At 63.0% G+C, this 44,874-nt stretch carries 39 protein-coding genes and 1 pseudogene; 24 read left to right on the top strand and 16 right to left on the bottom strand.

The genetic code is table 11. The features are described from left to right. Positions 1 to 72 precede the first annotated feature (72 nt). Positions 73 to 1,446, bottom strand: coding sequence for a transcriptional regulator PpsR (ppsR, locus tag QX051_RS29000; protein WP_315778470.1), 1,374 nt, complete (start codon positions 1,444 to 1,446; stop codon positions 73 to 75). Between the two features lie 476 nt (positions 1,447 to 1,922). Further along, positions 1,923 to 2,843, bottom strand: coding sequence for a LysR family transcriptional regulator (locus QX051_RS28995; RefSeq protein ID WP_315755203.1), 921 nt, complete (start codon positions 2,841 to 2,843; stop codon positions 1,923 to 1,925). A gap of 136 nt (positions 2,844 to 2,979) precedes the next feature. On the opposite strand from QX051_RS28995, the gene QX051_RS28990 reads away from it, so the two are divergent. The 9 genes from QX051_RS28990 to QX051_RS28950 all read left to right on the top strand — a co-directional run bounded on the left by QX051_RS28990 (position 2,980) and on the right by QX051_RS28950 (position 12,765). Next, the gene (locus QX051_RS28990) at positions 2,980 to 4,023 is read left to right on the top strand and encodes a class 1 fructose-bisphosphatase (protein WP_315733743.1); all 1,044 of its coding nucleotides are present in this window, start codon (positions 2,980 to 2,982) and stop codon (positions 4,021 to 4,023) included. A 35-nt stretch (positions 4,024 to 4,058) separates the two neighbouring features. Further along, on the top strand, positions 4,059 to 4,934 hold the full coding sequence (locus QX051_RS28985) for a phosphoribulokinase (protein WP_315733741.1): 876 nt from the start codon (positions 4,059 to 4,061) through the stop codon (positions 4,932 to 4,934). Beyond that, positions 4,931 to 6,982, top strand: coding sequence for a transketolase (gene tkt, locus QX051_RS28980; RefSeq protein WP_315778469.1), 2,052 nt, complete (start codon positions 4,931 to 4,933; stop codon positions 6,980 to 6,982). Before QX051_RS28985 ends, tkt begins: the two co-directional genes overlap by 4 nt. A gap of 44 nt (positions 6,983 to 7,026) precedes the next feature. Then, positions 7,027 to 8,109 (top strand): class II fructose-bisphosphate aldolase, encoded by a 1,083-nt coding sequence (fba, locus tag QX051_RS28975; protein ID WP_315733737.1) that lies wholly within the window; start codon positions 7,027 to 7,029, stop codon positions 8,107 to 8,109. Between the two features lie 35 nt (positions 8,110 to 8,144). Next, on the top strand, positions 8,145 to 9,605 hold the full coding sequence (locus QX051_RS28970; protein WP_315778468.1) for a form I ribulose bisphosphate carboxylase large subunit: 1,461 nt from the start codon (positions 8,145 to 8,147) through the stop codon (positions 9,603 to 9,605). 74 nt (positions 9,606 to 9,679) lie between these two features. Next, a complete protein-coding gene (locus tag QX051_RS28965; protein ID WP_315733734.1) occupies positions 9,680 to 10,096 on the top strand; it encodes a ribulose bisphosphate carboxylase small subunit in 417 nt (138 codons plus the stop codon). Between the two features lie 164 nt (positions 10,097 to 10,260). Then, the gene (cbbX, locus tag QX051_RS28960; RefSeq protein WP_315735640.1) at positions 10,261 to 11,205 is read left to right on the top strand and encodes a CbbX protein; all 945 of its coding nucleotides are present in this window, start codon (positions 10,261 to 10,263) and stop codon (positions 11,203 to 11,205) included. Continuing rightward, on the top strand, positions 11,202 to 11,924 hold the full coding sequence (locus QX051_RS28955) for an HAD-IA family hydrolase (RefSeq protein WP_315778467.1): 723 nt from the start codon (positions 11,202 to 11,204) through the stop codon (positions 11,922 to 11,924). Before cbbX ends, QX051_RS28955 begins: the two co-directional genes overlap by 4 nt. 148 nt (positions 11,925 to 12,072) lie before the next feature. Continuing rightward, positions 12,073 to 12,765: a TetR/AcrR family transcriptional regulator gene (locus tag QX051_RS28950; protein WP_315778466.1), complete on the top strand. Its 693-nt coding sequence runs from the start codon at positions 12,073 to 12,075 to the stop codon at positions 12,763 to 12,765. A 9-nt stretch (positions 12,766 to 12,774) separates the two neighbouring features. Here the strand turns inward: QX051_RS28950 and QX051_RS28945 are convergent, their stop codons facing one another. Both QX051_RS28945 and QX051_RS28940 read right to left on the bottom strand, forming a co-directional pair. Beyond that, a complete protein-coding gene (locus tag QX051_RS28945) occupies positions 12,775 to 13,362 on the bottom strand; it encodes a PepSY domain-containing protein (protein WP_315778465.1) in 588 nt (195 codons plus the stop codon). A 108-nt stretch (positions 13,363 to 13,470) separates the two neighbouring features. Beyond that, a complete protein-coding gene (locus tag QX051_RS28940) occupies positions 13,471 to 14,640 on the bottom strand; it encodes a patatin-like phospholipase family protein (protein ID WP_315778464.1) in 1,170 nt (389 codons plus the stop codon). Between the two features lie 337 nt (positions 14,641 to 14,977). Between QX051_RS28940 and QX051_RS28935 the strand changes: the two genes are divergently transcribed. Further along, on the top strand, positions 14,978 to 15,793 hold the full coding sequence (locus tag QX051_RS28935) for a lytic transglycosylase domain-containing protein (protein ID WP_409998149.1): 816 nt from the start codon (positions 14,978 to 14,980) through the stop codon (positions 15,791 to 15,793). Between the two features lie 96 nt (positions 15,794 to 15,889). Here the strand turns inward: QX051_RS28935 and katG are convergent, their stop codons facing one another. Continuing rightward, positions 15,890 to 18,070, bottom strand: coding sequence for a catalase/peroxidase HPI (gene katG, locus QX051_RS28930; protein WP_315778463.1), 2,181 nt, complete (start codon positions 18,068 to 18,070; stop codon positions 15,890 to 15,892). A gap of 228 nt (positions 18,071 to 18,298) precedes the next feature. Here katG and QX051_RS28925 point away from each other — a divergent pair, with 228 nt between their 5' ends. The 5 genes from QX051_RS28925 (at position 18,299) to QX051_RS28905 (ending at position 21,347) form a co-directional block, all read left to right on the top strand. Further along, complete coding sequence (locus QX051_RS28925; protein ID WP_315778462.1) at positions 18,299 to 19,228, top strand: hydrogen peroxide-inducible genes activator; 930 nt, start codon at positions 18,299 to 18,301, stop codon at positions 19,226 to 19,228. A gap of 507 nt (positions 19,229 to 19,735) precedes the next feature. Continuing rightward, positions 19,736 to 20,350 carry a hypothetical protein gene (locus tag QX051_RS28920; RefSeq protein WP_315778461.1) on the top strand — a complete coding sequence of 205 codons (615 nt, stop codon included), beginning with the start codon at positions 19,736 to 19,738 and terminating at the stop codon, positions 20,348 to 20,350. Continuing rightward, positions 20,347 to 20,580 carry a type II toxin-antitoxin system HicB family antitoxin gene (locus QX051_RS28915; protein ID WP_315778460.1) on the top strand — a complete coding sequence of 78 codons (234 nt, stop codon included), beginning with the start codon at positions 20,347 to 20,349 and terminating at the stop codon, positions 20,578 to 20,580. Before QX051_RS28920 ends, QX051_RS28915 begins: the two co-directional genes overlap by 4 nt. A 43-nt stretch (positions 20,581 to 20,623) precedes the next feature. Then, positions 20,624 to 20,818: a hypothetical protein gene (locus tag QX051_RS28910; protein WP_315733718.1), complete on the top strand. Its 195-nt coding sequence runs from the start codon at positions 20,624 to 20,626 to the stop codon at positions 20,816 to 20,818. 208 nt (positions 20,819 to 21,026) lie between these two features. Next, positions 21,027 to 21,347 carry a hypothetical protein gene (locus tag QX051_RS28905; protein ID WP_315733716.1) on the top strand — a complete coding sequence of 107 codons (321 nt, stop codon included), beginning with the start codon at positions 21,027 to 21,029 and terminating at the stop codon, positions 21,345 to 21,347. 858 nt (positions 21,348 to 22,205) lie between these two features. On the opposite strand, the gene QX051_RS28900 is transcribed toward QX051_RS28905, so the two are convergent. Continuing rightward, positions 22,206 to 22,577 (bottom strand): c-type cytochrome, encoded by a 372-nt coding sequence (locus QX051_RS28900; protein WP_315778459.1) that lies wholly within the window; start codon positions 22,575 to 22,577, stop codon positions 22,206 to 22,208. 213 nt (positions 22,578 to 22,790) lie between these two features. Here QX051_RS28900 and QX051_RS28895 point away from each other — a divergent pair, with 213 nt between their 5' ends. Continuing rightward, entirely contained in the window at positions 22,791 to 23,963 is a 1,173-nt protein-coding gene (locus QX051_RS28895; RefSeq protein ID WP_315778458.1) for an FIST N-terminal domain-containing protein, read from the top strand. Then, positions 23,960 to 25,312 carry a hybrid sensor histidine kinase/response regulator gene (locus tag QX051_RS28890; protein ID WP_315778457.1) on the top strand — a complete coding sequence of 451 codons (1,353 nt, stop codon included), beginning with the start codon at positions 23,960 to 23,962 and terminating at the stop codon, positions 25,310 to 25,312. The genes QX051_RS28895 and QX051_RS28890 overlap by 4 nt, the downstream gene beginning before the upstream one ends. Here QX051_RS28890 and QX051_RS28885 read toward each other — a convergent pair. The 6 genes from QX051_RS28885 to QX051_RS28860 form a co-directional block, all read right to left on the bottom strand. Continuing rightward, entirely contained in the window at positions 25,266 to 26,000 is a 735-nt protein-coding gene (locus tag QX051_RS28885) for a response regulator transcription factor (protein ID WP_315778456.1), read from the bottom strand. The two genes, QX051_RS28890 and QX051_RS28885, sit on opposite strands and share 47 nt — an antisense overlap. 210 nt (positions 26,001 to 26,210) lie before the next feature. Next, positions 26,211 to 26,900: a response regulator transcription factor gene (locus tag QX051_RS28880; RefSeq protein ID WP_315755223.1), complete on the bottom strand. Its 690-nt coding sequence runs from the start codon at positions 26,898 to 26,900 to the stop codon at positions 26,211 to 26,213. Between the two features lie 71 nt (positions 26,901 to 26,971). Then, positions 26,972 to 28,186 (bottom strand): c-type cytochrome, encoded by a 1,215-nt coding sequence (locus QX051_RS28875; RefSeq protein WP_315778455.1) that lies wholly within the window; start codon positions 28,184 to 28,186, stop codon positions 26,972 to 26,974. Positions 28,187 to 28,328: 142 nt separating this feature from the next. Further along, positions 28,329 to 30,020, bottom strand: coding sequence for a PQQ-dependent methanol/ethanol family dehydrogenase (locus QX051_RS28870; RefSeq protein ID WP_409998150.1), 1,692 nt, complete (start codon positions 30,018 to 30,020; stop codon positions 28,329 to 28,331). A 370-nt stretch (positions 30,021 to 30,390) separates the two neighbouring features. Continuing rightward, positions 30,391 to 30,945, bottom strand: a complete 555-nt coding sequence (locus tag QX051_RS28865; RefSeq protein ID WP_315778453.1) for a hypothetical protein — start codon at positions 30,943 to 30,945, stop codon at positions 30,391 to 30,393. A 169-nt stretch (positions 30,946 to 31,114) separates the two neighbouring features. After that, complete coding sequence (locus tag QX051_RS28860; RefSeq protein WP_315778452.1) at positions 31,115 to 32,335, bottom strand: glycosyltransferase; 1,221 nt, start codon at positions 32,333 to 32,335, stop codon at positions 31,115 to 31,117. Between the two features lie 101 nt (positions 32,336 to 32,436). Between QX051_RS28860 and QX051_RS28855 the strand changes: the two genes are divergently transcribed. The 3 genes and pseudogenes from QX051_RS28855 to QX051_RS28845 form a co-directional block, all read left to right on the top strand. Next, positions 32,437 to 33,312: a DUF6502 family protein gene (locus QX051_RS28855; RefSeq protein WP_315778451.1), complete on the top strand. Its 876-nt coding sequence runs from the start codon at positions 32,437 to 32,439 to the stop codon at positions 33,310 to 33,312. After that, positions 33,309 to 34,508, top strand: coding sequence for a hypothetical protein (locus QX051_RS28850; RefSeq protein ID WP_315778450.1), 1,200 nt, complete (start codon positions 33,309 to 33,311; stop codon positions 34,506 to 34,508). The genes QX051_RS28855 and QX051_RS28850 overlap by 4 nt, the downstream gene beginning before the upstream one ends. Before the next feature lie 1,139 nt (positions 34,509 to 35,647). After that, positions 35,648 to 35,920: pseudogene (locus QX051_RS28845) on the top strand (ATP-binding protein); the annotation flags it as partial. A gap of 1,554 nt (positions 35,921 to 37,474) precedes the next feature. Here QX051_RS28845 and rfbA read toward each other — a convergent pair. Genes rfbA through rfbC form a run of 4 tightly spaced genes read right to left on the bottom strand, consistent with a single transcriptional unit; the run spans position 37,475 to position 40,907 of the window. Then, on the bottom strand, positions 37,475 to 38,350 hold the full coding sequence (gene rfbA, locus QX051_RS28840) for a glucose-1-phosphate thymidylyltransferase RfbA (protein WP_315778449.1): 876 nt from the start codon (positions 38,348 to 38,350) through the stop codon (positions 37,475 to 37,477). 3 nt (positions 38,351 to 38,353) lie between these two features. Further along, a complete protein-coding gene (gene rfbD, locus QX051_RS28835; protein WP_315778448.1) occupies positions 38,354 to 39,259 on the bottom strand; it encodes a dTDP-4-dehydrorhamnose reductase in 906 nt (301 codons plus the stop codon). A gap of 8 nt (positions 39,260 to 39,267) precedes the next feature. Next, positions 39,268 to 40,317 (bottom strand): dTDP-glucose 4,6-dehydratase, encoded by a 1,050-nt coding sequence (rfbB, locus tag QX051_RS28830; protein ID WP_315778447.1) that lies wholly within the window; start codon positions 40,315 to 40,317, stop codon positions 39,268 to 39,270. Between the two features lie 2 nt (positions 40,318 to 40,319). Beyond that, a complete protein-coding gene (gene rfbC, locus QX051_RS28825; protein ID WP_315778446.1) occupies positions 40,320 to 40,907 on the bottom strand; it encodes a dTDP-4-dehydrorhamnose 3,5-epimerase in 588 nt (195 codons plus the stop codon). 643 nt (positions 40,908 to 41,550) lie between these two features. Here rfbC and QX051_RS28820 point away from each other — a divergent pair. From QX051_RS28820 to QX051_RS28805, 4 genes are all read left to right on the top strand, one after another. Then, complete coding sequence (locus QX051_RS28820) at positions 41,551 to 42,276, top strand: LuxR family transcriptional regulator (RefSeq protein ID WP_315774297.1); 726 nt, start codon at positions 41,551 to 41,553, stop codon at positions 42,274 to 42,276. Between the two features lie 313 nt (positions 42,277 to 42,589). Continuing rightward, entirely contained in the window at positions 42,590 to 43,198 is a 609-nt protein-coding gene (locus QX051_RS28815; protein ID WP_315733680.1) for an acyl-homoserine-lactone synthase, read from the top strand. A 51-nt stretch (positions 43,199 to 43,249) separates the two neighbouring features. Further along, entirely contained in the window at positions 43,250 to 43,459 is a 210-nt protein-coding gene (locus QX051_RS28810) for an MbtH family protein (RefSeq protein ID WP_315774298.1), read from the top strand. Positions 43,460 to 43,508: 49 nt separating this feature from the next. Next, on the top strand, positions 43,509 to 44,874 hold a 1,366-nt coding region (locus QX051_RS28805), incomplete at its 3' end, for a condensation domain-containing protein (protein ID WP_315778445.1).

Genomic DNA, 44,874 nt, shown 5'->3' with positions numbered 1-44,874 from the left:
GGCTCCAGCATGGAATTTGAATCAGAAGTTCACCGACTCGGGAATCCTGATTCCGGCAAAAAACATCACGCTCTAGCTCCCCTTTTCGGTTTCCTCGTCGTCGCTTTCTTCTGGTTGGCTGAGGTCATACCGATCGAGCTTGGCGTAAAGGCTTTGGCGGCTGAGACCAAGAATTTCGGCGGCCGACGTCCGATTCCCATTGGCGAGCTCGAGCGCCGCACGGACGTAATGCTGTTCAACGACCTCGACCGTGCTCTTCACCAGCTTGCGCAGCGGAGTCTTGCCGACGGATTCGTTCAGGGCGGCCAGCGCGACCCTGAGGTTGTCATGCTCCGCAGTCGGCGACAGCCGCCTGGCGACGTTGCGCAGCACCAGCGCAATCCGGGGATGGCCGTCCAGACCATAGGCCGCAGCCGAGATCTCGACCTCCGTTTCGGTGCCGAGCTCGCCTTGGATGGTCGTGGATAGCAGCCGAACGGTGCCGTGGCGCTCGACGTTGGAGATCAGGACCGAAAGGTCGGCGCCGGGGCGCGTCAACCAGCGGCTTAGCTTCTCGCCGATGACCGCCTCCGTCGACCCGATCTCGACCAGTTCCAGAAACGCGCGATTCGCGCGCTTGATAGCACCGCCGCCGTCGATGCTGATGACGGCGTCGGGGAGGTTGTCGATCAGCGCTTCGGGATTGTCCGGCACGAGGCCGGGCTGCGCAGCCTTGCCGATCGGTGCCATCTGCAGCAGGAACATCGGCCCGGCATTGCTGGTCATCAGGGATCCCCTGAGCATCCAGGGGACGGCCTCTTCGCCGAGATGGACCACGATGCCGGGCGCCTTGCCCTGGTCGCGCACGCGTCTCAGCATCTGTTCAACCAGCTCGCGGTCCGTGGCTGGAATCTCCTGCAGAAACTCGCGGCCGACCAGATTGTCCCTGCGGCGGCCGGATGCCCCCAGCGCGGAGGCCGCGGTCCGGTTGGCTTCGACGATGCGCAGATCCCGGACCTTCGTCAGCAGTACGGCCTCGTTGGAATCCTCGATCACGAGCCGGTAGCGCGTTTCGATCTCGCGCAGCTTCCAATAGTCGCGCTCGATGGTCTGCTGGGCCGAGATCAGCCGGGCCTGCAGCTCGGCCACGGCCTGCAGGTTCTTGCCGATCGCGAGCATGCCAGCCCGACCGCCGAGCAGTACAGTCGTGAATTCCATCGGAAGTTCGAGGCCGCTGGGGAAGCGCTGCGTGATCTGGCGGAATGCGGAAATGCCGGTCCGCTTGGTGTCCTGCATGATGCGTTCGATCTTCTCGCTCGCACCGTCGACGATCTCGGACCAGGGACGGCCAAGCCACACGTCGACATTTTCGGATGACATGTTGGGAGACAGCGTCGCCTCACGGATCACGCCGTCCATGTCGAGCAGCAATGTCACGTCGGCGCGCGGACCGTGAAATTCGGCCATGGTCTAGGCACCCGTTGGAGACGCTCAAGGACCACGGCCGACGCCGTCGGCGCGCATCTTGAAGGCGCTTGGTCGCATCCCGCTAACGTCTTGAGAGACTCGACACTCCATGCTGCGCCCTCAGTGTCAAGGCTTATTTACAAGCACATACTCCCAACTGTATCCCTGCGCCTGCCGCATGTTCAAACTGCGGCTTGACCGCTCATTTTCAGCAATCATTTCACCGACACATGGCATGACAAGTATTCATTGCACTAATCACTGTAAGGGATAGCTGCGCGAGGATTCGGAAAATCGGGACAACGCAGGATGCTGAGAGCGGGTGGGGTTGCGACGGTCGTGTTGGCAATTTCGGCCGACGGCACTCTCGGCGATCTGGGCCGAGATGGGGCTGGCGCAGGCCGCGTGAGGTCTGGTGCGCGCGCACATCGAAGTGCGCGCGCACGGTGCCACCACGCCGGTCCCTCGCCGTGCCGTCAACGGGGCAGGAACCGTGCGCCCTCCTTGCCGAGGAAATCCAGCATGGCCTGCGCCGGCGGCAGCAGCAGCTTGTCGGCGCGCCGTACCGCATGCCATTGCCGGATCACGGGCAGTCCGGGCACCTTCAAGGTGACCAGGCGGCCCTCGGAGAGCTCGTGCGACACCGTGTGCTGCGAGATGAAGGCGATGCCGAGGCCGGCGATGACGGCCTGCTTGATGGTCTCGTTGCTGTCCATCTCCATGCTGGTCTTGAGATGCAGACCGTGCTTCTCCAGGAAGGTCTCCATCAGCATGCGGGTTCCCGAGCCGCTCTCGCGCGTGATGAACACCTCGCCCGCGAGCTCTGCGGCCGCGATCCGTTTTCGGCGCGCGAGCCGGTGCCCCGCCGGCGCGACGATGACATGCGGATGCTTGCCCATCGGCCGCATGTCGACGGGAATGTCCGCCGGCGGCCGTCCCATGATGGCGATGTCGAGATCGTATCCTCTGAGCGCTTCGCGGATGGTGTCGCGATTGCCGATCCGCAGGGTGACGTCGATCTTGGGGAACCGTCGCGAGAATTCCGCGATGGCGAAGGGAACGAAATATTTCGCCGTGCTGACCGCGCCGATCGCGACCCTGCCGCCGCTGCGCCCCGCCAAAATGTCGAGCGCCTGCTCGCAATCCTGCAGCGCCGCCTCGACGCGTTCGGCCAGCGCCAGCACGCTGCGTCCGGCTTCGGTGAGGATCATGCCGTCGGTGGTGCGCTGGATCAGCGGCAGGCCGGCGAGCTCCTGAAGGTTGCGAATTTGCAGCGTGACCGCAGGCTGCGTCAGGTGAAGACGGCCGGCCGCGGAGGTGACCGATCCGGACTCCTGCACGGCTGCGAGCGCGCGCAGCTGGCGAATGGTGAGGTCGCGTGAGAAGCGCCGGCTCATGGAACCCTCGATATAAGGAAAACTTTTGTCGATCCAAAGATAAAGAAATTTCCCTAATCACGCAAACCGGGCCTTGATGGGGGTGCGGCACGACCCCTTCGTGCCGCACGCATCAAGCTCTCCAAAGAATGGGCTGATGGCAAGGGAGTGGCCCATGGATCATCATCAGACATTGCAGGCACATCTGGCGGCGCAGGGTGCCGACGCCGATTGTGCCGCGGTCATCGAGGCTCTGGCCGAGGCGGCGCGCGAGCTCGCGCGGCAGATCGCTATCGCGCCGCTGTCCGGCGTCGACGAAGGCGCCGCCACCGTGAACGCCGACGGCGACGTCCAGAAGGCGCTCGACATCGTCGCCGACAATCTGATGCGGGATGCGCTGCGCCGGGCTCCTGTCGCCGGCATCCTGTCCGAAGAGGTCGATCGGCCGGAAACGGTCAACGCTGCTGCCCCACTTTGCGTGGCGATCGACCCGCTCGACGGCTCCTCGAACCTGCAGAACAACATCTCGGTCGGCACCATCTTCTCGATCCGGCCGCGCGGCCGCGACGTGCTCTCCAGCTTCTTCGAGCCCGGCACCGCGCAGCGTGCCGCCGGCTTTTTCGTCTACGGACCGCAGACCTGCCTGGTGCTCGCGATCGACCGCCGCGTCGATCTCTACGTCCTGCATCCGACCTTGCACGAGTTCATGCTCGCCAAGTCCGGAATCCGCATCCCGCAGGATACGCCGGAGTTCGCCATCAACGCCTCGAACCGCCGGCACTGGAGCGGGACGGTGCGCAACTATGTCGACGAATGCCTGGCGGGCGCCGCGGGCCCGCGCGGCCGCGACTTCAACATGCGTTGGATCGCCTCGCTGGTCGCCGAGGCCTATCGCATCCTGATGCGCGGCGGCGTGTTCCTCTATCCGGCCGACTCCCGCCCCGGCTATCGTGAGGGCCGGCTGCGGCTGGTCTACGAGGCGCATCCGATGGCGCTGATCATGGAATGGGCCGGCGGCTCGGCCTCGAGCGGCCGTTCGCGCATTCTCGAACTGTCGGCGCGCTCGCCGCATCAGCGCGCGCCGCTGATCATGGGCGACGTTCGCCTTGTTCGCGACGTCGACCAGCTGCACGAGGGTGTCGAGCCGCTGTTCGAAACCAGCGATGCGCCCCTGTTCGCGCGGCGCGGCCTGTTCCGCTGAGCCTGCCTGCCGAACGCGCCTTCCGGAGAAAAGTCATGTCACGTCGTCATCCCATCATCTCGATCACGGGCTCGTCGGGCGCCGGCACCACGTCCGTCAAGAAGACCTTCGAGAACATCTTCCGCCGCGAGAACGTCAAGGCGGCCTACATCGAGGGCGATGCCTTCCATCGCTACAATCGCGAGGAGATGCGCCGCAAGATGGTCGAGGAGGCCGAACTCGGCAACAAGCACTTCAGCCATTTCAGCCCCGACACCAACCTGTTCGAGGAGCTCGAGAAGACCTTCCGCGATTACTCCGAGACCGGCACGGGCATGACGCGCCACTACGTCCATGACGAGGAGGAGGCGCGGCTCTACGACACAAGGCCCGGCAACTTCACCGACTGGACGCGGCTGCCGGAAGAGTCCGATCTTCTGTTCTACGAAGGCCTGCATGGCGCTGTCGTCACCGAGACGGTCAACATTGCCCAGCATGCGGACCTCAAGATCGGTGTCGTTCCGGTCATCAATCTCGAATGGATCCAGAAGCTGCACCGCGACCGTGCCTCGCGCGGCTATACCACCGAGGCGGTCACCGACACAATCCTGCGGCGCATGCCGGACTATGTGAACTACATCATTCCGCAGTTTTCCGAGACCGACATCAACTTCCAGCGTGTACCGACGGTCGACACGTCGAATCCCTTCATCGCGCGCTGGATTCCCACGCCCGACGAGTCGATGGTCGTCATCCGCCTGAAGAATCCGCGCGGCATCGACTTTCCCTATCTGCTCTCGATGATCCAGGGCAGCTTCATGTCGCGCGCGAATTCGATCGTGATCCATGGTTCCAGGCTCGATCTCGCCATGCAGCTCATTCTCACCCCCATGATCATGCAACTGATGGACCGAAAGAGGCGCACGCTATGACCGCCACCGCCGTGCAGACGCTGGCCCCCAAGACTGATAGCAAGACCGATATCAAGGCCGATCCCAGCCATGCGGAGATGGCGAATGCCATCCGCTTCCTCGCGATCGACGCCGTCGAAAAGGCGAAGTCGGGCCACCCCGGCATGCCGATGGGCATGGCCGATGTCGCCACTGTGCTGTATCAGCGCTTCCTGAAGTTCGATCCCGCCGATCCGGCCTGGCCCGATCGCGACCGGTTCGTGCTGTCGGCCGGACACGGCTCTATGCTGCTCTATGCGCTGCTGCATCTGACCGGCTACGAGGCGGTCACGATCGATGAGCTGAAGAAGTTCCGGCAATGGGGCGCCAAGACGCCCGGGCATCCGGAATATGGCCACACGCCGGGCGTCGAGACCACGACCGGTCCGCTGGGGCAGGGCATCGCGACGGCGGTCGGCATGGCGCTCGCCGAGCGCCTGATGAACGCGCGCTATGGCAACGATCTGGTCGATCACTACACCTATGTGATCGCCGGCGACGGCTGCCTGATGGAGGGCATCAGTCACGAGGCGATCTCGCTCGCGGGGCATCTCAAGCTGAATCGTTTGATCGTGCTGTTCGACGACAACGGCATCTCGATTGACGGCTCGACCGGGCTGGCATGCTCCGACGATCAGCTCGCGCGCTTTGCCGCCTCTGGCTGGACGACCTGCCGCATCGACGGCCATGATCCGGAAGCGATTGCTGCGGCGATCGCAGCGGCGCGGCAGAGCGATCGTCCCAGCATGATCGCGTGCCGGACGACGATCGGCTTCGGTTCACCCGGACGGCAGGGCTCGGAGAAGGCGCATGGCGCGCCGCTCGGGCCGGAGGAGGTCGAGAAGACCCGCGCGGCACTGCACTGGCCCCACCGTCCGTTCGAGGTGCCGGCCGACGTGCTGGTGAGCTGGCGCGAGATCGGCGCGCGCGGCCGCAGCGTGCGCCATGCCTGGAAGGAGCGCGCGCGCAAGCTGTGCACCGCGGACCGGTCGCCCTGCCACGACGCGCTGAACAAGAAGCTTCCAGCCGCCTATACCGAGCGCATGGCGCAGTTCATCGCGCAGCTCACGGCCGAGCGGCCGAAGATCGCCACCCGCCAGGCCTCGCAGAACGTCATCGATGTCATTGCGACGGTGCTGCCCAATCTGCTCGGTGGCTCGGCGGATCTCACTCACTCCAACCTCACGAAGGCAAAGACGCACAAGTCCGTCACGCCCGCGACCATGGACGGCAACTACATCCACTATGGCGTGCGCGAGCATGCGATGGCCGCGGCCATGAACGGCATCGCGCTGCATGGCGGCTTCATTCCCTATGGCGGCACCTTCCTCGCGTTCGCCGACTACAGCCGGCCGGCGATTCGCCTGGCCGCGCTGATGGGCATCCGCGTCATCCACGTCATGACCCACGATTCCATCGGCCTCGGCGAGGACGGCCCGACGCATCAGCCGGTCGAGCATGTCGCGAGCTTGCGGGCCATTCCGAACCTCCTGGTATTCCGCCCGGCCGACGCGGTCGAGACGGCGGAAGCCTGGGATTGCGCGCTGCGTGCGGAGACCTCGCCGTCAGTGCTGTGCCTGTCGCGGCAGGCGCTGCCGGCGTTCCGCACCGAGGCATCGGATCACAACAAGGTAGCGCTCGGCGCCTACGTGGTCATCGAGCCCGAGGCCGGTCGCGACGTGACTTTGATTGCGACCGGATCGGAGGTGGCCATCGCGCTGGAGGCGGCCAAGCTGCTGGCGGCCGAAGGCGTCCAGGCGGCGGTGGTGTCGGCGCCGTGCTTCGAATTGTTCCGCAAGCAGTCGGCAGAGTATCGCGCCGAGGTGCTCGGCCATGCGCCACGCGTCGGGGTCGAAGCTGCGATCGAGGGCGACTGGGCGCGCTGGCTCGGTGATGCCGGCGAGTTCGTCGGCATGCAGGGCTTTGGCGCCTCGGCGCCGGCCGAGGTGCTGTACCGCGAATTCGGCATCACGCCTGCGGCGGTCGCCGATGCGGCCATGCGCAACATCATCCGGGCGCGGGCTTCCTGAGCCGCGTCGCAGAATAGAACATCGAAACAGGGACGGAGATCAACATGGCGCGGATCACGCTCAGACAATTGCTGGACCATGCTGCCGAGCGCAGCTATGGCGTGCCGGCTTTCAACATCAACAACATGGAGCAGGGGCTCGCGATCATGGAGGCGGCGGCGGCGGTCGACGCCCCCGTTATCATCCAGGCCTCGCGCGGCGCGCGCTCCTATGCCGGCGACATCATGCTGTCGAAGATGATCGACGCGCTGGAGGAGATGTATCCGCAGATTCCGCTCTGCCTGCACCAGGACCACGGCAACGACGAGGCGACCTGCGCCACCGCGATCAAGTACGGCTTCACCTCTGTCATGATGGACGGGTCGCTCAAGGCCGACGCCAAGACCGCGGCGGATTATGACTACAATGTCGACATTACCCGCCGTGTCACTGACATGGCGCATTGGGTCGGCGCCTCGGTCGAGGGCGAACTCGGCGTGCTCGGCTCGCTCGAGCATGGCGGCGGCGAGCAGGAGGATGGTCATGGCCTCGAGGGCAAAGTCAGCCGCGAGCAGCTGCTGACCGATCCGGACCAGGCCGTGGATTTCGTCCGCGCCACCAAGGTCGATGCGCTGGCGATCGCGATGGGCACCTCGCACGGCGCCTACAAGTTCTCGCGCAAGCCGGACGGCGAGATCCTCGCCATGAACGTGATCGAGGAGATCCATCGCCGGCTGCCGAACACGCATCTGGTGATGCACGGCTCGTCCTCGGTGCCCCAGGCGCTGCAGGACATGTTCAATCAGTTCGGCGGCGAGATGCCGCAGACCTGGGGCGTCCCGGTCGAGGAGATCGTGCGCGGCATCCGCCATGGCGTCCGCAAGGTCAATATCGACACCGACTGCCGGCTGGCGATGACCGCGATCTTCCGCAAGGTCGGCGCGTCGTCGAAGGTCGAGTTCGATCCGCGCAAGTTCCTGAAGCCGGCGATGGATTCGATGCGCGAGTTGTGCCGCGAGCGGTTCGAGCAGTTCGGCGCTGCCGGCAATGCATCCAGGATCAAGGTCATTCCGCTCGCCGAAATGGCCAAGCGCTACCGCTCCGGCGCACTCGATCCGCGAGTTGGGGGAATGACTGAAGCTGCCTGACATCCACGGCCATAACGAACATTCAGGAGGAACACATGAACGACCCATCGATCACGGTGCGCGGCAAGGATCGCTACAAGTCCGGCGTCATGGAATACAAGCGCATGGGCTACTGGGAGCCGTCCTATCAGCCAAAGGACACCGACGTGATCGCGCTGTTCCGCGTCACGCCGCAGGACGGTGTCGACCCGACCGAGGCTTGCGCCGCGGTCGCCGGCGAATCCTCGACCGCGACCTGGACCGTGGTGTGGACCGACCGCCTGACGGCGGCCGAGAAGTACCGCGCCAAGTGCTACCGGGTCGAGCCGGTGCCGGGCTCGCCGGGCAGCTACTTCGCCTACATCGCCTATGACCTCGACCTGTTCGAGCCGGGCTCGATCTCCAACCTGACGGCCTCGATCATCGGCAACGTGTTCGGCTTCAAGCCGCTGAAGGCGCTGCGGCTGGAGGACATGCGGCTGCCGGTTGCCTATGTTAAGACGTTCCAGGGGCCGGCGACCGGCATCGTCGTCGAGCGCGAGCGGCTCGACAAGTTCGGCCGGCCGCTGCTGGGCGCCACCGTCAAGCCGAAGCTCGGCCTGTCCGGCCGCAACTACGGCCGCGTCGTCTACGAGGCGCTGAAGGGCGGGCTCGACTTCACCAAGGACGACGAGAACATCAACTCGCAGCCGTTCATGCATTGGCGCGAGCGCTTCCTGTACTGCATGGAGGCGGTCAACAAGGCGCAGGCGGCCACCGGTGAGATGAAGGGGACTTATCTCAACATTACCGCAGCGACCATGGAAGACATGTATGAGCGCGCCGAGTTCGCCAAGGAGCTCGGGTCATGCGTTGTCATGATCGACCTCGTGATCGGCTACACCGCGATCCAGTCGATGGCGAAGTGGGCTCGCAAGAACGACATGATCCTGCATCTGCATCGTGCAGGACACTCGACCTATACGCGGCAGCGCGCGCACGGCGTGTCGTTCCGCGTCATCGCCAAATGGATGAGGCTTGCCGGCGTCGACCACATCCATGCCGGCACCGTGGTCGGCAAGCTCGAGGGCGACCCGAACACCACACGCGGCTACTACGACATCTGCCGCGAGGACTTTAATCCGATGCGGCTCGAGCACGGCGTGTTCTTCGACCAGAACTGGGCGAGCCTGAACAAGCTGATGCCGGTGGCCTCGGGCGGCATCCATGCCGGCCAGATGCACCAGCTGCTCGACCTGCTCGGCGAGGACGTCGTGCTGCAGTTCGGCGGCGGCACCATCGGACATCCGCGCGGCATCGCCGCCGGTGCGACCGCCAACCGCGTCGCGCTGGAGGCGATGATCCTCGCCCGCAACGAGGGCCGCGACTACGTGCATGAGGGCCCGGAGATCCTGGCCAAGGCGGCGCAGACCTGCACGCCGCTGCGCGAGGCGCTGGAGATCTGGAAGGACGTCACCTTCAACTATGAATCGACCGACTCGCCGGACTTCGTGCCGACCGTCACTCCCGCCGCCTAGTCATTATTCGATGCGCCGCCGCGACGCGGGCCGGAGCCCGCTCGCCCGCATCAGCCACATCAGGAGACATCAACATGCGCGTGACCCAAGGCTGCTTTTCTTTCCTACCCGATCTGACCGACGAGCAGATCACGGCCCAGATCCAGTATTGCCTCGAGAAGAATTGGGCCGTGAACATCGAGTTCACCGACGATCCGCATCCCCGCAACACCTATTGGGAGATGTGGGGCCTGCCGATGTTCGACCTGCGTGACGCCGCCGGCATCATGCGCGAGCTGGCCGAATGCCGGAAGATCTATGGCGACCGCTACATCCGCATCTCGGCCTTCGACTCCACCCACGGCTGGGAGTCGACCCGGCTGTCCTTCATCGTCAACCGGCCGCAGAACGAGCCGGGCTTCCGGCTCGACCGGCAGGAAACCGTCGGGCGCAATCAGCGTTATTCGACGCGGTCCTACGCGGCCGAGCGCCCCGAAGGCCAGCGTTACTGATCCCTGGCGGGCGGAGGTCGCTGCTGCGCTTGCAGGTCTGCGGCGTGGCAGGGATCTCCGCCCGGAGCGGCCATATCACCTTCTATTTGCCGTTGCTTCGTTGCTGCCAGGTTCGAAGGCACGGCGATCTGATGCGAGCGTCCCGAACGGAGCACGAGCGGATGATGCAGGCCACGCAGGCGGACACCACCCAGGCGACGCCGGTCGATACCGTCGACCTGCGCCGCGAGTTCGAGAGCGTCGATATTGCGCCCGTGCTGGAGCAGCTCGACCGTGAGCTGGTCGGGCTCGCGCCGGTCAAGACGCGGATCCGCGAGATCGCCTCGCTGCTGATGATGGAGCGGATCCGCCGCAAGATGGGGCTGGCGACGACGTTTCCGACCCTGCACATGTCGTTCACCGGCAATCCCGGCACCGGCAAGACCACGGTCGCGCTGCGCATGGCGGGCATCCTGCACCGGCTCGGCTTCGTCCGTCGCGGCCACGTCATCAGTGTCACCCGCGACGATCTCGTCGGCCAATATATCGGCCACACCGCGCCAAAGACCAAGGAAGTGCTGAAGAAGGCGATGGGGGGCGTCCTGTTCATTGACGAGGCCTATTATCTCTACCGTCCCGAGAACGAGCGCGACTACGGCCAGGAGTCGATCGAGATCCTGCTGCAGATCATGGAATCGCAGCGCGAGGACCTCGTGGTCATTCTTGCCGGCTATGCCGACCGGATGGAGAAGTTCTTCCAGAGCAATCCCGGCTTCCGCTCGCGCATCGCCCACCACATCGACTTCCCCGACTATTCGGAAGCCGAGCTACTGACGATCTCCGAGATGATGCTGGAGGGGCAGAATTATCGCTTCACCCCGGAGGCCCGCGCCGCTTTCGAAAAGTACATCGCCGTCCGGCGCACCCAACCGTTGTTCTCGAACGCGCGCTCGATCCGCAACGCGCTGGATCGGATCCGCCTGCGCCAGGCCAACCGGCTGGTGTCGCGGCTCGACCGCGTACTGACGTCCGATGACGTGATGTCGATCGAAGCCAGCGACGTGCTGGCGAGTCGCGTGTTCGCCAAGGGCGCCGACGCAGGCGACGGCAGGGCGGAGGCGCAATCATGAGTCTCGCTTTGGTGATGAACGCGCCGCTCGACGATCTCAGGCGCCGCATCGCCGACGCCGGCGCGCTGATCTTCGATGTCGACGGCACCATGGCCGAGACCGAGGAGATCCATCGCGAGGCCTTCAACGAGGCGTTCGTCGCGGTCGGCATCGACTGGCACTGGGGCCGCCGCATCTACAAGGAGCTGCTGCGCGTCGCCGGCGGCAAGGAGCGCATTCGCGCCTTCGACCAGATGCGGCGCACGGGGCCGCCGCTGAGCGACGCCGTCATTGCCCGGCTTCATCGCATCAAGACGGAGCGGTTTGCCGCGCTGATGGCCGACAAGGGATGCCCATTGCGCCCGGGCGTTCAAGCATTGCTGGGGGCTGCCTCGGCACGCGGGCAGCGGCTCGCGATCGCGACGACGACCACGCGCGCCAATATCGATGCCCTGCTGGCGCCCGTGTTGGGCGTGGATTGGGAGGCAGGATTTGCCGCCGTCGTGGCGGCCGACGATGTCGCGCGCAAGAAGCCTGCGCCCGATGTCTACCTGGAGGTCTTGTCGCAGCTCGATCTGCCCGCGGCCAGTTGCATCGCGATCGAGGACTCCGGTAACGGGTTGATGGCTGCGACCCGCGCCGGCCTTCCCGTGCTGATCACGCGCAGCCTCTACTTTCATGACGACACGTTCGACGGTGCGCTCGCTGTGCTCGACGACCTCGTGGAGTTTGTTGCCTGAGGTATTTTGAGGTGCCTGTGTTGATGCATTGCCGATTATGTACGCCACCATGCGCATAGCCGCGTGGCGTAGTTGTTCTATTGCCGTCTCGACAAGAACGTGTAATCCCTTAACGATATGTCTTCATGTCGAGTCGAGGTCGTTGAGTATGGCCCGCACGCAGGCCAAATTGAAACGTACGGACGTTGCACGCACGGAAGCGTTTCGCGGGCGGGTGGGACGGCCCCCGAAGGCGTTGGCTGGAAACATCGAGGAACGTATTCTGGACGCTGCGCGCGCGGTGTTTCTCGAGCGCGGCTTTGACGGCGCCAGCATCGACGAGATCGCCGAACGCGCCCCCGCCAGCAAGCCGACGATTTATGCCCGATACACCGGCAAGGCCGCCTTGTTTGCCGCCGTCGTCGAGCGCTCCATCAACGACGTGATGAATCTCGGGGCCTACACGCCGGTCGCCGGCACTGCACAGGAAAAGCTGGTTGGACTTGCCATCGCCATCGTCGATCGCGCGCTGAAGGAATCGCTCGGATTGTTACGGGTCACGATCGGGGAGGCCTACCGGTTTCCCGATCTCAGTTGTCAGTTTCATGACGTCTCGCGTAAGCGCGCCACCCATGCCGTGGCGGCGCTGCTCGCCGAGACGATCGGCATCTCGGCCATGACCGCCCGCCGGACGCCGTCGAAGGCGTCGGCGGCCTCCGCCGAGATATTTATCGACCTGATCGTCATGCCGGTGATCATGCGCTCGCTGATGGGCGAGAGCGAACGGACGATCCGCAGGGAGCTGCCCGGCTTCGTCCGTGACCGGGTCAAGATTTTCCTGGCGCTGCAGCCGAAGGCCTGAGCAGCGCGATCAGCGCCGCCGCAGCAATGACGGTTCGAGCGTCACCTGCTTGAGATCGTTGCCGCTGACGACGACCACGATGAAGGCGAGCTTGCCGTCCTTGTTCATCAGGCCGCCACTGATCGCCCGGCCGGCCGCCGAGCGCTCGGCGATCCGAATCGCATCCGACATCTTGAGCCGGACCGTGGTGAGGGCGGCCAGGCTGTTACGGTCGCTTTCGCTCAGTCCGTCCACGGTCGAGAACAGCACGCTATTGCGCACCTTTGCCGTGGTGCCGTCGATGTCGGATTCCCAGATCCGTCCGCGCTGCAGGGTTCGGACCTTGTAGATGGGGGCGTCGAGCCCACCCTCGAAGCTGATGTCCGCGGTCTTGGAGCCAGGATGAATCCTTTCGGCGATTCGCAGCGCCTGGTGCAGTGACACCTCCGTCCGCCTGAACTTGTCGAGCTCGCGATCAATCGTCTCCTGGCTCAGCGCCGGATCGGTGGAGGCTTGCGGATCCCCCTCCGTCTGCATGCCGGTGCCGGTTCCGGCGACGGCGTGCGCCAGGGGAGTCCATGACAGCAGGATCAAGGTCAACAGAATGATTCGTTTCATGACGGCCTGCTGTCTCCGATCTCGGTCGGTGCTTGTAGAGCATTCCCTTGGGAAACGGTTGCGATAAAACGAAACTGTATCGTTTTATAATTGTCGATGGCGCGGTTGTCAAGGTAACGGCGCCGGCGGCGTCTGGGTCCAGAAGCGACCCGAGCGCGCGCCGTCATAGCCAAGGGTGTAGAGCGAGCGCATGTAGTCGGTGTCGAAGCCGACGCCTTGGCCCTCGGGGACGGACGGGTCGATCGCCGTCATGTTGAAGGCTAGGCCATTGTGCCGGGCGAACTGATAGGTGGCCGAGAGGTAGCTCCGGATCTCGCGTTTGCTCTTCATGGCCAGCGAGCGGATCGCGATCGCCTTGGCGCTGTTTTCGACCGGCTGGAAATCGGTGGACGTCCGGCCGTTCATGATGATGTAGATGGCGGGCCTCGCTGAGGCCATGCGCCGCGATGATCCGGGCTGCATCAGCAGGCGGTCCGGAAAGGTGAACACCTGGGTCGAGACGCCGCCGTCGACATGCATCTCCTCGATCAGCTTGCCGTCGGAGGAGGCCGCGATCAGCGACGGCGGAAACGCCACGGGAACGCTGGCGGACGCGGTCAGGACCTGCCGGAACAGATCGAGCGCGCGCGGCGTCCGCGCCGAGGCGATCTCACCCATGTTCCACAACACCGGGCGCCCCGCGTCCAGGTCGGTGGTCACGACGAACAGTCTCCGGCCCTTGGCGTGTTCTCTGGCGATCGCCGCGAGCAGGTCCGGCGTCGTGTAGTGGCTGATCGCGTCGCGGAGCGGCTGCCCATCGAACAGGGATGAGCCGAACACGGCGTTGAGCGCGTTGGGGGAGGCCGCGAACGAGCTGGCGAGCCCGCTCGTATACATCTCCTTCAGCGTCGCATCGTAGGCTGGCCCGAGGAAGGCGAACGGCGCGATCAGGGCACCGGTGCTGACGCCCGAGACGATCGTGAATTCGGGACGAGCCCCGCTTTCGCTCCAGCCGTTGAGAACGCCGGCGCCGAATGCGCCGTCGCCGCCGCCGCCGGACAGCGCAAGATAGGCGAAGGGCTTGCCAGGTTGCGGCTGCGGCTTGAACGCGGCGTTGTCGAAGCTCGCGGCCGGCGCATCGGCCCACATCCGGATCGCGCGAAAGCCGTCGATCGTGGCGCGTTTGGCGTCGTTGGCCGAATAGGCCGCGCGCTGAACGGCGGCACAGCCGCCGAGCAGGAGAGCCAGGCTGCAGAACGCGGCCAGACTCCCTGCCGCTCGGATCCAACGCGATCGCACGTCCCACCCATCCGTTCACTAAACGAAACCGTATAGTATTGTTATTGCGATTTGATCAAGCCCGAAGGCGATCGACGCGTATCCGCGGATCACGATTGCGGGAGCTGGATCTTGGAACCTGCACGGCAGCCTGGGCCGATCGTCCTGCTGCTCGTCACAGGCGGCGCTCGGCGCGTTCATCTGCGGCTCACGCGCCGCCGGCTATGATTTTCTTCCATTTCCGATAGGTTGTCGCCGTTTCAACCAGGGGCGGCCGATATTGCCGCGCAGCGGCGTCCGATGTTCCGACAGGGTCACGATGCAGGCCGCATCGGCGGACGCGACCAGAGGAGTCTGAATGATCAACCGGCGGGCCATGATCACCTTCACGTTCACCGCCGCGACGCTGCTCGCAGCCTGCGGCGGCGTTGCGCAGGCGGCGCAGTGCGGCTCGTCGCCGGCGGGGTTCGAGGTGTGGAAGCGCGAATTCAGCGAGGAGGCGAGGGCGAAGGGCGTCGGCGGCACCGCGATCGCCGCGTTGATGCAGACCAACTACGCCTCGGCGACGGTCGCCGCCGATCGGGGCCAGCGCAGCTTCCAGCTCTCGCTCGATCAGTTCCTCGCCAAGCGCGGGGCTGCGGCGATCGTCGCGCGCGGCCGCCAGCTCAAGCAGTCGCAGGCGGCGATGTTCGCCTCGATCGAGCAGCGCTACGGCGTGCCGCCCGGACCGCTGATCGCGATCTGGGGCATGGAAAGCGCGTTCGGCAGCCAGCGCGGCAATCAGCACATGCTGTCGTCGATCGCGACGCTCGCCTATGATTGCCGCCGTCCGGAGTTCTTCACCGACCAGCTCTATGCCGCGCTCAAGCTGATCGACCGCGGCGTGCTCTCGGGCAACACCCGCGGCTCGATGCATGGCGAGGTCGGGCAGACCCAGTTCATGCCGAAGAACATCCTGGCCTATGGCACGGGCAATCTCGACGTCGCCGCCAACGCGCTGGCCTCGACCGCGAACTTCCTGCGCGCCAATGGCTGGAAGGCGGGCGCCGGCTATCAGCCGGGCGAGCCGAACTTCGCCGCCATCGAGGCCTGGAACGCCGCCGGCGTCTATCAGAAGGCGATCGCGCTGATGGGCCGCCAGATCGATGGCGGCAGCTCGGCCGCGGCGCGCTGACAGGCTTGCGACTGGCAAGCATGTCGAAATGAAAGAAGCGGCGCTTCATCACTGAAGCGCCGCCTCGCATTATTCTCGGTCAGTCAGCTTCTCGACTTAGGACTTCAGCTCGAACCGATCCAGGTTCATCACCTTGGTCCAGGCGGCGACGAAGTCCTTGACGAATTTCTGCTTGGCATCCGAGCTCGCATAGACCTCGGCGAGCGCCCGCAACTGCGAGTGTGAGCCGAAGATCAGGTCGGCGCGGGTGGCCGTCCACTTGATCGCGCCGGACTTGCGGTCGCGGCCCTCGAAGGTGTGCTCGCCCTGATCGACCGGCCGCCACACCACGCCCATGTCGAGCAGGTTGGCGAAGAAGTCGTTCGTGAGCGTCTCGGTCTGCGCCGTGAACACGCCATGCTTGGAGCCGTTGGCGTTGGCGCCGAGCACGCGCAGGCCGCCGACCAGCACGGTCATCTCCGGCGCGGTCAAGGTGAGCAGTTGCGCCTTGTCGACCAGCAGCTCCTCGCCCGACAGCCACTGCTGGCCGCTGAGATAGTTGCGGAAGCCGTCGTATTTCGGCTCGAGCACCGCGAACGACTCGACGTCGGTCTGCTCCTGCGAGGCATCGGTGCGGCCGGGCACGAACGGCACGGTCACCTCGACGCCGGCCTTCTTGGCCGCCGCTTCGACCCCGGCATTGCCGGCCAGCACGATCAGGTCGGCGAGCGAGATCTTCTTGCCGCCGGAGGCCTGCGCGTTGAACTCCTTTTGGATGCCTTCGAGCGTCGAGAGCACCTTGGCGAGCTCGGCCGGGTTGTTGACCGCCCAGTCCTTCTGCGGAGCGAGACGAATGCGCGCGCCATTGGCGCCGCCGCGCTTGTCCGAGCCGCGGAAGGTCGAGGCCGAGGCCCAGGCCGTCGACACCAATTGCGACACCGACAGACCCGAGGCGAGGATCTTCGCCTTGAGCGCGGCGACGTCCTTGTCGTCGACAACGGGATGATCGACCGGCGGCACCGGATCCTGCCAGATCAGATCCTCCTTCGGCACCAGCGGGCCGAGGTAGCGCACCTTCGGGCCCATGTCGCGATGGGTCAGCTTGAACCAGGCGCGGGCGAAGGCATCGGCGAACTGATCCGGGTTCTCCATGAACCGGCGCGAGATCTTCTCGTAGGCCGGATCGAAGCGCAGCGCGAGGTCGGTGGTCAGCATCGACGGCGCGTGGCGCTTGGACTTGTCATGCGCATCCGGCACGGTGTTGGCGCCGGCGCCATGCTTCGGCTTCCACTGGTGCGCGCCGGCCGGGCTCTTGGTCAGCTCCCATTCATAGCCGAACAGATTCCAGAAGAAGTTGTTGCTCCACTTGGTCGGCGTCGTCGTCCAGATCACTTCGATGCCGGAGGTGATGGTATCGCCGCCCTTGCCGGAGCCGTACTTGCTGGCCCAGCCGAGACCCTGCTGCGCGATGTCGGCGCCTTCCGGCTCGGCCCCGACCAGCGACGCATCACCCGCGCCGTGGGTCTTGCCGAAGGTGTGACCGCCGGCGATCAGCGCCACCGTCTCTTCGTCGTTCATCGCCATGCGGGCGAAGGTCTCGCGGATGTCGCGCGCGGCAGCCAGCGGATCGGGATTGCCGTTCGGGCCTTCCGGGTTGACGTAGATGAGGCCCATCTGCACGGCGGCGAGCGAGCCTGCGAGCTCGCGGTCGCCGCTGTAGCGCTCGTCGGCGAGCCACTTGCCCTCGGGGCCCCAATAGATGTCCTGCTCGGGCTCCCAGGTATCGGCGCGACCACCGCCGAAGCCGAAGGTCTTGAAGCCCATCGATTCCAGCGCAACGTTGCCGGTCAGCACGAACAGGTCGGCCCAGGAGATCTTCTGGCCGTACTTCTGCTTGATCGGCCACAGCAGGCGGCGCGCCTTGTCGAGGTTGGCGTTGTCAGGCCAGCTGTTCAGCGGCGCAAAACGCTGCTGACCAGTGCCGGCGCCGCCACGGCCATCGCCGATGCGATAGGTGCCGGCGGCGTGCCAGGCCATGCGGATGAACAGCGGACCGTAATGGCCGAAATCGGCCGGCCACCATTCCTGCGAATCCGTCATCAGCGCGTGCAGATCCTTGACCAGCGCGTCGAGATCGAGGCTCTTGAATTCCTTGGAGTAATCGAACGCCTCGCCGAGCGGATCGGAGAGGTTCGAGTGCTGATGCAGGACCGACAGATTGAGCTGGTTCGGCCACCAATCCTTGTTCGAAAATCCCTTCAAGCCGCCCGAGAACGGGCACTTGCTGACGTCATCCATGTTTGCCTCCTGACGTGATCGTCATGGTTCCCCCCTGGGGTGGGAGCCGGGACCCTACGCGGCTACTTCGATCAGGGGAAATTGAGATTGATGATCATAGCGATAAGATTATCTGATGAATGTGGTGTGACGCTGTCCAAACGCATATGGACGCGGTGCGTTACCTCCGCATCTCAAGATTGCGGTCAGGAAAATTGACTTCGCGGCGCTGATCGATAAGATAATCTGATGATACATTTGACGATGCGGCAGCTTCGCTATTTCGACGCGCTGGCGCGTCTGGGGCATTTCGGCCGCGCCGCCGAGGCCTGCGCGATCTCGCAGCCGGCGCTGTCGATGCAGATCAAGGAGATGGAGGAGGCGCTCGGCGGCGTGCTGCTGGAGCGCAACGCCCGCCAGGTCGTGCTGACCCGGTTCGGCGAGCAGCTCGCCGAGCGCGTGCGCGAGATCCTGCGCTCGGTCGATGAGCTCGGCGACTTCGCCCGCGCCTCGCGCGACAAGCTCACCGGCCGGCTCCGGCTCGGCATGATCCCGACGATTGCGCCTTATCTGCTGCCCAAGGTGATCGGGAGCCTGACGCGCAAACATCCCGAGATCGACATCCACGTCCGCGAGTCCAAGACGCCGACCTTGATCGAGGAGCTGGTCGAGGGCCGCCTCGATGCCGCCATCGTCGCGCTGCCGGTCTCGGAGCCGTCGCTGACTGAGGTCGCGCTGTTCGCGGAGAACTTCCTGCTGGTGCGGCCGCCGGAATATGAAGGCGCGGCGGTGCCAAGCAGCGAGATGCTGCGCGAGATGCGGCTGCTGTTGCTGGAGGAGGGGCACTGCTTTCGCGACCAGGCGCTGTCGTTCTGCAACATGCAGGCGCCGCGCGAGATGCTCGATGCCTCCTCGCTGTCGACCCTGGTGCAGATGGTCGGCGCCGGCATGGGCGTGACGTTGATTCCGGAGATGGCGGTCGGCGTCGAGACGCGCTCGGCGTCGGTGTCGCTGGCGCGCTTCGCCGATCCGCAGCCGCAGCGCACGGTCGGCATGGTCTGGCGCAAGACCAGCCCGCTCGCCAAGCAACTGATGCAGATTTCCGAGATCGTCGGCAGCGCGGCCCAGGGTCTGCGCAAGCAGGCCGCGGCCGGGCAGGGCCGCAAGCGGCGAGGGTGAGCGCAGACGTCGTGCGTTTCTCCCGGAACGTTTCGCGATGCGGAGATTTGTCCGTCTCCTGCCGGAGAAGGAGAACGGGCGGCAGCAGCTCTCTACGGCTATGTCGGCGTCGGCTACGGGCCGTACTACGGTCGTCCATACGAGGCCCGTCCATATTGGCGGCACCGCTATGATGGTTGGGTGGCCATTGGCGCGGCCCGTGGTGGTGAGATCGGCCGATTGATCCTCTGACACGAGGTCGTCTGCGCGCCAGATCGCGCTGGCGATCTGGCGTGACGGCTAGCCGGCTGACGAGACCTCTGCTGCGCCCCGCTGGGTCGGAACGCGCCGTCGTGATGGCCCCTGATGTCCTGCTTTCCCATGGCATAAGTCTTGTATCGATCTCCGCGAGCGGTTGAACGTCCGACGCGCATGCGGTGTGGCGATGCCGTCGGATTGTGATCTCGGTCGGTCGGTTCGCCGCTCGCGCGGCTTGCTGGTCGAGATCGCGTGCCTGGAGAACGGTCCATGTCTGAGCCGCGCAATGCCCGGGAGCTCTGGGCCGCTACGATTATCGATTGGCTCATCGAGAACGCGAGCCTCAGGCGGGAGCGCGTCGACCTCGCGCGGAAGTTCACCCAGGAGCCCTACAATCTAAGCGTCGTCAGGGTCCTGACCATGATGGACGAACTCGTTGCGCGCCACAATGCAGCGAGCGGCGCCAGGCTCGTGCTGTCGCAGAACTGGCGCCTGGCGCATCGCAGCGACACGGTCGGTGACTTCATCGCGGCTTTCCTGCAACTGGTACTTCCCGAGGGGCGCGGCGCGACAACGGACGACGCCGCGAGGGACAACGGCGTAGCGACGTCCGGCGACGCGTCGGAAAGCCGACAGGGCCGGACGCAGTCGCGCCGCATCGATGCGCTGCGGGCTAGTCCGGGCGGCGACTGGAAGCCGGTCGATTTCGAGATCATCGCCTCGCAATACGCGATCAAGTTTCGCAAGATCACCGGCACCCACGAGGTGTTCCTGCATCCCGCGGTCCCGAATTGCGTGACGATCCCGCTGAAGGCGAGGATCAGGCCGCCGCATGTCCGGGCCTTCGTGGCGATGATCGACGGAATGGACGAGGCGACGCGATGAGCGATTCCCGCGTCTATGCCCATGAGGTCACGGCGCTCGGCGCCGAGGATGGCGGCGGCTTTCTCGTCACCTTCCCCGACATTCCCGGGGTCATCGGCATCGGCGCCAACGCCGAGGAGGCGGTTGCCGACGGTCAGCAGGCGCTGTTGGCATGTCTCGACGCGCTCAAGGCCGTCGATCGCGGGCCGCCGGTCCCGGCCGCGGCGCGAGCTGCCGTGCCGCTGGCGTGATTCTTGATGTGAGGTCCGGGACGCCAATGCGACGGGAGACAGTATGCCATTGACAGAGGACGCCATCCAGGTCGGCAAGTGCTACAAGACGAAGATCGCCGAGAGCTACAAGGTGCTGTCGATCACGCGCGGCATCGTCACCTATCAGACGCTGACCTCGCCCTTGCGCATCAACACCGGCATCAAGGCGTTTGCCGACGCCGTCTACAAGGAGATCAACTGTCCGCGGCAGGGCTAGCGATCCGGCGGCGGCCGTATCGTGCGGACCGGGGGCAGGCGGCAGGCTCGGGGCGAACAGAGAGCGCATCACCTCTCCTCCGTCATTGCGAGGAGTGTCAGCGACGAAGCAATCCAGACTGCCTCTACGGAAAGACTCTGGATTGCGTCGCTGCGCTCGCAATGGCGTGGAGAAGGCTCGCCTTTGTTCACGCGCTGCGGAGGTAGGAATGAAAGTCGAACAGCGCGATGACGGCGTGTTGGCCGTCGTCGACGAGGAAGGCCGCGTCTGGGCGCAATGCGCGCGGTCCTCGCAACATGCCGATGAGACGGATTACGTGATCGAGGGGCCCCTCAGTGGATTCGTCTATGAGGACGGCACGTTCACGGCGGACAGCGAGCAGGCCTTCCGCGCCTGGCTCGCCGACCGCCTGATCAGCGACGAGATCTTCCATGTGAAGGACAGGGAGACCGCGTTGGCTCTGTGCCGGCGTATCGCGATCGCGGCCCGCGAGATCCTGAAGGACAAAGCTGGCCCGGCTCATTGTTGAGTGTCCCTGCGTTCCCCTGCGCCATCGCAGATCGCGATCCGGGCCTCAGCCGAGGTCCGGCCTTCCTCGCGCGCTCTCCTCATTCAGAGGGACATGATCGATGCACGACCTGGGCGCAGTGCGCCGCGCGGGATGAGCGGCAAGGTATCGATCGGATTCGTCGATTTTGCTGCGTTCTCGTTCGATTTCGATTGAGTTCGTTGCGGTTTGTTCGGATCGTTTCTGGTGCGAGACTGGTGCGGCCCGTCGGGGGCAACATCCTCTCTAGGCTGAAACAGGGGTTCGATTCCCTAGAGAACCTTAAGATCACTTGGCAATCAGGGGGGCCACCTCGTGTTGTCCGGAAGCCATCATTGGTACACAATGCATTTTCCGAGAGCTGGCAAACGCTGAGTCCTCAAGAAAAGACCGGCTGGAGGCTTGTCTGGGCCATAGAGCCTTCCTGCACACAAGCGGCTGAGCTTCGCGATTGGGAAGTCCCGCCCCGTCTAACTGAGGGAGTGTCGGTCAAACTCCCCCGTCAGATAACGACCTTCCGCCACTTGCAGCGCATGATCGTCTCGGTGTTGCCGGATGGATTGATGCCGGTGCCGACAATGACTGTGCCATCGGCGGCGACGCGTTTGTGCCGGCCTGAGATATTCATCCCGGAAGCAGTCGGCGGACAGGAATCGATCGCATACCAGTGGCCGCAGTCTGGCGAACCGCGTTCTGACGCGGGAAGCAGGAAAACGCGAGAGTGTTGCCCCGCAACAGCCGCCCTTTGCGGGTCAACGTGGAGAGCAGAGTACAGATTCTGTAACGAGTGCAGTTAACGCGTAAGGAGGCCTTGCGGTAGCGTAGGCATCCCCGGCTGCGCTATTTCAGCGTCGACAGATAGGCGACGACGTCGGCCCGCTCCTTCGCGTCCGCCAATCCCTTGAAATACATCTTGACGCCGTGAACGTCCCCGCGCGGATCGGCGATATAGGCATCCAGCGCGGTCGTGGTCCAAGGCGCGCTGTTTTTTTTCATGCCCTCGGAATAGGCGTAGTCCGGTACAGCCGCCGGTTGCCGTCCGACGATGTTCCAGAGGCTCGGGCCGACCTTGTTGATGCCTATCTCGGCAGAGTGGCAATTCTGGCAGATGCGCTGGAAGATGTCCTTCCCAGCGACGGGATCTCCATCCAGCGCCTGGGCGCTCGACGCCAGACTTGCGAGAACAACGACAAGAGCGATGCGGCGGAGCATGCGAATCCTTCCCTTTTGATCCGGAGCGGGCGCGGGCCAGCCCCGCGGCCAGGCCGGTGAGCAGATCGGTGCAGATGATCTGACGACAGCCCGGCCCAAGTCCTTGTTCTGGATCAAGCCGCGCAGTTGCCGTTGCTGCTCAATTGGCTTAATCTTCTAAAAAAACGAACGATCACCAACACGAAACCCAAGTGTCGTTCTGGGAGGTGCCCGGTGGGAGACGCCGATCCTCGGCCCGCGCGTCCGTCTGGCGTGATTGCGGCGAAGTCGAAGGCTGCGACGGAGGCCGCCGCGGCGGCCGACATCTGCGGCCAGTTGCCGGCTGACGGCTTGGCCATGGTGCTGATCTTCCTGTCGCCCCACTACGACCCAAACGCGTTCATGGCGGAAGTGACGACCCGTCTCGCAGACATCCCCGTGTATGGTTGTACGACGGCTGGAGAGCTGTCGCCCGATGGCTGGGACGACAACAGCGTCGTCGCTCTCGGCTTTGCCGCCGATGATTTCACGGTATTCGCACAGCCCATCTTCGGGCTGTCGGGCTTCCGCGTCGACGAGGGCCGCCGCCTTGGCATCCAGTTGAGGCAGGATCTGTCGCGGCACGGCGGTCGCGACGATGACGGCGTGTTCGGGCTCGTCCTGATCGACGGCATGTGCCAGCGCGAAGAGGCGATCATGTCGGCGATCTATGCGTCGCTCGACAATATCCCCCTGGTCGGCGGGTCGGCCGGCGATGGTCTGCGCTTCGAGCGCACCTGGGTCTTTCACGACGGCAAAGCGCATACGGACATGGCGGTGCTGATCCTGATCAGGACGTCATTGCCGTTCCGGCTGTTCAAATGTGACAATTTCGAGCCCACCTCGACCAAGATGGTGGTGACGGAGGCCGATCTCGAACAGCGTATCGTCAAGCAGCTCAATGCCGAGCCGGCGGCGGAAGAATATTGCCGCGCGGTGGGCATCGCGGATTCCGAGCTCGACCCGTTCCTGTTTGCTGCCCATCCGGTGCTGGTGCGCGTCGGCGGCTCCTATTTCGCGCGCTCGATTCAGCGCGTCAGCCCTGACGGCTCGCTGCGGTTCTTCTGCGCGATCGACGAAGGAATGGTGCTGACGGCGGCAAGGTCGCGCAACTCCGTGGCCGCCGCCCGCGAGATGCTGGCCGAGGTTCGAGACGACATCGGCGAGGTCTCGATCTTCATCGGTTTCGAGTGCATCCTCCGTCGTCTCGACGCTGAGCAGCATCAGTTCGCGCGGGAAATGTCCGAGCTCTATCGCGATAACCGGATCGTCGGGTTCCATACCTATGGCGAGCAGTACGGTTCAATGCACGTCAATCAGACGCTGACCGGCGTCGCGATCGGCAAGCGTCCAGGGGCGCAGCAATGACTGTTGCCGGGTCTCCGGAAGACCTGCAGCGCGAGGCGGCCAAGCTCAGGAAGATCAATGCCGCACTGATGTCCCGGGTCGAGCGCTCGATGGACCAGCAGTTCAATGCGTTCTCACTGTTCGAAACGGCGATCGCACTCGATCAGCAGGTACGCGAGCGGACGCGGCAGCTGCGCGATGCGCTGCGTTCGATCGAAACGGCCAACAAGGACCTGTTTCGGGCCAAGCAGCAGGCCGAAGCGGCCAGCTCCCTGAAATCCTCGGTTCTCATCTCCGTCACGCATGATCTGCTTCAGCCACTCAACGCGGCGCGGCTGACGCTGTCGACCTTGGCGGACGAAGTCTCGTCCGATCGTGGCACAGCCATGGTCGGCCAGGTCGACCATTCGCTGGCCATGCTGGAAGATCTGCTGCGATCCCTGCTGGAGATTGCCAAGCTCGATGCCGGAGCCCTGCGGCCCGATGTGAGGCCCGTTCTGATCTCGAGCCTGTTCGAGCCGCTCGAACGCGAATTCGCCCCGATCGCGGCCAAACGCGGGTTGTCCTTGCGCATTTGTCCCTGCTCGGTCGCGGTGGTCTCGGATGCTATGATGCTGCGGCGCATCTTGCAGAATCTCCTCGCGAACGCTCTGCGCTACACGCGGCGAGGCGGCGTCGTCATGGGATGCCGGCGCGGACCGGGGGCAAGCCGGGTTCGCATCGAGGTCTACGATACCGGCCCTGGCATTCCCAAGCCGCAGCAGGAGGCGATCTTCCTCGAATTCCAGCGCGGTCATTCGAGCGCCGAGGACCAGGCCGGCTTTGGGCTCGGCCTGTCGATCGTCCGTCGCTTCGCCAATGCATTGGACCATGAGGTCAGGCTGGCTTCGCGGGTTGGCCATGGATCCACATTCAAGCTCGCGCTCGACCGGGCAGACCCGGCAGCCGTACCGCCGGATCCGCATCCTGCTGAGCACGTCGAGCACGATTATGGCGGGCTCGAAGGCGCCAAGATCCTGTTGATCGAAAACGACCTGGCCACCGCCGATGCCATGGTCGGTCTGCTGGAAAAATGGGGCTGCGACGTCGTGGCCACGGTCTCGTCGAAGGACGCGCTGCGGCGCCTGAGTGCGCTCGGGGCCGCCCCCGAGGCGATCATTGCCGATCTTCACCTGGATGGCGACGAGAGCGGGCTTGCCGCCATCCGGGACATCCGGCAATTCCTCAGCCGAGATGTTGCGGCCATGATCGTCACCGCTGACTATTCCGAAGATGCAGCCAGGGAAGCGAGCCAATACGGGCTCGAGATCCTGACCAAGCCGGTCAGGCCTGCGGAGCTTCGCGCGCTGTTGTCGTTCCTGCTGTCATGAGCGCGTCAACGCCGCTCGCCCGCGCCGGCATGCGTGGCCCGCTGATGAGGTTCACGAAGTCGATCTTTTCCATCTCGATGATGGCCTTGGTCCGGCTCATCACGCGGAGCTTTCGCAGGATCTCAGAGACGTGGACCTTCACCGTCGTCTCGCAGATCCCGAGCTCGAAGGCGATCTGCTTGTTCTGCAGTCCGCGGCGGATCAGGTCGAGCACGCGCAGCTGCTGCGGCGTCAGCTCGTGAAGACGCTTCAGGAGATCTTGAGCGGGAAGTCGGCCACGGCGCACGCCGGCGCAGAGGGAGCCACCTTCAACGTGGACCTCGCCGCGCAGCACCGCCTTGATCGCGTCGGCCAGTTGCTGCTTCGAGGTTGATTTCGAGATGTAGCCGGAAACACCCAGCGCGAGAACATGGGCGACGAGGCGCGGGTCCTGATGCGCGGAAACCACCAGGATCGGTGTGCGCGGCGCGGTCTTGCGGATGCGGATCACGCCGGAGAGCCCGGTCGTTCCGGGTGTTGAGAGGTCGAGCAGGATCAGGTCGAATCTCGGAGACGATGACAGAAGATCGACGGCCATGTCGATGGATGTTGCCTCGCGCATCTCGGCATCAGCCAGAGCGGCGCGGATCGCGCTCTCCAGCGCCTCGCGAAACAGCGGATGGTCCTCGACGATGAGCAATCGAGCCACGTGCCTGTCACCCCCCGGCCGGATCGGAGATCCGGTTTGTTCATTGTCGCGGATCTGACATTCAAACCAGTGCGCGCGCTGCGTCTTCGGAAGAACGTCAGGGCCGGAGCATCACCGATAGCGCGTCGGTCGGCCTCAATCAACGACCAAGACGCCATCAACGGTGCGACGCCTGCGGCGGCCGTGACCTCCTGCAGCGCAGCAATAGCGCTACGGGTGCTTTCTGCGCGAGGCGTTGCGCGATCCCTGGCGGTCGGCCGGAACGGGCAGCGCGATCTTGCCGATCTCGATAACGGCCTTGTTGCGGCTGAACAGGCGGAGTTTTCTCAGGATCTCCGTGATGTGCGCCTTGACGGTCGACTCCGCGAGCTGAAGCTCGCCCGCGATTTCCCGGTTCTGATAGCCACGCCTGATCAGGTCGAGGACGCGAAGCTGTTGCGGGGTCAGCTCCTCGAGGCGCGCCTGCAGCGCGCGGGCGGAGCCGTTGCCGTGGCGCTCGGCCACGGGCACGAAGTCCTTCGGGACCGAGATCGAGCCGCTGAGCACGCGCTCAATCGCGGACGTCAGCTCACGCTTCGAGGTCGACTTCGGCAGATAGCCGGCGGCGCCGAGCGAAAGCGCCTCGCGCACGACGTTGAGGTCTTCATCACTGGAGACGATCGCGACCGGAAGCCGGGGATGCGTGGCACGAAGCCGCAGGAAGCCCGAGAAGCCCACGGCATCGGGCAGCGTCAGGTCGAGCAGCGCCAGGTCGATGTCGGGTTCTAGCGCGAGGGTGTTGAGCGCATCGGCAATCGACAGCGCCTCGAAGATCTCGGCGTCAGGATGCGCCAGACGCACCGCATTGCCGAGGGCTTCGCGAAACAGCGGATGATCGTCGATGATCAGAAAGCGCGTCATGTCCGCCCCCTCACTTGCCCCCTGCACGCGCCGGGTGATCCGGCAGATCGAGCGGCCGGTGTCCGCCTCCTTCAATTGGCCGTTTCGGACGACTGCACGGTCCGCAGGAACGCATAGATGCTCTCGAACTGCTCGTCGGTAAAGACCTCCTTCCAGGCCGGCATGCCCTTGGACGGACGGCCTTCATGCACGGTGGTCCAAAACTTGTCGCGCATATCCTCGCCATAACGGGTCTGCAGCCGCCGCAGGTCGATCTTTCGTTCCGCCTGCACGGCGTCCGGTCCATGACAATGCGCGCAGGTGCCGTTGAAGATCTCCTTGCCGGCGCTGACCGCCTCGGTCTTGGAATCGCTCGCAGCAGCCGCGTCCGAAACCCTGATCACGGCCGCCTCGGCGACCGGCTGGCGGAGAAGCTGAGCAGGGCCGGCCAGCGAGGCCAGCTTGATTGGGCCAGGCAGCGCGCCGAGCCTGATCGGTGGTTCGTTCGGCAGCCCGTATTTGCCAGCCAGCTTGGCTATCAGCGGTGCGAGTTGCGGCAAGGCGGCGTCGATCTGATCGCGCAGCTGCGTGGAGCTCTTGGCAAAGCCGATCGCGGCATCCCAGGACAGACCGTCGCCTTCGACCGGCTGGATCCTGAAGCTGCTCTCGTAGGTCGTCTTGTTCAGCCAGCCTGCAACCGGTCCCCAGACGAAGGCGACGTCGGCCTTGCCCTGTGCCAGCGCCGCCAAGCCTTCGTTCGGCGTCAGCACCGTCACCTTCTCGATGTCGTCGCGCTGGGCCAGCAGATTTTGCGGCGTGGTCTGGTATTGCACGGCGACGCGCTTGCCTCGGAGGTCGTCGATGCTGTGGACGACGAGCGTTCCGCGGCTGACAAGCGCGTAGGTCTCGGTCGCGATCTTCTTCGAGAAGATCACCGTCGGTCCCATGAAATCCGAGGACAGCGGCAGGCCGATCATCGCGTCGCACTGCTTGCCGAGCAGCGTCACGCGCACGGTTCGCTTGCCGAAATAGGATTTGTACCAGTCATACGTCACGGGCCGTCCGAGCTGCTGTGACAGCGCCTGGCCGACCTCGAGGTAGAATCCCGGCTGCGTTGGATTGTCGCTCGAGAATGGAAGATTGGTCGGATCCGCACAGAGCCGCAGCGGGTCCGCCTCGTTGGCCAGGCCCGCCGACGATGCGGCCAGCACGGTGGAGGCCACCAAGGCGACGAGTGCCGTCGCGCTTGCTGCCAGTTCGGCGGCGGCCCGCCACTTCGAGCCAGTCTGACGGCGATTCAGGCGCATCCTCGATCCCTCGGGTCTTGTTTATCTGTTTGTACGGTTCGGTCTCGCGGCCGGGCCGTCTTCGTCCGCTTGATGCGGATTGGCTAAACGCTGCGCGTGTCCCCGCGGCCGGGGGCACGCGCAGCCGTCGCGAGCGTTGCGGCTATTGGATCGCGAACACGAACAGGGCGCCGCCCTCGGGAGCCGCGTTCGTCATCTTCTTGCCGATCTCGCCCAGGAACGCCGGGATCGAGGCGGTGCGGCCGACGACGACAGCTACGTACTGCTTGCCGTCGACGGAGTAGGTCACTGGACCGGCGCCGATGCCGGAGCCGAGATTGCGCTTCCACAGGATATTGCCGGTCTTGGCGTCGATGGCGCGGAAATCGCCGTGCAGATTGCCGGAGAACACCAGGCCGCCGGCGGTGCTGAGCGTGCCTCCGTTGAACGGAAGGTCTTCCTGGATCGACCACACCTTCTTGTTGTTCACGGGATCCCAGGCAATGAGCTCACCGAGGAAGCCGCCGGGGCCTTCCTTGGTCGGGAATTCCGCACCGAGATAGAACACACCGCGCTTGTACGAGACGTCGCTGACCGACCAGTCCATGCAGACATTGTTCGCCGGGATGTAGACCAGCCCGGTGTCCGGATTGTACGACATCGGCTGCCAGTTCTTGCCGCCGATCAGGTTCGGGCAGACGTCCTTGACGGGATGTCCAGGGCCCGGCCGTTTGTCCGGATCCTCGACCGCGCGCAACGTCGAGATGTCCCATTTCTGCGCCCAGTTGGCGAAGACGTACTTCTCGGCCGAGATCACCTTGCCGGTCTCGCGGTTGGCCACGAAGAAGAAGCCGTTGCGATCGGCCTTCATCAGCGTCGGGACAGCCGCACCGCCAACCTTGAGATCGGCGAGAATAGCCTCGTTGACGCCGTCATAGTCCCAGGCATCGGCAGGCGTCGTCTGGATGTGCCACTTGATCTTGCCGGTGTTCGGATCGAGCGCCAGCGTGGACGCCGTATACAGATTGGTCAGCTTGCCGAAATCGCCATTGCCGGTCGAGCGCACAGCGGTGTTCCAAGGACCGGGGTTGCTGGTGCCCCAATAGACCGTGTCGCTCTTCGGATCGTAGGAGCCGACCAGCCAGGCCGCGCCGCCGCCATGCAGGCCGGTGTCGCCCTTCCAGGTCTCGCTGCCGGGCTCGCCGGGCGCAGGCACGGTATAGGTCTGCCAGACCAATTTGCCGGAGTTGATGTCGTAGGCCTGCAGCGAGCCGCGCACGCCGTACTCGCCGCCGCCGAAGCCGGTGATGACCTTGTCGCGCACGACCAGCGGCGGCGAGGTGATCACCGAGCCCTGCTTGTAGTCGACCACCTTGGACGTCCAGAGCTCCCTGCCGGTGGCGGCATCGAGCGCGGTCAGCTTGCCGTCGAGCCGGCCGACGAACAGCTTGCCGTCGGCATAGGAGATGCCGCGGCTGTTCACGTCGCAGCAGGCATATTGCAGCGTATCGTCCGGAATGTCCGGCTCATAGGTCCATTTGCGCGCGCCGGTCGCGGCATCAAGCGCATAGACGTATTTCGGCCCCCACGACGTCGAGACGTAGAGCGTGTTGCCGATCACGATCGGCGAGGCCTCGTTCGAGCGTAGCGAGGCCAGCGAGAACGAATAGACCAGCGACAGCTTGCCGGCGTTCTCGGTGTTGATCTCCTTGAGCGGGCTGAACCGGGTGTTGCCGTAATCATGGCCCGCCATCGCCCAGGCCCCGGGCTCGCCGGCGGCCTTCAGCGCCGAGTCGTTGGCGCGGACGCCAAGCGTGCCGGCGACGAGGAAGGCAACCGTCGAGATGCCAGCCAAGAATCTCCTGCTCGTGAAATTCATCAGTTCCCTCCGCATATTTCTTTGTTGTGGCACGTGCGCGCCAAGCCCCAGATGTGCAGTCGCGCTGCAAGCATCGGGAGCGATTACAGCATCAGCTCTGCCAGGCTCTCATAGGCGGAAGGTAGTAGGCCGTGGGGCCGCCATTGAACGTCGATTCTCCAGCAGTTTCGCAGGCTTATGAAGTCCGGACGCCAAATGTCCGACTTCAAAACGATGGTCAATCGCGTGATTAAGGAAGCGGGTATCGACAAATTCACGATACGTGACTTGAGGCGCAGCTTACGCACCGTCATGCCGCGCGCGTCTACGTCCCATCAATAAAAAAGCCCGCCGGCAATCTGGGCCATCAGCGCGAGAGCAGGGGTGGTCCGGCAGAGGGCAGCGGACGAGGCACTGACGACTGCACAGCCGCTGACTGTGCCCTGGGTTGCGAGGGTTTATGCTGCGGGATCGGGGCCGCCTGCTGCTGGGACAGCGACGAAGGCGGGGTTGTTGACATTCTCTGTCTGATGTCGTCTGCGACAGCTTGCAGCGTCGCAATGCTCTGGGTCATCTGTTCTTGCTTGGCGGTGAGTTGCTCGACGCTGCGCCGCACGACATCGAGATTGAACGCCAGGGGCTCAAGCTGCTGCATCGGGTCCGGGACAGTTGCAGCAATGGCTGGCGACTTCGTCGTCGAGACGGATAACAACCAGCCCAGCGATGGAGCCCGGGCCACCACCGTGTCCCTTGCTGCGTTACCGTAGGACTGCCAGGCAAGGGTGGCGCCGATACCGATGAGAACTGCAATAACGAGCCGGGCAAGGGTGTGGAGTGTTCGCCTGCCAATCGACGGCCGGTCGCTCGCGATATCGTCGTCCTTGAGGCCGGAGGGGCGAGGAGAACGGCCAGGCGGTTTCATGGGCTTTCCAATCCGCGGATCGAATCGGCCGTTTGGATCGCGCGCAGGCCCGTCCCACGCATTCTCTACGAGAGGTATGCTTTGCGAGTACATAAGTAGCTCCTTCCTGACTATTCACGGATCGTGATCGCGAGCTGAGCCTGCGCGACGAGTTTCAGCACAATCAGTCTCAGCAATGTCGATTTTCCGGACCCGTTCCGATTGTTCCGGGGCGTGAAGCCAGGGTCGACCGGCTTGATGCCTTGGTCATCACGGCATGGCGATAGACAGTTTCGATTCCCTTCCCGAAGGCGTCGACGGAATATTGCGTCGTTGCGCGAAGCCGGGCGGCATGGCCCATGCGCCAGCGCCGCTCCGGATCGCGGAGCAATGTTTCGATCGCTTCCGCCAACCGAACATGATTGCCGGGTGGAACGGTGATGGCCTCGATGCCGTGGCGCGCAACGCGTGGAACGGCCGTGTCAAGCCATGTATTGATGATCGGCCGTCCCGCCGCCATCGCTTCCAGTTGAGCGATGCCAAACGTTTCCGCATTGGTCACGGACGGCAGGACAAAGACGTCCGCTGTACACATGAGACTGGCGAGTTTGGCCTTCGGAGCGGAGCCGAGCAGGCGGACGCGATCCGCGACGCCGAGGCTATGAATCATTCGTTCAAGCCGTGCCCGTTCTGGACCCTCGCCGATGATCCAGACCTCAAAGCGGTGGCCGACCGCCGCTCGCACCAGCACATCGAAGCCCTTGTAGGGGACGAGTTGCCCGCAAGCCAGCACGAGCCGTCCACGATCGCGTTCGGCAGCGTCATTGTCGCGCGGCTCCGGCCAATCGTACTTCGAGGCATCGACGCCGAACGGAACGACGTGACATTTCTCAGCGAATTCCTGCAGCAGCGGGCTGCTGTACAGCAGAATGGCATTGGACACGATGATTGCGTCCGCCTGCCGCAGCGTCCGGCGCAACAGCGGCTTCATAAACCACCTCAGTCCGGCATGCGAAACGATGTCCGCATGGTAGTGCACGACCAAAGGTCGATCGCGGCCCAACCCCAGGGCGAGCATGAGATCGGCGAGCGAAAACGGTGCATGAAGCGCGAGCAGATCGTGATCGGCGACCTGGCGCCACAACCGCAGCGGATAAGTCGGCGCGGCCGGAAGCGAACCTACATCGCCGAACGAGCGCACGCGCTCGATCGTTACGCCGTTCACGACGATGCGCCGTTGCCCGTTCGACTTGGAGCAGACCAGCACGCAGGCGGTGAACGCGTCTTTCAGTCCTGCGCATATGTCGCGGATCACCGACGGGGCTCCGCCGAACAGGTCAGGATAGCAGTCATTGAAGATGTGAAGCACCGAGAGGCGCCGAGAGGGAGCGAGCATGGCCGAACTCTCCATGACTGAGCGCCTCCCTTATATGTGGGAAAATTTCACACGTCAATTGATCTCGACGGAAAAGTGGGATTGTATCCCACGGGACTCGCCGCTACAATTTCGCCATGAACGCCAAATCCCGGAGATCGAAGTCGGCTTCGCATCAGCCGATTGCGGCGGCGAGCCTGCGCGCGCCCTTGGCGCGCCTGCTGCGCCCGCTGGTGCGGCTATGCATCCGCGGCGGAATGACATTTCCTGAGCTGGCTCAGCTGTTGCGAGAACTCTTCGTCAATGTTGCCGAGCACGACTTTGCCCTGGAGGGAAAGGAGCAGACCGACAGCCGCGTGAGTCTGCTCACCGGAATTCACCGCAAGGAGGTTGCGCGGCTGCGCGGCGCCGGTGCGCCGGTCAATGAAACGCCTGCCACTCTGTCGCTGACCAGCGCGATCATGGCACGCTGGCTCGCCGCTCCGGAGTTCACGGACGCGAACGGCGATCCGCTGCCCTTGCCGCGCATGGCCAGTGGCGATGCGCCCTCGTTCGAGCAACTCGTCAGTTCGATCACGAAGGATGTCCGCCCGCGCGCAGTGCTGGATGAATGGCTGGACCGCGAACTCGTGACCATCAACGGCGATGAAGAGATCGTGTTGGTGGATACCGGCTTCGTTCCGCGCGGCGACGACGAGCGCAAATGGCACTATCTCGGCCGTAACCTGCATGATCATATCGCGGCAGCCGCCGAAAACGTATCCGGGCCAGCACCCCGTTTCCTCGAACGCGCGGTGCACTATGACGGCCTTTCAGCCAAGCTCGCAAGACGTCTCGAAGGGCGTTCGCGCGAACTGGCCATGGACGCCCTGAAGATCGCCAACCGGGAAGCAAACCGCGCGCTCGCCAGGGACAAGGGCGGCGACCACCGCTGGAATTTCGGCATCTACATTTACAGCGAAGGTCCGGACGACGCGGCGAATGGTGATGCTGACGAAGGCGGCTCGTCATGACCAAGCAGCCCGTCATCTCGCGCCGCTCGTTGCTTATGGGACTCTGGCTTGCCGGATCGTCCTCCGCCTGGGCGCAGGTGCGCCGCGGCAGCGATCAGGGTATCGGCGGCACCGGTATCACGCGTGGCCACGATCAGGGCATCGGCGGCACCGGCATTGTTGGCGTCATTCAGCGTTTCGGCAGCATTTTCGTCAACGGCCAACGCATCAGCTATGCGCCGAACGTCCCGGTGCGGATCGATGGCGAACCGGTATCGGCGAAGGCGCTCAAGATCGGACATCTGGCCCGTGTGCTGGCGCTGCCGCAGGCGAACGGTTCGCTGATCACCCGCGGCGTCAACGTGGTCAGCGAGGTGATGGGGCCTATCGAAAGCGTCAGGGACGGCGAGATGACCGTGCTGGGCCAGCGGATCATAGCGGCCGGCCACGAAAGCTGGCGCCGTCCGGGCGCCAATGTCGCGGTCTTCGGGGTGCGCCGCATCGACGGCGTGATCGTCTCAAGCCTGGTCGAGCAACGCCTTAACGCGACAACGCGGGTTTCCGGACCACTCGAACGCGATCGCGGCGGCCTGCGAATAGGCGGGTTGCGACTCAACGGCGCCGATGCCGCACTCGTCGGACAACGTGTTCAGGCTGAGGGCCGCGTTACGCAAGGCGTGATGCAGATCTCGCGCATAAGGGCTGACGACCTCTCTGATTTCTTCGGCGCGAACCGTCTGTCGATCGAAGGCTATGTCCGCCGCGTCGGCAGCTATCTGCAATTCGGCTCGGGCTATGTCGCGCATGACAATAGTCGCTTCGCATCCTCAGGCAATGCCCGCGTGGTCGTGAACGCCACCTTTGACAGTTCCCGTGGCTTGCGGGTTGAATCCATCCAGTCCGTCAACAAATTTCCGGGTGACTCGATCCAAGGTACGAGATCCGAGCAAACTCCGGGCGCGACGCCCGGCGGCTCGGACGTCCCGGGCGGCGCTACTGTGCCAGGCGGCGGTCCTCCCGGGCTGGGCGGTGGCGGTCCTCCCGGCCTTGGCGGCGGCGGTCCTCCCGGCCTTGGCGGCGGCGGTCCTCCCGGCCTTGGCGGTGGCGGTCCTCCCGGCCTTGGAGGCGGCGGTCCTCCCGGTCTTGGCGGCGGGGGTCCTCCCGGCCTTGGCGGCGGCAGTCCTCCCGGCCTGGGCGGCGGCCGCGGCCGGCGATGAACAACGAAGATTTGGCAGAGCGGGCGAGAGGCGCGCGCTCGCAGCGTCGTCCAGCTTCGCTATGCGATTCATCGCGAGCAACTTGCGCTGCGAACTACTAGCCCGAGTTCGCGGATTCGCGCTTGAAAATAGGGATTTTGCGATTTTTTGGCGAGCTAAGTAATTGATCTGCAAAGGGTGGGGTGTTCGATTTCGGGCGAGAATGGTTGTAGTGAAGACCTCCCCGATTCCCAAGGGCGTGGCGATGCGGGGTGGATTCGCCGCGCGATGTTTCTGCGACGCACGGAGCGACGAGCCCGCGGCTGAGCAGAATATGAACAACCCGACGGCGCTCGCGGCTCTGGCGAGCGCCGTCTCGCAGACAGTGCGGCGACAGAAGATTGGCTGAGTTTCCGCTGATCGGCGGAGAGACGTTTGGTGGATCGAAGCGGATGCGGAGAGCACGCTATCTTGCCGGCGATGACAACTCGATTGAGACGTCGAGCGCGCTATTGTGTCTGTGTTGCCCCGCGATCCTGACGAGGACATGTGCGCCCGCTTGGCAGGCGGGGCTGAGCACGGACTCCCGGATGGACCACCAGATGTCATCACCGCGAGATCACGACGGAAGCCGGACCAATGCTATGTTGTCGACCGCTCATGTGCAGCCGTGTAGTATCGAACAGAGAAGACGATCATGTCGAATAAGAAGGCGGAGAGACGCCCGATGTAGGCGTCCGGCTGCTGCACATGGCCTCAGATCTTGACATGATCGGCCGGCTTCCAGCTCCACGGCAGCACGTCGCCGTTGTGAGCCATCGGACGCCGAACTTGGCAGTGTTTCCGCACGAACGAAACGTGGACGTATCTGGTGCGCCGAGCCCGCAATGGCAAAATCACACAAGCCGTTCATTGAGATCGCTGGTGGGCCCGGCAGGACTCGAACCTGCAACCAGACCGTTATGAGCGGGCCTGCTTGCTCGAAGGTCTCGGAGAACATTGACGTTTTTCGTGGCGTCGCCTCACGAGCTTCCACGTTCGTTCACCCTGTAGCGGTGGTCAATCGGTGGTCGAATTCTGAGGGGCGGCGCACAACGTCGGTCGACGAGCCAATTAGCAGTAAGTAGGTCTCGGCTTGACGCTGCTCCCTTTCTCGGACGCTCTACGAGCACGCCTCCGTAATTATCACCACCAATCTTGCTTTCGGCGAATGGCTCAGCGTGTTCGGCGACGCCAAGATGATAACCGCGCTGCTTGGCCGGCTGACCCATCACTGCGACATCGTCGAGACCGGCAACGACGGTTGGCGGTTCAAAGGCCGAGACGACGATCACGCCACCATCTCGCCTCCGATATTCCAGTCGGCTCCGACAAGACGAGCGCTATCGCCAAAACCCGCCGCGCAAAGGGCGAAGATAGACACACCAGAGTAGTAAGGCCTAGAGTCGCATGGCGCCGAAATCTCAAAAACCCGCAACCCAATAGCAGGCGGGTCGAGGTTTGCGTCTTCATCGGGCCTGGGGCATCAGCTGCGTCTAGTATTCCAGATATCGGGCTCGGCTTCGGCTTGAGAGCGAAATTGGTCCCGTAACTCAATTGAAGCTAAAGGAATTTTAGTCCATCTCCGGCTTCTCGACCGAGCGCAAAAATGGAACAAAAACCCGAACAATCCGGGATTTCCGGTCCAAAAGTCCCAGAATAAGTCCCAGACTTGGATTCATCGTTTTTGGGAGGTTCTCGGCGCAACGGCCACCGCCCAAAGGGACGGAGGCCGTGTTTTTCACGTCCTGGCTGGCCCGCAAGGCGGCCGATCGAGCAATGTTTCGTACACGCCGATTTTCCGTCGCAGCTCCCCGACTGCGTCAATGGAGGCGCCCATCGGGTACAGGGAGGGCGCCGATTTCAGGCTTTCGAGCCGGCGTCGTCTATCGGAAATTCGCGCACGCCAATTGTCGCAGAAGCCGCACATAGTGGCCTCGTCTGATTGGGTTTCGGATGTTCGAACTTCCCAAGCGGCGCGCTGGGGTCCCGTCGATCAGGCGATCTGCGGCGCGCAGACCAATTCAGCAGCTTTAAGCGGCCTCGGCGCGAGACCTGAACAGCTAGGGTCCATATATCCCATTTTGGACGACGAAACAAACAATTCCCTGGGCTGCGCCTCCTCCGAGGACCCTTGTCGGCCCTCGATAGAGCCGCAAGTGCGGCCCCGGAAGCGCCGCTCGCTCTCTGACCGAGAACCGAACTGCGACGAGCTGATTGCGACGTATAGCCCGCGCACCCGCATCAAGCGTCCTTCCGATTGCGAGTCAACTTGCGTCAACCACGACTCGGTTATTCGAACATTTCTTGATCAACCGTGGCCGCGTGGGCGAAAGAGAAGAGCGTCGACCCGGCTAAACTCAAGGTGCGGTCGTAGCGCTCGATCCGAAGATTGTCGTGCCATGATGAGCCATCCATCATGATCTGATATTGGCCTAGAAGTGGGCGTTCTTAGCCTCGAGCCAGGTGCCATCGATGAGATGGAAATACACCCATAGTCCCTCCGAAGAAGGTCTCCGGCCAACGACCAAAAGCAGAAACCCCGGAAGATGGTGGGCGGATCGGCGGACCTTCTCGGCGAGGCTCGTCGGGTCGTTGGAGGAAGGGGTGTCAGTCAAGAGCATTGAATAGTAAGCGGTTTTCGAACCTTGGCTTATAAAGCTACGGTCCTAGCTACGGTGCACGCGAGCGACCGTAGCTTCGACAACTGGGCATTTGCGCAATTTAAGCGAGCCGCGGGTCGGGCCGTCGAGAGCATGGATGAGAAGGGACGAGCACAGCAGGGCACCACACCTGGTCTAGTGATTGCAAAACGGCTCTTCCGGGACAAGTTGACACAAGACGTTTGCGGCGAAGCACGTTTCTAGCTCGCCGAGGCCTGTCGAACACACGGCGCGCGCCATCAATCAACGCGAATCGTCGAACGTCAATCTCGGAACGCGCGCGTATCAGAGAGCAGCTGCCTTGGCGAGAGCCTGCACGTATCTGGCGTAGTCGCTCTTGCCGAGCGCTGCCCCCAGCCGCTCCAGCTGCTTCTGCTCGATGAAACCCTGTTTGAACGCGATCTCCTCCGGACAGGCGATGCGAAAGCCTTGCCGTTTCTCCAGGGTCGCGACGAAGTCCGCGGCGGCCATGAGACTGTCGGGTGTTCCAGTATCCAACCAAGCGAAGCCGCGGCCCATTTGCTCAACAGCGAGCAGCCCTCGTTCCAAATAGACCCTGTTGACGTCGGTAATCTCAAGCTCCCCTCGCGCGGAGGGAACAATGCTGGCGGCAATTTCGACCACCTGGGGATCATAAAAATATAGCCCCGTCACGGCAAAGTTCGATTTTGGAGTTGCGGGTTTCTCTTCTATCGAAGTTGCTTGTCCTGTGCTGTCGAAGCCAACCACGCCGTACCGTTCGGGGTCGGCGACATGATAGGCAAAGACCGTCGCACCGAACCGGCGGCCAGCGGCCCTGACAAGCATGTCCGGCAGACCATGGCCAAAATAGATGTTGTCGCCCAAGATCAAGGCTGACGATTCGCCGCGCACAAAATCTGCCCCGATAATGAAGGCTTGAGCCAGGCCTTCAGGTTTGGGTTGCACGGCATAGGATAGCGTCAGTCCCCATTGCCCGCCGTCGCCCAGCAGGGACTGAAATAGCGGAAGATCGCCCGGTGTCGATATAATCAGTATGTCCCTGATACCCGCCAGCATCAATGTCGTTAGCGGGTAGTAGATCATTGGCTTGTCGTAAATCGGCAGGAGCTGTTTGGACACCACCAACGTCATGGGATAGAGGCGGGTGCCGGTTCCGCCAGCCAGAATGATGCCTTTCAAGATCTACTCCAAATTGGCGTGAGCGGGATCGCACAGGCGATCGAGGCAGATTCGCAAGGATTGCGATGAGTGAGGCAGGCGCAGCCCGAAGACGGAGTTCAATCTGTCGCAGTTCAGACGGGAATTCGCCGGCCTAACAGCGGCCGTCGGATAGTCCTTCGTCGAGATCGCCTCAACACGGGCTGGACAATCTCGTCTCGTTGCGAGGTCGAGGACGATGCGTCTGGCGAACTCGAACCAGCTCATTTCGTCAGGACCCGCCAGATGCGTGACGCCGCCATGACCAGACTGCCAGCCCGAACCCGCGATCTGCCGAGCGACGGCAATGATGGCATCGGCGATGTCGGGCGCGTAAGTGGGGCAGCCGATCTGGTCGTTGACGATACCCAATCGATCCCGTTGCCGGGCGAGCCGCATGACCGTCTTTACGAAATTGTTGCCATAGGGCGCGTAGACCCATGAAGTTCGCAAGATCAGGTAACGATCGGTGGCAGACGCCACCGCGACTTCGCCGGCGAGCTTCGATCGACCATATACGCTCTGCGGCGAAGTCGCGTCGGTTTCGACGTAAGGAGCCGGATTCTTGCCGTCGAAAACGTAATCCGTCGACAGATGGATGACGGGAACATCCAATCGACTTGCTGCTGATGCGACCGCACCAGCTGCCTTGGAATTGATCGAGTAGGCCAGATCCGGTTCCGTCTCCGCACGATCGACAGCGGTATAGGCGGCAGGATTTACAACGATGTCTGGCGAGAACTCCGCCAAAGCCCTTTCAATCTGTTCGATGCGCAACAGGTCGAGGTCGGAGCGCGTGGAGCATCTGATCGTGATGTCGGGGTTCGCTGCGGCAGCTTCCCGCAATGATCGAGCGACCTGACCTTCGCTCCCAATAACATATAGACGCATCGTTCTGCTCAATGTCGACCAAGACCTAGTCGCTCGCCACGGTATACGTTTTCGCGCAGCGGCCTCCACCACGCGGGATGCTCAAGATACCATCTGACCGTCTTTTTGATGCCGCTTTCCAGAGTCTCCTCAGCGCGCCAACCCAGAGCCGTTTCGAGCTTTGTTGCGTCGATGGCGTAGCGCAAATCGTGACCCGGACGATCCTCGGTATAGGTGATCAAGCCGTCGTGCGAATGTGCGGGCCCACGCAGTTCGTCAAGGCATGCGCAGACTTGTCTTACCACCTCGATGTTGGAGCGTTCGTTGCGACCGCCGACATTATAGGTCTCGCCTGGAACTCCCTTCTCGAGGATCAAGCCCAGTGCGCGCGCATGATCCTCAACAAACAGCCAATCCCGGACATTGAGACCATTTCCATAAACCGGCAACGGCTCCCCGTGCAGAGCGTTGAGGACCATCAACGGAATGAGCTTTTCAGGAAATTGATAGGGCCCATAATTGTTTGAGCAATTGGATACAATGACGGGCACCTCATAGGTTCTGTGCCAGGCCTTTGCAAGATGATCAGACGCGGCCTTCGTCGCTGAGTAGGGGGAACTCGGATCATATCGCGTAAGTTCGGTGAAAAGTCCGGTCTCTCCCAACGAGCCATAAACTTCATCGGTAGAAACGTGGACGAACCGAAATCGATCGGCGAGCAGGGGATTATGGTCGAGATGGCGGCGCGTGGCCTCCAGCAGGGTGAAGGTGCCTACAACGTTTGTTTGGACAAATGCATTTGCGCTGGTGATCGACCTGTCAACGTGGCTTTCTGCTGCAAGATGAACGACGGCAGTCGGTCTATGCTTGATGAAAATCTTCTGCAGGGCATCTGCATCGCAGATGTCGGCCCTCTCGAACGCATAGTTGGGATGCTCGGCAACCAGCGCAAGCGAGGCCAAATTGCCGGCATAGGTCAATTTGTCGACGACAACGACCTTGAGGCCAAGGTCAAAAACAAAATGCCGACAAACCGCCGAGCCGATAAATCCTGCTCCGCCCGTGACAAGAACGTGCATGTTCAGTGGCTCCCCTGCGCATTCTTGAAGGAAGAGAAAACGGAGAAGGGAGAGACAACGGAACTGAGTCGAGGATTCCGCTGATCCTTTTCAGACAAAATGGGCTCGCCTGCTAATCGCCAATCGATTGCAAGATCCGGATCATCCCAGGCGATCCCTCGCTCAAGATCCGGGGCCCAATAGTCGGTCACCTTATAAATAACCTCGACTGGTGCTTCCAAGGTCACATAGCCATGAGCGAAACCTGGGGGTACCCACAATTGCTTCCAGTTCGCCGCTGACAACTCGATCGCTACATGACGTCCGTAGGTCGGTGATCCTCGCCGGATGTCCACGGTCACATCCAGGATCGATCCTCCGACGCAACGAACGAGCTTGCCCTGGGCTTTGGGAGGCAGTTGAAAATGAAGTCCGCGCAGCACCCCGCGTTCGGCGGAGAAGACATGGTTCTCCTGGACCAGATCGTCCATCACGCCGTGTGCCCTCAGATCATCCTTGCGGAAGGTCTCCGAAAAAAACCCCCGATGGTCACCACGCCTTGAGGGGACGATGAGAACAAGACCATCGATTTCGAAATGCTGAAAATCCATTTCACACCAAGCTCATTAGGTGCCAGCACCAGGAAGCTTCCGTCCGATCGCGCGACAATAGCGGGAAGCCGCATCTTTGCAAGGCGCGTCCAGTCGCGAGTGACCCAGCGCGCTCAAGACCGAGCCCCCCCCCGCGGCATCTCGTTAGCACCAACAGCAGCACCACCAAACTGATGCCTGATCTGCTCATGAAAATGAAAATTGGATTCATCAGCTCGATTAGGCCGCGGCTTTGCGACGCAGCTACGAGAACTCGCAGCAATGCTGTTCCAAATCTGATTGTCGTGCAATTTTCATTTGCAACCTCTGAATGCGTCGAGGTACTATCAACTTCAGGGCATCGTTCGTGAGCTCGGCGGAATCCTTAGCTTCGGATTCGTCTGATGGTGGGGATGTGAAGCTTGGAGAGTCGTTATGCAGCCTATCCTCGTTCATAAACCATTATGAATGCTGTGGTGGCAGCTCAGGAAGGCACGAATTCAAGTAAGTAACCAACGGTCAATAGTCACGATGATCTTCACCGCCAACGCAATGGTCCGACGGCAACATCACCAACAGGGACCAGAAGTGTCGCCGTATCCCCCAAATCGGTTATGGATCAGCTCGAAGAAAGGCGCGGCTGTCGTAGGCAAGGGGGTGCGACATGAGGGTATTTGAACAATTCGTTCAAAATCTGACGACATGCGACAACGCGCATGAAATCGAGCGTCTATTGCGACAGACCTTGGATCAGTACGGCTTTCCATGTTTCGCTTATCTAAGCTTCACGCCGCGAGGTGACGAAGACGATACACTGGCAATGACGACGTATCCGAGTTCCTGGGTGGAGCGGTACTGTGCAAATCGGTACGACAGGATCGATCCGGTGATCGCCCGCTCGGTTACAACGACGCTTCCCTTCGCTTGGTCGGCTGATCGATTTGATGCAGGGCTGACCAACAGGCAGAAGGGGCTTCTAAAAGAGGCCAGCGAGTTCAACATTCGACGTGGTGTCACGATTCCGATCCATGATCGCCAGGGTAAAGTTGCCACACTCACGCTCTCGGCTGGCAATTCCCGTCCGGCGTTCGAATCCCAAGTCGAGAAATACCGCCATCAGCTGCATCTCATTGCGATCTACCTGTATGCGCAATTGCGTGACGTAACGCCATCGCCCACGTCATCGCCTCGCCCATACCTGACACAGCGCGAGAGGGTCTGCCTGCAATGGGCAGCTCGCGGAAAGAGCGCTTTGGACACAGCGGAAATCATAAACGTCAGCCGACGAACGGTTGTCTTTCACACCCAGAATGCCAAGCGCAAGCTCGGAGTTGCGACCGTGCAACAGGCGGTCGCCAAGGGACTGGCGTACGACATCATCAGCATGTAGCCGTTCGTCGAGCGGTCCGAAGTGCCGCGACCTTGGAGTGGCCGCGCCTGGGCTTGCAGATGCGCGTCTTGATAGCGTCGCTCTCCGTAGCGTCGCTCTTCGAGGTCACTTGGTGTCGCATCCGTCTATCGTGTCGGCACCACCCGTTGTGGCCGCGTCGGTGCATAGCGCAGCATGTTCGCGAGCTACCGACGCCGACTCTAGGGCAGTCCCCAAACACGGGATACCTGCAAAGGTAGACAGCTCGAGCTGATGTTGGCGCCGGGTCATACTCCAGCCTGACGGACGGCACGAGGACGGCACGAGGACGCCAATGATACGAATTGTCACGAAGGACAATGCAGAACGCCACATCAGCGGTAGCGGTTTGTATCAAATGCATCGTCTTCGGAAGGCGGTCTTCAAGGACCGGCTCGGTTGGGACGTCATCGTAAGCGGCGAACTTGAGGTTGACGAATACGACGCCTTGCGGCCTCGCTATCTGCTCTCGATGGACAGACACGGCATCCTGAACGGTTGCGTCCGCCTCCTGCCGACGACCGGTCCGAATATGCTTCGCGATATCTTTGCGTCCCTTGTGACCAAGGCAGCCGTGCCTCGCGGAGAACGCGTGTGGGAAGCCAGCCGATTTGCAGTGAGCGGGAACACCGGCGGCACTCAATCGGGCATATCACAAGCGACCTACGATCTGCTGATCGGAGTTCTGAAATTCAGTTTGTCGAACGGCATAAACACGATCGCTTGTGTCGTCGACGTGCGTATGGAGCGAGTCCTGCGGCGGGCTGGCTGGCGACTCGAGCGCCTCGGCCCCGCGCGCCGAGTCGGCAACACCATCGCCATGGCCGGACAGCTTGACGTGTCTACACAAATCCTTCGACAGCTTGAAGCGCGTGTGGGCCTCGCGCACGCAGCCGCGGCCTGATCGTGGGCGCACGACTGAAGTCATCCCCTAGTCGAGATCGGAGCACGAGACGTGAGTAACCCTTTCGATGATCAGGGCGGCACCTTCGTCGTCCTGCTCAATGACCAAGGTCAACATTCGCTCTGGCTCGCAGCTGCGGAGATTCCGGCCGGCTGGTCCGTGGTCTACGCACAGAACAGCCGCCGGGCCTGCATCGACTACATCGACACAAACTGGACGGACATGCTTCCGAGAGCCCGCGCTGATAGCCATCCGGCATAGCCGCAGACTCGATCATCCGTCTAAGGCATAATACATGGTTGGGGAAGCCGTGAACGCGATTAACGAACCTTCACAGGTATTGCCACTCTCCGCGGCTCAGACGGGCATGTGGTTTGCGCAGAAGTTCAGTTCGCCGGACTCGATATTCAATCTTGCGGAGTCCATAGAGATACACGGTCCGATTGATCCCCCGCTGTTCGAGGCGGCCTTGCGGCAAGCCGGGATGGAAGCGGAAACCGTGCGAGTGCGGTTCATCGAGCGAAGTGATGGAATTCGCCAGATGATTCCCCGCAGATTGGATACGACCTTTCCATTCATCGACGTTAGCTCCGAACCTGACCCGCGGGCGGCAGCAGAAAGCTGGATGATGGCAGAGTTGACCCAACCGGTCGATCTGCTGACAGGGCCGCTTTGGACCTGCGCATTGTTCAAGGCCGCGGCGGATCACTATTTCTGGTATCATCGCAGCCATCACATCGTCATGGACGGTTTCACCGGCGGGCTCTTCGCCCGGCGCGTCGCCGAGATCTACACGGCTCTCACCGAGGGACGCGCTCCCGAACAAGGTACTTTCGGTCCTTTGGCGCTTCTCCTCGAAGAAGAGACCGCGTATCGGAGCTCCGAACGATTTGCACGCGACCGCGAGTATTGGCTGAAGCACTTCGCCGATCGCCCGGTTGCGTTTAGTCTTGCCGATCAGCGAAGGCAAAATGTCGGTGGCCTTCTCCGCCAGACGACCCATCTCGGTGCTGGAAGCGTGAAGGCGATGCGCGCAACGGCGCAGGCCAGCGGCGCAAGTCTCCCACAGATCATGATCGCCGCGATCGCAGCCTATCTCTATCGCGTGACAGGTATTGACGATTTGGTCGTTGGCCTGCCGGTTGCCGCCCGGCCCAAGGGACGGCTGCGGCGTGTTCCCGGCATGGTTGCCAACGCCGTGCCGCTACGTTTGGCGATGAGTTCGAGCATGAGCGCGACGGCACTCATTCGCGATGTGGGAAGGCAGGTCCGCGAAGCGATTCGACACCAGTCCTACAGATACGAGGACCTCAGGCGGGACCTTAGCCTGCTTTCCACCAACGGGCACCTTTTTACCACTGTCATCAATATCGAGCCATTCGACTACGACCTCCGGTTCGGCGGCCATTCCGCAACGACTCACAACCTCTCCAATGGCTCGGCCGACGACCTCGCAATTTTCGTCTACGACCGTGGAGATGGAAAAGGGCTTCGAATTGATTTCGACGCCAATCCCGCCCTTTACACCTCGAACGATCTCGCCTGGCACCAGCAACGTCTCGTGAGGTTGGTCGAGGCAATCGCACACGATCCCAGTCGGCCGATTGGCGCAATCGACATTCTCGACGCGGCGGAGCGGCGTCGGGTGCTGGCGGAGTGGAATGACACGGTGCGCG

It is taken from the genome of Bradyrhizobium sp. SZCCHNR1053, assembly GCF_032381235.1.
Lineage (GTDB): Bacteria > Pseudomonadota > Alphaproteobacteria > Rhizobiales > Xanthobacteraceae > Bradyrhizobium.
This window is presented reverse-complemented; position numbering and strand designations above follow the sequence as displayed.

What these genes read in the sequence shown, in the direction of transcription:
- ppsR (WP_315778470.1), bottom strand. Translation starts at nt 1,446, where the DNA reads ATGGCCGAATTTCACGGTCCGCGCGCCGACGTGACATTGCTGCTCGAC.
- QX051_RS28995 (WP_315755203.1), bottom strand. Translation starts at nt 2,843, where the DNA reads ATGAGCCGGCGCTTCTCACGCGACCTCACCATTCGCCAGCTGCGCGCG.
- QX051_RS28990 (WP_315733743.1), top strand. Translation starts at nt 2,980, where the DNA reads ATGGCAAGGGAGTGGCCCATGGATCATCATCAGACATTGCAGGCACAT.
- QX051_RS28985 (WP_315733741.1), top strand. Translation starts at nt 4,059, where the DNA reads ATGTCACGTCGTCATCCCATCATCTCGATCACGGGCTCGTCGGGCGCC.
- tkt (WP_315778469.1), top strand. Translation starts at nt 4,931, where the DNA reads ATGACCGCCACCGCCGTGCAGACGCTGGCCCCCAAGACTGATAGCAAG.
- fba (WP_315733737.1), top strand. Translation starts at nt 7,027, where the DNA reads ATGGCGCGGATCACGCTCAGACAATTGCTGGACCATGCTGCCGAGCGC.
- QX051_RS28970 (WP_315778468.1), top strand. Translation starts at nt 8,145, where the DNA reads ATGAACGACCCATCGATCACGGTGCGCGGCAAGGATCGCTACAAGTCC.
- QX051_RS28965 (WP_315733734.1), top strand. Translation starts at nt 9,680, where the DNA reads ATGCGCGTGACCCAAGGCTGCTTTTCTTTCCTACCCGATCTGACCGAC.
- cbbX (WP_315735640.1), top strand. Translation starts at nt 10,261, where the DNA reads ATGCAGGCCACGCAGGCGGACACCACCCAGGCGACGCCGGTCGATACC.
- QX051_RS28955 (WP_315778467.1), top strand. Translation starts at nt 11,202, where the DNA reads ATGAGTCTCGCTTTGGTGATGAACGCGCCGCTCGACGATCTCAGGCGC.
- QX051_RS28950 (WP_315778466.1), top strand. Translation starts at nt 12,073, where the DNA reads ATGGCCCGCACGCAGGCCAAATTGAAACGTACGGACGTTGCACGCACG.
- QX051_RS28945 (WP_315778465.1), bottom strand. Translation starts at nt 13,362, where the DNA reads ATGAAACGAATCATTCTGTTGACCTTGATCCTGCTGTCATGGACTCCC.
- QX051_RS28935 (WP_409998149.1), top strand. Translation starts at nt 14,978, where the DNA reads ATGATCAACCGGCGGGCCATGATCACCTTCACGTTCACCGCCGCGACG.
- katG (WP_315778463.1), bottom strand. Translation starts at nt 18,070, where the DNA reads ATGGATGACGTCAGCAAGTGCCCGTTCTCGGGCGGCTTGAAGGGATTT.
- QX051_RS28925 (WP_315778462.1), top strand. Translation starts at nt 18,299, where the DNA reads ATGATACATTTGACGATGCGGCAGCTTCGCTATTTCGACGCGCTGGCG.
- QX051_RS28920 (WP_315778461.1), top strand. Translation starts at nt 19,736, where the DNA reads ATGTCTGAGCCGCGCAATGCCCGGGAGCTCTGGGCCGCTACGATTATC.
- QX051_RS28915 (WP_315778460.1), top strand. Translation starts at nt 20,347, where the DNA reads ATGAGCGATTCCCGCGTCTATGCCCATGAGGTCACGGCGCTCGGCGCC.
- QX051_RS28910 (WP_315733718.1), top strand. Translation starts at nt 20,624, where the DNA reads ATGCCATTGACAGAGGACGCCATCCAGGTCGGCAAGTGCTACAAGACG.
- QX051_RS28905 (WP_315733716.1), top strand. Translation starts at nt 21,027, where the DNA reads ATGAAAGTCGAACAGCGCGATGACGGCGTGTTGGCCGTCGTCGACGAG.
- QX051_RS28900 (WP_315778459.1), bottom strand. Translation starts at nt 22,577, where the DNA reads ATGCTCCGCCGCATCGCTCTTGTCGTTGTTCTCGCAAGTCTGGCGTCG.
- QX051_RS28890 (WP_315778457.1), top strand. Translation starts at nt 23,960, where the DNA reads ATGACTGTTGCCGGGTCTCCGGAAGACCTGCAGCGCGAGGCGGCCAAG.
- QX051_RS28880 (WP_315755223.1), bottom strand. Translation starts at nt 26,900, where the DNA reads ATGACGCGCTTTCTGATCATCGACGATCATCCGCTGTTTCGCGAAGCC.
- QX051_RS28875 (WP_315778455.1), bottom strand. Translation starts at nt 28,186, where the DNA reads ATGCGCCTGAATCGCCGTCAGACTGGCTCGAAGTGGCGGGCCGCCGCC.
- QX051_RS28865 (WP_315778453.1), bottom strand. Translation starts at nt 30,945, where the DNA reads ATGAAACCGCCTGGCCGTTCTCCTCGCCCCTCCGGCCTCAAGGACGAC.
- QX051_RS28860 (WP_315778452.1), bottom strand. Translation starts at nt 32,335, where the DNA reads ATGGAGAGTTCGGCCATGCTCGCTCCCTCTCGGCGCCTCTCGGTGCTT.
- QX051_RS28855 (WP_315778451.1), top strand. Translation starts at nt 32,437, where the DNA reads ATGAACGCCAAATCCCGGAGATCGAAGTCGGCTTCGCATCAGCCGATT.
- QX051_RS28850 (WP_315778450.1), top strand. Translation starts at nt 33,309, where the DNA reads ATGACCAAGCAGCCCGTCATCTCGCGCCGCTCGTTGCTTATGGGACTC.
- rfbD (WP_315778448.1), bottom strand. Translation starts at nt 39,259, where the DNA reads ATGCGTCTATATGTTATTGGGAGCGAAGGTCAGGTCGCTCGATCATTG.
- rfbB (WP_315778447.1), bottom strand. Translation starts at nt 40,317, where the DNA reads ATGCACGTTCTTGTCACGGGCGGAGCAGGATTTATCGGCTCGGCGGTT.
- rfbC (WP_315778446.1), bottom strand. Translation starts at nt 40,907, where the DNA reads ATGGATTTTCAGCATTTCGAAATCGATGGTCTTGTTCTCATCGTCCCC.
- QX051_RS28820 (WP_315774297.1), top strand. Translation starts at nt 41,551, where the DNA reads ATGAGGGTATTTGAACAATTCGTTCAAAATCTGACGACATGCGACAAC.
- QX051_RS28815 (WP_315733680.1), top strand. Translation starts at nt 42,590, where the DNA reads ATGATACGAATTGTCACGAAGGACAATGCAGAACGCCACATCAGCGGT.